The sequence below is a fragment of the Pseudomonas kitaguniensis genome, from assembly GCF_009296165.1.
GTDB classification, from domain to species: Bacteria; Pseudomonadota; Gammaproteobacteria; order Pseudomonadales; family Pseudomonadaceae; genus Aquipseudomonas; species Aquipseudomonas kitaguniensis.
Genome location: NZ_VUAZ01000009.1, coordinates 1 through 55,998 on the forward strand (window position 1 = coordinate 1; position 55,998 = coordinate 55,998).

Consider the following 55,998-nt stretch of genomic DNA (forward strand, 5'->3'; position numbering starts at 1 on the left):
TGCTCCCGATGGCAATGCACCCGCCACCGATAATCTAAGCCCCATAATCAGAACAGTTTTGTGAACAGCCAGTACAGGCTGCCCGACAACACAATCGCCGCAGGCAACGTCAGTACCCAGGCCATCAGCAGGTTGCGGATGGTCTTCATCTGCAACCCTGCGCCATTCGCGACCATGGTGCCGGCCACACCCGACGACAGCACATGGGTGGTCGACACCGGCAACCCATACATATCCGCCGCGCCGATGGTCAGCATCGCTACCATCTCGGCCGAGGCGCCTTGGGCGTACGTCAGGTGGGTTTTGCCGATCTTCTCGCCCACCGTCACCACGATGCGCTTCCAGCCGACCATGGTGCCCAGCCCCAAAGCGATGGCCACGGCGATCTTCACCCACAGCGGAATGAAGCGCGTGGCATTGTCGATCTGCTGCTTGAACAGTTGCAGCTTGCCTTGCGTGTCGGCGTCGAAGTTGCCGACCTTGTCCTTGTCCATCAGGCGAATCGTTTCGCTGGTCAGGTACATGTCGTTACGCACGTTGCCTACCGCCTCGGCAGGCACTTTCGCCAGGGAGCCGTAGCCTTTTACCTCGTCACCGATTTTGCCGGCGAGGGCGGCGAGGGCCGGCACCAGTTCCGGGGTGGGGAGCTTGGTGCGCACGTAGGTCGAAAGAATCGGTCGCGGGTCGCCCTGCAACACGCTTGGCGCGCTTTTCACCAGCGCCACCTGAGTCACTTCGGCCACCGCCGCAAACTGCAATGATTGCTCGGCAGGCATGGTGCGGTTCAGCGCATACGCCATCGGCAGGGTGCCGACCAGAATCAACATGATCAGGCCCATGCCCTTCTGGCCATCGTTGGAGCCGTGCGCAAACGACACGCCGGTGCAGGTGGCAATCAGCATGCCGCGAATCCACCAAGGCGGCGGGGTATCGCCCTTTGGCGCTTTGTACAGCGAGCGGTTTTTCACAAACGCGCGCAGCGCCAGCAACAGCAAGCCGGCAAACACGAAACCGATCAGCGGCGACAGCAGCAGTGCATAACCAATCTTGGTCGCCTGGCCCCAGTCCACACCGCTGGTGCCATCACGCCCGTGCATCAAGGCATTGGCCACGCCGACGCCGATGATCGAGCCGATCAACGTGTGTGACGACGACGCCGGTAACCCCAGCCACCACGTGCCGAGGTTCCACAGGATTGCGGCGATCAGCAGGGCGAAGATCATCGCGAACCCGGCCGATGAACCCACCTGCAAAATCAGCTCGACCGGCAGCAGGGCGATGATGCCGAACGCCACGGCGCCGCTGGACAGCAGCACCCCAAGGAAGTTGAAAAAGCCCGACCATACCACCGCAAAATGCGGCGGCAGCGAGTTGGTGTAAATCACCGTCGCGACCGCGTTGGCGGTGTCGTGGAAACCGTTGACGAACTCAAAGCCCAACGCAATCAACAGCGCCACACCGAGCAACAGAAACGGCGTCCACGTGGTGACCTGAGCGCCCATTTCGTGCACGTCGTGCATCAGGCTGTAGGCGGTAAACAACAGGCCCATGGCAAGCACGGCGAAGAAAACGATCACCGTCACCAGGCTGGGTTTTTTGTCCAGTCGCGGTTTGGGGTCAGTCTGTGACGAGGTGTTGGCGGCAGTCAGGGAAGGGGTGGCCATGCCGGAGCATCCAATGTGATGAGAACGCTATTGATGATCATTGCAAAATGTTACAGAGATGCTGCGGCAGATCAGAGTTTGGTCGATTGAGTGCGCCGTTGGTGCATAAAAGCCCCTCAGGGCTAGCCTCGGAATGCATTCAAAGTGGCTGCTGGCAAGCCAGCCTTTGTGGGAGCCGGGCTTGATCGCGATGCAGGCACCTCGGTGCATCAGGCAGACCGAGTTGATGCTATCGCGAGCAAGCCCGCTCCCACAGGGTCAATAGTCTTTGCGTTTACGGAAGGCCCAGCGCCCGGCGATCACGGTAAACGTTGCGACCAGGGCCACCAGAATCCAAAAGCCTTCCGGGTCTTGCGAGAGCGGTACGCCGCCGACGTTCATGCCGAAAAAACCGGCGATGATATTGATCGGCAACGCCAGCACCGTTACCACCGTAAGCGTAAACAGCGTGCGGTTGCTTTGCTCGTTGAGGTTGGCGGCGATCTCTTCCTGCAACAGTTTTATCCGCTCACCCAGGGCCATCAGGTCGTTGATGATCAGCGCAAACTCCTCGGTGGATTTGCGCAACTCCTTCACGTCTTCCTTTTGCAGCCACTGCGGTGGGCGGTTAAGCAGGCGCAGCAACGAGCCCGGCTCCAGCGCCAGCAGGCGTTGCAGGCGCACCAGCACCCGGCGCGCGGCACCGAGTTCGGCGCGGTTGGTGGACAGGCGCGAGGACAGCAACTGGTCTTCGATTTGGTCGACGCTGATGCTGGTCTTGCGCACGATCTGCGTCAGCACTTCGCCCTGATCACGCAACAAATGCACGAGCAATTCCAGCGGTGAGCGAAAGCGTTCACCGGCTTTCACCGACGAGCGCAACTTATCCACCGAGTGCAAAGGTTGCAGGCGCGCACTCACCAGCAAGCGGCTGCGAGCGCACACCCACAGCGTGGAAATATCCGACGAGACCATGCTGCTGAAGTTGAACACCACGTCATTGACCACCGCCAGCAAGGCCGAATCAACGTGTTCAATACGCGTGGAGCGCGAGCCTTCGTGCAAGGCTTCGAAGAACTCTTCGGGCAATGACAGGTGGGCTTTCATCCAGCGCTCGCAGGCAGCGTGGGCGAGGTTCAGGTGCAGCCACAGGAATTCTTCCGGGTCTTGCGGTCCCTGCAAGGCCGCCAGCGCAGTGGCAGAGTCAATCTGCTCAGCTTTTTCACCGGGGCGAAAACGAAAACCGTAAAGCAGGCCAAACAGATCGGAATCCTGATGGCCGAGGTCGATGCTGTGGTTCATGGAGGCTCGCAGAGAAAGCGCCTGTAGGACGTTTCACAGGTTCGCATCTGCGCATGATTGCAAGGTAATTTGACAATTTTATGACAGTTTTCAATTTATTTTTGTTTGGTGACAATTTATTGACCGCCCGTCAGTAGCCGGTCAAGAAGCCTCTGGCACGGCCGATTCAAGGCATTAAGAACCGGCCTGCGAGACTTCCTCAGCGAGACCTTCAGCCGCTTGCAGCGCAGCGCTACCGACTTGGTCAGCGCCAGCGCTGAGTTGAGTTCGATTGCCGGGCAGATGGCGAGCGGCACCCAGGAGCAATTCAACCGCACCGACCCATCATTCGCCGCCTCGAAACCGACAGCGTGCGCATCGGCAAGGTGCTTGAAGTCCTTCGCGCGATTGCCGAACAGACCAACCTGCTCGCGCTTAATCCCGCCATTGAAGCGGCTCGGGCAGGCGAAGCAGGCCGAGGGTTTGCCGTGGTGGCCGATGAGGTGCGCAGCCTGGCGCAGCGCACGGATGCGGCCAGCGTCAACCTGCGCGGGTTGTCGGGTGAGTTGAACGAGGTGATGGCGCGTTTGGGCGCCTGATCAGGCCGTTGCCAGGGTGAAGCTGAATACCGTGCCGTGCTGCTCGTGGGTGGACACATTCAATTCACCGCCGTGGGCGTTGGCGATCTGCTTGACGATGTATAACCCCAAGCCCAAACCGGCTTGGGGGATACCCGAGACGGTGCGCGCGTAGGGCTCGAATAACCGCGGCAAGGCTTGTTGGCTGATCTGCCCGGCGTTTTTTACCGTCAGTGTGAAGTGGTCGTGCTCGACCAGCGCCGTGACCTCGACGGGGCCGTCCTGGTTGCCGTGGTGGATGGCGTTGGCCACCAGGTTGGAAAGCAACTGCGCAAGCCGTTCGCGGTCACCCTTTACCCCTTGAAGATTGCCGATTTGCGCACGAATCACGCGCTGCGGGTGCACGCTTTGCACCTCGGATACCACGTGCAGCAACGCATCTTGCAGGCCTTGGCAATCGCCCATGTTCAGCGGGATACCGTTGCCCATGCGCCCGCGGGCGAAGTCCAGCACGTCTTCGACCAATTGCGAGGCGCGCCGGCTACTGGCGAGGATATGGCGCACCAGCACTTCCGTTTCCGGGGTTGGGTGTTTGCGCAATAAGCGCTCGGCGCCGAAGTTGATGGCAAACAGCGGGTTGCGCAAATCATGCCCAAGCACGGCAATAAATTGCTCACGCAGCTCGGCGGTGCCGCGTTCTTCGTGCAATTGCGCTTCGGTGTGCTGCGAGGCTTCTTCGGCTTCAATCTGCAGCGAGAGCATTCGCGCAAACGATTCCATGGTCGACAGGATCGTGCTGTTGCGCAGTTGCGCCGGGTTAGGGTCGAGTGCACAAATGGTGCCGAAAAAACGCCCGTCGGTGCGGAACACCGGCACCGAAATATAGCTTTCGAATTTGTACAACCGTGGGGTGTGGTGGTCGCGGTAAATCGGGTCTTCACTGGCCTTGTCGATCACCACGGCCACGTGCGAGCTGCGAATTTCGTGGCAAATAGTGGTGGTCAGGTCCAGCTCACCGCCAATGCCCAAGCCGAAGTCCAGGTTGTCGAGCACTGCGCACGCCGTCCAGTGTTTGTCCGTCACCCGCGCCACAGCGGCAAAGCGCAGGCCGGTCATGTCACTGATCACCTTGAGCATCGCGGGTACGGCACTGATGCGGCCAATGGTGGCGATGTCGGCGGCTTTTTGCTCCATGCAGTCAATCTCGGTACGCAAGGGGGTGAGCGTTGTGCCCAGGCCAATGCGGGGGATTTTAACGATCTTGCGCGCACCGCGTGTAATTTCATTCTGTGTATGCAGGCATTTCCTGCGGATAGCCGACGAGCGCCCATAAAAAAACCGCGCCACTCTAATAGAGGGCGCGGTTTTTTGTTAAGTCGACTCAGGTGTCCAGTTTGTCTTCCAGCACTGCGCCCGTTTTGGCGTCGAGCTTCACTTCAAACCTTTTACCAGTGGTGTCGGTGAGGTCGACTTCGTAAACCAGTACGCCGTTTTTGTGGTCCAGCTCGGTATCGTTAATGGTGGCGCCGGCGTGTTTGGCCAAGGCAGCGGCGTTGAGCTGTTCGAATGGCTTTACGGCGCCGGATTTGAGCAGGCCCTCGATCTGGTCCGGACGAACATCAGCCTGGGCAAGGCCGGCGGTCAGGGTCAGAGCGGTAGCGGCGAACAGTGCGGTCAGGGTTTTCATGGTGTGTGTCCTTCTGGGTTAGCTGTTTAAGTGGCGCCAGATTAACCGGCGCAACTTAACTCATCCTTAATGGCTCACTGACACCAATGGCCAACTCACTCAGTAACCATTGTCTTTCAGCAGGTCTTGCACACTCGACGACGGCCAGCGCTTGTAGAACTTCAGCAGCTCGGCGGCGCGGTTGGTGAAGATGCCATCGACGCCAGCCTTCATCACCTTTTCAAAGTCCACCGGCTCATCCACGGTATACACGTGCACCAGCAGGCCTTTGTCGTGGGTCAGCTTGTTCATCTCAGGCTTGACCAGGTCGGTGTAGCTCTGGTCGCCATGGTTAGTCAGCTCGGCCGATGGGCCAGTGCCGATGGCGCCGAGGCTCTTGGCTTCATCGACCCATTTTTCGAATTCGGCGGCATCTTTCGGCTCTTGCTTGGCGTAGTAAGCGGCTTTGCTGGTTTCGCCGGACTCAGCGAAGGTTTGCGCAGACTTCGGCTCGATACTGCCCGGCCCGACCCACAGCAGCAGGATTTTCGGGGTGTTGGGCATTTCTTTCTGCAGTTCTTTCAAGCTGTCTTTTTCAAACGTCTGCAGTACCACGCGGCCCCTGCCTTGGCCCACGCCGGTGTTGCTCTTGCCCAGCTTGGAGCCGGCGGAGCTCAACCAGCCTTTATCCAGCAGCTTGTTTTTCAGGTCGGCTTCGATGCCCGGGAATTGCTTGGGCTCCTTGGTCTCGATGTACAGGCCGGGTTTGTGCTGCGGGTTGCCCTCGGCGATCTTGATGATTTCATCCAGGCTCTGAATTTTCAGGCCCACAAACCCAGGGCGGGCGCGATCCGGGTAGGCGGCGTTGAACCAACTGCCGGCGTCCAGGGTGCGCAATTCGGCCCAGGTAAACTCGGTGGCCGGAGCGTCTTTGCGCTCGGGGAACTTGGTGGCGACGTCGGTGGTGCGTTGCAGGTTGTTGTCATGGAGGGCGAACAGCACGCCGTCCTTGCTGCGCTGCAAGTCCATTTCCAGGTAGTCGGCACCCAAGTCGCGTGCGAGCTTGTAGGACGCGGCGGTGGATTCGGGGGCATCAAAAGAAGCGCCACGGTGAGCGATGACGGCAGGGTACGGAATGCCTTCGTTTGTCGCCAATTCAGCCGGGCTGATCGGGCCTTCAGCCTGGGCCTGGCCGAAGCCGAGCATCAGGGCGAGCAGCAAGGCGCTCTTGGTAAACGTGGCAGGCATATGCGAAGTCCTTTCGTGGAGGTGACTTTGAGAAGGCATCCTTTTTAACAATTGATTGCGAAAGGCGCTATCACCAAACCGACATTAACGTGCGCACGGGGCATTTTTGTGGCTCTTTTGTGCTGCATTGCCGTATTCTCGGCCGAATCAGCCCCGTCAGAGGGCAGTCATCTGTGCCACGCGTGTAAACCATCTTTCCAGTCCCTGTGGGACTTTTCAGTGAGGTTGACCATGCGTATCACGTCCGAACTTATCTGCCAGGCCGCCGACCAACTCCACGGTTTTGTCGGCCTGAACCGCAAGAGCGGTCACTACATCGTGCGTTTCAGCGAAGACGCCTTCGGCATGGATGTCGCCGATGACGGCATCATCCCCACGGCTGAATTTGTCTGGCTACCTGCCACCGGCAATACCATGATTCTTTCGCGCGAGCGCCTGCAGTTGCTGCTGGACCAAAATATCGACGATCGCATCAACATCACCGAGCCGTTACGGGTGTACATGCGCCGGGTGGAGATTGCGCAGATCAGTGCGGTGCGTAGTTTGGTCAGCTAATTTTGCCGCGAGCCGGTGTGTTGAGGCGGGCGTGTTGTGCAGAGCCCGCTCGCCACAGCAAGCCCGTTTCCCACAACAAGACTGCTGCCGCCAGGGTGATCACTGGCTGGCGAAGGCGTAGGCCCGCTCCACCTTGCACACCCGCGTTTGAAACGCTGAATACCACAGCGCACGCCCTTGCTCGCGCACCGCTTGATGCTCGGCGTCCTGCCTCCACGCCAGAATCGCCGCCTCGCTGCTCCAGTACGACACGGTAATCCCCAGGCCGTCTTCGCGTGCCGACTCCACCCCGAGAAACCCCGGTTGTTCACGCGCAAGTTCCAGCATGCGCGCGGCCGCCTCAGCATAGCCTTGATCGCCTTCAGTGCGCACTGAGCTGAAAATCACCGCGTAGTAAGGTGGGGCGGGTGTGTTGGCGATCATCGAGACACTTCCTGGCAGGCGTTTAACAGTGCAATGGCCAACGGCGGCGTTATACCGTTGAGCGCAGCGCGTTCGGGTTGGAACAGCGTGGCGACGAAAAACGGGTGGTCGAGCAGTTCGACTGCGCGCAGATCGCCGGCCGAGTCATGGCCGCAGGCAATCAGCTCGCCTTCGAGCAACGTGCCTGCAAACTCACGGTTTATGCCGTAACGGCAGCGATAGCCTTCCTGAACATCCAGGCTGCCGTAAGCGTCGGCGATGCGTGTGTACGGCGCCAAACGCACGGTGTCGGTCGCCTCTACCAAGGCGCAACTGAGCGGCGCGATCACCGCGCGTTTAGCCTCGGGGGCCAGTTCGCCGTGTTCGGCATCCGCCCAGCCCAGCACGTTGCGGGCATATTCCAGTACCGCGTGTTGAAAACCGCCGCATGTACCGAGGAACGGGCGTCGTTGCTCGCGGGCAAAACGGATCGCCCGCAGTGCGCCATCGGTGTCGCGGTACGGGCTGGCGGGCACGCACCAGAAGCCATCGAACGCCTGCAGTTGGGTGGTGGGGGTGAGCGAGTCGGTGTCCAACCATTGCACCTGAACGCTCAGGGCCAGCACTTCGGCCGCCTGCTGCAGCGCCACCGGAATGGCCTGGTGCGCGACAACATCAGGGTTGTAGTCGCCGATCAGGGCGAGCTGTAGAGCGGGGGTTTTCATCGAGTACGTCCCATGGCTTGTGGTGTGCTGGTGCGCACTATAGATTGGCGTTCACGCAATCAATATTGGCGTTTACCCATATGCTCAATGCAGCAACGCACTATCAAATCGACTACGCAGACCTCTCGCTGATTCTGGCACTGGTGCGCGGCGGCAGCCTGGCGCGCGCGGCGGCGCTATTGCGGGTGGATGTGTCGACGGTGTTTCGTGCGGTGCGGCGCCTGGAGGCGGCGCTTGGCCAGACACTCTTTGAAAAAAGCCGTGCTGGCTACCTGCCCACCAGCTTGGCGAGCAACTTGGCGCAGCAGGCCGAACACGCGGAACAAGCCTTGGAGGCCGCGCGCATCGGTGTGGAGCAGGGCGGTGAAGTGATCAGCGGCACCGTGCGCCTGACCTGCACCGACTCGGTGTTGCAAGGCCTGTTGCTGCCGGCCCTGACGCAGTTCATGCCCGAGTACCCGGCGCTGACCCTGGAACTGAGCACCTCGAATGATTTCGCCAACCTCAGCCGTCGCGATGCGGACATCGCCCTGCGCCTGACCAAAACACCGCCGGAGCATCTTGTAGGCCGTTGCCTGGGCACAGTGGCGTATCAGGTGTTTGCCAGTGCAGATTTTGCGCGGCGCAACGCAGGCCGCGAGTTGGCCGAGCTGGCCTGGATCGCGCCGGATGACTTCCTGCCCGATCATCCCAGCGTGGCCTGGCGCCGCGAGCACCTGCCGGGTGTACGCCCCAGTTATCGCTGCAACAGCATGTTGTCGGTCGCCGAATTGGTGCGGGCAGGGCTGGGCGTTGCGGCGCTGCCGGATTTTCTATTGGCGGATGGCTTGCAGCCGCTGAGCCCCGCACTGCGCGGGCACGACACGGCGCTGTGGTTGCTGACGCGCCCGGATTGCCGTGCGCTGCGGTCGGTGGTGACACTGTTTGACGAGCTGGGCCGGCACCTGCGACTACCCTGACAAACCCTTTCACCCGCCAGCTGCTTTTTGCGGCTGGCGCGGTCACTCAAGGTTTGCGCATGAATTGCTCGTGCATTTCGCCGGTCAGCCTCTCGATACGCTCGGTAAGCTGCTTGGTCATTTCCGTCAGGCGGGTGTTTTGCTCGAGTAATTCCAACAGTTGCTGGGTGGTCTGTTCGGCTTGGGCCTGGCGTTCGGTGTTGGCGACGGCCAGCGCCTCGCGGTGTTGCGCATCGGCGTCGGACTGCGCCTTGTCGCGCGCGGCCTGACGCGTCTGGGCCAGCAGGATCAGCGGCGCGGCGTACGCCGATTGCAGGCTGAAGGCCAGGTTGAGCAGGATGAACGGGTACACGTCAAAGTGAGTAACGCCAGTGACGTTCAACACCACCCACAGCAGCACGATGGCGGTTTGCGCACCGAGAAAGGTCGGCGTACCAAAGAACCGGGCGAAAGCTTCGGCCTTGAGCGCAAAGGTGTCGCTGCCGAAGGTCGGCGCCAGGTGGGCATGGCGTCGATGAAAACGCAGGGGGTCGACGGGTGCGGCTTCTGGTTTGTCTGGGGTCATGGCGGGCTCGAATGCGGGGCAAAAGACAACCAGCACTATAGACCGAGCCCTCCGGCCAGGCACATGAAGATCGGGTCAGCGGCTGCCGCGCTCACGCGGAATGCGCGACCAGGTTATCGCTGACATTCACCCGGTTGCGGCCAGTGTCCTTGGCCACGTACAGCGCGCGATCCGCAGCGTTCAGCCACATGGCGGCATTGTTGAAGACGGGTTGAAAGTCCGCCAGGCCAATGCTCAAGCTGACGCGCAATTCTGGAACTTGCGGGTCGCGATAGTTACTGAAGTTTTCGCGCAGGCGCTCCATCACTTGCGCGGCGGCAGGCAGGCGCATTTGCGGAAGAATCACACAGAACTCGTCGCCCCCGTAGCGCCCGGCCAAGTCGTTTTCGCGCAGGTGTTGACGCAGTTCCAGGCTCAATTGGCGCAGTACCGCGTCACCGACGATATGGCCATAGGTGTCGTTGATCTGCTTGAAGTGATCAATATCGATCAGGGCGATCGTGGCGTGGCTGTGTTGCTGCCGGCACTTGTGGAACTTGAGGCTCAGCAGGTCTTTCCACGAGCCATTGTTGAGCAGGCCGGTCAGGCTGTCGACGCGGCTCAGGGCGCTGAGCGCGCGTTTATGTTCCGACAGTTTGATCGCCAACTGATAACAGACCATACCGATGGCCATCGGATAAAGCGTCAGTATCGGCAGGCACGTGTAGACCTGAGCAAGGCTGACGTTGGGGTTGAAGGTGATCCCGAACAACGCCCACGCCATGCCGATACCGGCGGCCTGCGCCAGCAGCCCGCGCAGGAACAAGCGTTTGCCGCCGGCCGCGACGTTGTTCATGGCCGTCATCGACAGCAGGGTTACCGCCGTCAGGGGCGCGAACTGCGCGGCCGCTGCCCAAAAGCCGCAAAATAATGAATCGTAGAGCAGGTTGCGCTGTTCGGCCTGGTAGGGAAATGGCGAGCGTATGGACAGCTGGAAGGCCACATGAGCCCACGCATAGCCATTGAATATCAGCAGCGCCCAGACCCAGCCGGGCATCGCCAATGGGTAAAGGGCGCCCATGACACTGATACAGCCGATACCCAGGCCGATGATCCTTGGCGTGTAGATGCGCCTGGCAAATGAAAGCCCTTTGCCTAGTTTGTTTTCCATAGTGTTCTGGGTCAGCTCTTTTTCGCAGATACAACAGCGTTCATCAGCGGTTAAAACCGCGATCGGCCTTTAATGGTCAATATTGTCAGTTATTCGCGCAGGAATAATCAGTGTCCTTCCGGGCCATTTACACAGTACAACCTGCGAGTAGGCCAAAAACGACCGGGAATGTCGTGGATACAACAGCGCGTCAGTGCGGGCGGGGAGTGCTGACTTCGTAGCCGGCCAGGAACAGGTCGATGGCCGACTCGATAACGTTGGCCTGGCTGGCGGCGTCGAGCACAGGTTGGCCCAAGGTGATCTGGGGCCAGAAGGCGAACGCTTTGAGCAGGCTTTGTATCTGGTGCGCCGCGAAAGCCGGATCGGTGCAGCACAGGCGGCCATCCTCGTGGGCGGCGCGTACCCACTGGGTGAAACCCTCTTCGCGTTTACTCAGTCGGTTGACCATGTTCTGCGCGCGTTCCGGTGAATGGATGGTGGCGGCAATCGCGACACGGGCCAGGTCGAGGAAATTGGCGTCCGACATCATTTGCATCTTCGCCTGCAGCAAGCCGCGCAATTGGTCGCGCAGCGGGCGGTCGCTGGCGTAGCTCACGTCCAGTTGCGCAACGCTGCTGGCCCACAACTGGTGGAGGATTTCGGCAAACAACTCTTCCTTGCTCGGGAAGTGGTTGTACACCGTACGTTTGGAAACGCCGGCGGTGGAGGCGATTTTGTCCATGCTGGTGACCTCGAACCCGTTAACCCGAAACTCGGCGATAGCCGCTGCCACGATGGCTTCGCGTTTGCGGTCGGTGAGGCGTAGTGGGGCAGTCATGGATAACATTCGGCTCTAAAGGCAAATTACACTCGGTAGTTTACTTGCTCCGGGTTTTGTTGCAATCTAGAAACTACACTGTGCAGTGTAATTTATACGCGCAGTGTAATTTATGAGCGGACCGTAGGAGTCACCCGGTAATGGCCACGATTTCAAACCGTCTCGCCCGCAAGCCCACCGTGCGCAAACCCGCTGAGCGCGAGCAAGGGCACTTCACCAACGATGCCCCGGTGGAGCACGGTGGTGTTGGCAAGACGTTGCGTATTTTCTGGAACATGCTTTTCAACAAACCGCGCAGTACGCGGCCGGTGGGCAAAATCCCGGTGCAACCGCTGACGCGCGAGCAACTGTTGGCCGCGCCTGATCACAGCGTATTCCGCCTGGGGCATTCGACCGTACTGCTGAAAATGCGCGGTAAATTCTGGGTGACCGACCCGGTGTTTGCCGAGCGCGCTTCACCGTTCAGTTGGGCCGGGCCCAAGCGTTTCCACGCGCCGCCCATCAGCCTCGAAGACCTTCCGCCATTGGAAGCCGTGATTCTTTCGCACAATCACTATGACCATCTTGACCGCCAGGCCGTGGTCCAACTGGCCGATAAAACCCGTTACTTTCTGGCCCCGCTTGGCGTAGGCGACACCTTGGTCAAATGGGGCGTGGACGCCAGCAAAGTACGCCAACTGGATTGGTGGGAAGGCACTGAGGTCGATGGCATTCGTTTTACCGCCACACCGGCCCAGCATTTTTCCGGGCGTGGCTTGTTTGACGGCAACCAGAGCCTATGGTGTTCGTGGGTGATGATCGACGGCGCGCGGCGGATTTTTTTCAGCGGTGACACGGGTTATTTCGATGGCTTCAAACGTATCGGCGAACAGTACGGGCCGTTTGACCTGACGCTGATGGAAACAGGTGCTTACAACGTCGACTGGCCGCATGTACACATGCAGCCGGAGCAAACCCTGCAAGCGCATATCGACCTCAAAGGCCGCTGGCTGCTGCCGATTCACAACGGCACTTTCGACCTGGCGTTCCACGCGTGGCACGAGCCGTTCGACCGCATCATGGCCCTGGCGTGGGAGCGCAACGTGTCGATCACCACGCCGCGATGGGGCAGGCGTTCAGTTTGAGCCTGCCTGAACGTGGGCATGCTTGGTGGTTGGACGTAGAAACCGAGAGCGCAACGGAACACGCCGCAGGCTAGTCTTGGGCATGCTGCGAAAAAAGGAGTTTTCAGCGTGTTTCAGGCCTACGACAAACCTCGGATGAGAGTGCGATGATCCCGTGAAAGTTATTCTCGGGGTGCAGTTCAGGTGGAAAAAGAGTGTAGGAAGTATTGGCAATCAGGTATGCCCTGTCACCAAGGGGCTTCATTGCCATTGACGGGGTCGGACGCAGCGCCGTCCCAAGCCGATAAAGCGCGCCAGGGCGGTATCGTCTTTGCTGGCGAGCACCATGGAGGCGTCGTTCCAATTCCCGGCTACAACGCGTTGCCTCCCTTGATGAGGTCCGCACGTGACCCGTCCTTGTTACTCAACGCCTTGAGCGGTATCGACCCCACAGGCCCGGTGATGGTGGAAGTGCCCTTGGTGCTGAATAACACCACCTTCACCGCGACCCAATTGTTCTCGGGGTGGCGAATCGGTTTCGCTGACCGCTATGTATGCAGCGGTCAGGGCAGCCCTGCTTACCACAGCGCTGCCATGCGCCGAGCCTTCGACATCCTGCGCCAGGCCGGTGCGCGATTGGTGCCGGTCAACGCTCAACGCGCGCATGGCAGCGTTCAATTCACGCCGAACAGTCGTAATGAAATCGATGAGCTAGTGGCCGAGCATCTTCTGGACGCCTTGATGTCTGACGGCAAGAGCGCCGCGTTTCATGGTGCTTGCCGAAGCGGTCATGCCTCTCTTTGCGACACGTTGGAGGATGGCACGCAGCTCTGGTTTTATGGCCCATCCTGGTCACGTGATACGTTGCCCACCTTATTGGATATGTATCGACGGATCAGCGCGTGTGCGCCCAATTAACTGAGCAACGCGTAGAAGCTGCGTGCGCACGGTTTACACTCACTGCCATGGAGGGACCGCCATGGCCTGTAAAATCCACATCCTCGGCGCGGCAGGTGCCGGCACCACGACGCTGGGCAAGGCCTTGGCCGAGCACCTGAACGTTGCTTATTTCGACTCGGACGACTTTTACTGGCAGCACACCGTGCAGCCGTTCACCGTCGCCCGGCTGCGCGATGAACGCACCCGCCTGTTGCTGGCACAAACTGCCGGCCTTGAAGGCTGGGTGTTGTCCGGCTCACTGTGCGGCTGGGGCGATGCCATGATCGAGCAGTTCACCCAAGTGGTGTTTTTGCGTGTAGAGCCGCACGTGCGCCTGCACCGTCTGCGCCAGCGGGAAGTGCAACGCTACGGCGACCAGATTCTGCAAGGCGGCAGCCGCCATGAAAACAGCGTGGCCTTCCTCGCATGGGCGGCGCGCTACGATTGCGGCAACCACAGCCTGCGCAGCTTGCGTCGGCATGAAAGCTGGTTGAAGCCGCTGACCTGCCCGGTGATCCGGCTGGACGCTACGCACCATTCGGCTGAGGCGTTGGTGACTCAAGTGATGCGCTTGTTGAGTTCATCAACCGCGAGATGATGCCTTGTGCGGCCGGTTCTGCAGGCGCTGCGTCGAACCTGCGCGCACTCATGCCCCAACCCGGCGCGAACCCCGGAAAAAACACCAGTCCTTCAGCCTCCAACCGAAACGCCAACGCCAACCGGGTGTCATCATCCACATCGCCCTGGCTTTCGAAGCGTTGCAGCGCTTCTACCGCCACGCCAGCCTGGCTGGCCAGGTTTTCACGGCTCCAGCCCAGCATCGCGCGGGCCTGCACACTGTGCTTGGCGGTAAATTGATGCAGGACGATCTGCTGTTCTACGAAAGAGCTCATTGCCAGAGAGTGCATGGGTGTTCTCCAGGTTCGACGGGGGAGGGCAAACTATACTGTGTTTTTGTACAGTTGTTTTGACCGCTCATCAACTGGATGTATTTTTTGCGCGCACGGCTTGCGCTACCCGTGATCTGCCTGCAACCCCGGGGCCTCCCGAATGATCAGGTGGTCCAAGTTCTCGATATTCGCGCTGAACACCCCGAACGTCTGCTCGGGGTTCTTTTGGCTCGGCACCTGTTTCAGCTCCGGCGTTACGCCGTAAAAGAAGCAATACAACACCCGTTCACTGCCCGCTGCGGCCTTGATCTGCTCCAGGAAGGCGCTGCGCTTGCGATAGTTCTCGATGAGCTTTTTGCTCAAGTAAACGTTGACCGAATAGGGCTTTTTGTCGAGCCATACCTTTTTTTCGAAGTCGATGCGAAAGCTGCTGGTGTAGTCCTTGATCGCTTTGATTTTGCCCCAGTAGATCAGGCCCTTGTTGTCTTGCAGGTATTCGATTTTCTTGAAAAACGTCCAGTAGGTAGCGCTGTGGTCGCCGATCTTCAGCGGCATGCGTTTGAGTGTGTCCTTGTCGTCAATATTCGACACATAACATTCCACCGGGTGGGCGAACACGCTGGTTTTGTCCGGCGTGGCGTCGCTGCTGGTGTGGGCCGTGGCGGCACGCTTCGAAGGCGCTTGCGGCGGGGCTTGTGAGACGTTGCCCTCGGTGCCTGCCAGAGGCGGTTTACGTGGGTACTCACGCCGTGTGAGCAAAAATTCCGAGGGGAAATTGTCCTCGCGCTCGTCGTCATTTTCAGCGCTCGCGGCCTTGTGCGTGCTGGCATAGCGGCAGCCGTCGATATGCCGAGTGCTGGTCTTGTTCTTGAAGTGGGGCGTGCGCAGGTAATTGACGTTTTTCGCGTTGAACGTGCTCAGCACATTGCCCGTATCGAACGCCGCACGGCAGGCATCGTTGGGGCACAGGAAGCTGTCCTTGTCGGAATCGAACGGGTTGGTTTCGTCGAAATTCAAGTCTCGTACGTCGTAGATCGACAGCTTTTCATCGAGACTCAGGCTGTACGCCGTGTCGAATTTCATAGGGCTCGGGTCCGTGAGATACGTAGCTGGATATTACCCAAATATCCGCGGTGATGGAGATCGAAAAATGTGGGAGGGGGCTTGCTCCCGATAGCGGTGGTTCAGCCGGCAAATGGGCTGATTGACACGCCCTCATCGGGAGCAAGCCCCCTCTCACATTAGAGAGGCGGTATTGCAGACACGCGGCGGCCACTCAGGAAGCACAAGGTGCCGCCCACCGCCGTGAGTGCACCCAGCGCATAGAACATGCTGGTGGGCGCAGCGTTTATCAGCAGGTAACCGCAAATCATCGGGCTCAGCGCCCCACCAAAGGCGGCCAGGTTCTGCGCGCCGTAGTAACTGCCGCGCAGTGCATCGGGTGCGAGGGTGTCGATAAACAGGAATTCCGACGGGTAGATGATCATCTCGCCCAAGGTGAACACGAACATCGCTACGCACCAACTGACCAGGCTGTGGGCCTGGCTGAACCCGATCAGCCCGGCAATAAACAGCAAACTGCCGAGCACGATCCAGTAACGCAATTGCTCGCGCTTGAGAAAACGGCCGATCTGGTACTGCAGCACAATCACCGTGATCGCATTGCACGCCAGCACCGCAGACAAGATTTTCAGTGCCTGCTCAGGCCGGTAGGCCACCAGCAAAAACTGCGACAGGTACAGCGTATAGCGCCCATGAACAATGGTGCTTAACAGGCTGCCGCAGGTGAACAAAATCAGCGTGCGGTCGCTGCGCAAGGTGCGCAAGGTGCTGAGAAAACTCAACGGCGTATAGCTGCTATCGCGTTGGGTGGGCGCGATGCCGATCATCAGGAACAGGCTGCCAAATGCAATGGCACTGGCGATCAGGAAGGGCGCCTGCGGCAAGTGCCCGGCGATCACCACGCCGAGCATCGGGCCGGTGGCGTAGCCGACGTTGGTCAGGGTATAGCGCAACGAAAACACTTTGGCGCGATCACCCACCGGCAAGTTCTCGCTGATGATGGCCTTGGAGCCAATCAGGAACAGCGCCGACGCGGCTTCGGTGATCACCAGCGTCAGCGTGGTGAGGTAGAGGTTGCTGGCAAAGGTCAGCAACAAAAAACCGATCGAGCTGGAGAGCATGGCCAGGATCAGCAACATGCGTTTTTCCAAGCGGTCGATGATGTAGCCGCCGTAGAGGCCGAGCAATGTGGCGATGAACACGGCGAGGCCCATCAACAAGCCGATGTCTTGCTGGTTGAGGCCAAGGCGTGTGCTCAGCCACAGCGCCAGCAACGGGCTGGTCATCGCGCGGCTGACCACCACGGTCACCGAGCAAATCATCAGGCGGCGGATTACCAGCGAATAGGTGGCCACGGTGGCTCTAATTTCCTTATTAGTTTCCAAGACAATACAGATCAAAATATGAGCACAGCTCGACTGTGGGAGGGGGCTTGGTCCCAATAGCGGTGGGTCAGATAACCCAATACTGCCTGGCTTGCCGCCCTCGCAGGCAAGCCAGCTCCCACCTTTAGAATCGTATTACTGGCCGGCGTTAATGCTGACTTTTGCCACCGCACCTTGCTCCAGGTCCCAATTCTTCAGGATCTTGCCGTACGTTCCATCATCAATCATGCCCTGCAACGCCTCGCTGATCGCCGCGACCAACGCCGTGTTGCTCTTTTCAATCCCCAGCCCGGTGAACTGTTTGGAAATCGCCAGGCCCACCGGCTTGTACTTGCCCTTGTCCAACGACATCAAATAAGGAATCGTCTCGCTGCCCTGCATCGCCGCGTCCAGGCGGTTTTGCTGCAACTGCGCCCGCGCATCCGCCGAGCCTTCAGTGCCGATTACCACGATTGCCGGCTTACCCGCCGCTTCGCAGTTTTCCTTGCTCCACGCGGCAATTTCCGACGGCCACGTAGTACGGCGGCTGGTGCCGACTTTTTTACCGCACAGGTCAGTCAACTCCTTGAGTTCTTCACGCTTGGCCAGGGTGTACAACTGCGGGCCACTGGTGAAGTAGTCGACAAAGGTCACCGACTTTTGCCGCTCGGCGGTGTCGGTCATGCCCGACAGAACGATGTCGACGCGCTTGGTGGTGAGGCCGCTGAGCATCTGCTCGAAGCCGGTTTCCTGCCACTTGATCTTCACGCCCAGGCGCTCGGCCAAGGCGTTGCCCAAATCAAAGTCCAGGCCAGTGAGCTTGTTGGTGGCGGTGTCCTTGAAATCCATCGGCGGGTAGTTCGGCACGATGGCCGCGCTGATCTCGCCCTTGTCCTTGATGGCCGCCGGCAACGCCGCAAACACACAGGTGGAGGCTATCAGGCCTGCGAGCAAGGTTGGGATAAACATCTTTTTCATGGGGGCGTTCTCGTTAGTTTTTTAGTTAAGTGCGAACGGCAGAAATAAAGCTTTGGGTACGCGGATTTTGTGGGCTTATTAGAATTTCTTCCGGGCTGCCGGCTTCCACAATCTGGCCGGCATCCATAAACACCATGCGGTTGGAGACTTCGCGGGCGAAGCCCAACTCATGCGTGACCACGATCATGGTCATGCCGGTGCTGGCCAAATCGCGCATCACCGACAGCACTTCGCCTACCAGTTCCGGGTCGAGGGCTGACGTGGGTTCGTCGAATAACATCAGCTTGGGGCGCATCGCCAACGCGCGGGCAATCGCCACGCGCTGTTGCTGGCCGCCCGACAACTCCACCGGGTAGGCATTGCGTTTATCCGCAAGGCCGACACGCGCGAGCAACTCCAGCGCGTCCTCGATGGCTTCCTTGGGCGAGCGCTTGAGCACCTGGCACGGGCCTTCGATGATGTTTTGCAACACGGTCATGTGCGGGAACAAATTGAAGCGCTGAAACACCATGCCGGTGGCCAGGCGCTGGCGTGCTATCTGCGCTTCATTCATCTCATGCAGCTTGTTGCCGACCACCCGGTAACCGACCAGTTCGCCGTCGACCCACAGGCCGCCCTTGTCGATTTTTTCCAGCTGATTGACGCAGCGCAGCAGCGTACTTTTACCCGAGCCGGACGGGCCAATGATGCACATGACTTCGCCTTGCTCGACCTCGATATTGATGTCGCGCAACGCGTGATACTCGTCGTAATACTTGTTCAGGTTGACGGCCTTGACGATGCTTCTCATGGGGCAAATCTCCTCAAGCCACGCTTACGAACGCTTGCCGGCGCCGCGGGCAAAACGACGCTCAAGGCGGCTTTGACCAAATGAAAGAACAGTCACCACCGCCAGGTACCAAATACCGGCAACCATCAGCAATTCCATGACGCGGGCGTTGGCGTAGTAGATGTTTTGCGCGTTGTGCAGCAGCTCCGAGTACTGGATGACACTCGCCAGGCTGGTCATTTTCACCATGCTGATGAACTCGTTGCCCACAGGCGGAATAATCACGCGCATGGCTTGCGGCAGAATAATCCGGCGCAGCGCTTGCAAACTCGGCATGCCGATGGACTTGGCGGCTTCGTATTGGCCGGTGTCCACCGACAGCAACCCGGCGCGCACCACCTCGGCGGTGTACGCGCCCTGGTTGATACTCAAGCCGAGCAGGGCGGCCACAAACGGCGTCATCAGGTCGACCGTGTCGAGGCTGAACAGACCCGGAATCGCGATCACCGGAAAAATCAGCGCCAGGTTGAACCACAACAGCAGTTGCAAAATCAGCGGCGTGCCACGAAACAGCCAGGTGTAGGTAATCGCCACATAGCGCAGGATCGGGTTAGCCGACATGCGCATGATCGCCGTGATCACGCCGATCACCACCCCCAACGCCATGGCCAAAATCGACATGATGATGGTGTTCACCAGGCCCCAGATGATCGCCTCAGAGGTGAGGAACTGGCCGATGTAGGCCCATTCGATCTGGCCATTGGCAAACGCGCGCAACAACGCGGCCAGGGCGATCACGATTAACGTGGCAAAAAACATCCGCCCGTAATAGCGACGCGGCACATGCTCGTACTGCGTAATGTCAAACTGGTTCTCGGACAACTTGCGCTCGGCTTGCAAGCGCTCGGCCGGGGTTTGGTTCATGGTGCTACTCCACTGCTGTACTCGATCCAACTGTTAAAACACGGTCCAAATGTGGGAGCTGTCTTGCCTGCGAAAGCGCCAGCAAACTCACCACAAAGGCCCAGGTTTAAATCCGAAACCCCTGATAACTCTCAGCCCATCTCTGCTGCTCAGCCAAAGCAGTCTTCAACCGCCCAATTTGCTCGCGAACCCGTTCCGGCGCCGTCCCGCCCCACCCACTGCGCGCCGCAATCGCCGCTTCCAATGTCAGGCAGTCCCGCACCTCAGGCAATAACCGAGCATCCACCTCAGCCAACATCGCCGGCGAGGCTTCCCACAACTCAATCTCATGCTTCTCACAGGCCTGCACCAGTGCGCCGGTAATCTCGTGCGCCTCTTTGAACGGCACGCCACGCATGGCCAACCAATCCGCCACCTCCGTCGCCAAGGTGAAACCCATCGGCGCCTGACGCCGCAGCTCCTCCACCTGCACCTTCATCGTCGCGACCATCCCGGCCATCGCAGGCAGCACCAGCAGCAAGGTGTCCACGCTGTCCAGCACGCTGTGCTTGTCTTCACTCAAATCGCGGTTGTACGACAGCGGCAACGATTTGAGCGTCGACATCAACCCGGTCAGGTTGCCGATCAAACGCCCAGCCTTGCCCCGCGCCAGTTCGGCAATGTCCGGGTTCTTCTTCTGCGGCATGATCGAGCTGCCGGTGGCGTAGGCATCATCCAACTGCACCCAGCGAAACTGGCGTGACGACCACAGGCAAAACTCCTCCGACAGCCGCGAAATATTCACCCCGAGCATGCCCGCCACAAACAAAAATTCCGCTACATGGTCGCGGCTGGCGACGGCGTCAATCGAATTTTCACACGGCCCGGTGTAGCCCATTTCCTGGGCTGAATGCTCCGGCTGGCGCGCAATCGCTGAACCGGCCATCGCCGCCGCACCCAAGGGCGACAACGCCGTACGCGCATCCCAATCCACCAACCGCTGCACATCGCGCAACATCGACTGCGCGTGCGCCAGCAAGTGATGGGCGAACACGATAGGTTGCGCCTGCTGCAAGTGGGTAAAGCCCGGGCAGACGCTGTCGATGTGCTGCTCAGCCTGCGCCACCAACGCTTGCTGCAAACCCAACACCTCACTGGTGATGGTGCGCGCGTGGTCACGCAGGAACAGCCGCAGGTCATTCGCCGTCTGGTCGTTGCGCGAACGCCCGGCGCGCAACTTGCCGCCCAAGGCGCCCAGGCGCTCGGTCAATACGCGTTCGATAAAGGTGTGCACGTCCTCGTCATCCAGGGTTGGATGCAGGCGGCCGGCGGCGAAGTCCTCGCCGATACGGTCCAGCGCTTCGAGGGTACGCAAGGTTTCCGACTCATCCAGCACACCGGCGCGCTGCAACTCACGGGCGTGGGCTCGGGAGCCCGCCAGGTCGTAAGGCGTCAGGCGAAAATAGCGCTCAGGGCAACGCGACAAGGCGGCCAGCGCGGCAGACGGGCCGCTTTTGAAGCGAGCGCCCCAAAGGCGGTCGGTGGGCTGAGACATAGGTGTTCCTCACGCTTGTTTTTAGGAGAGTCGGAGGCAGTTGAAGCAGAAAGGAATCGCAGTTGAACCAGTGTCTGACGCGCTGGGTTCAAGATTGCCAAGGGCCGATGTTTAAGTTCATTATCGCCGCCTGGCTATGTTCAAGGACTGGGTTTAAGCCTGTTGAATATGGCACTTGAGGTCAACGCGTATTATGGAAACCCCACTTTCCACTTCTGGAAACATGCCGCCAAAACCCGGCACACGACCACCTCTGCAACTGAGCGGCCTGGACTTTAAATTGCTCCGGGTATTTATGGCCGTGGTCGAAGCGGGCGGTTTCAGCGCCGCACAAAACGAGCTGAATGTGGGCCTGGCCGCCATCAGCAAACAGATCTCCGACCTCGAAATTCGCATCGGCATGCGCCTGTGTACGCGGGGCAGGGAGGGCTTTGCGCTGACCGAAGAAGGCAAGTTGGTGTATCAAGCGTCCATCGAGTTATTTACCTCGGTAGACAGTTTTCGCGACAAGCTTAGTTCGGCACAAAACGAACTCATCGGCGACCTGAGTGTGGGCGTTATTGATAACACCGTTTCCGACGTTAATTCGCCGTTAGTGGCTGCACTGGGGAAGCTACATAGCCAATCGCCAAAAATCAGACTGCGTTTACACGCGTCCCAGTTGGACGAAGTTGAACGCGGTGTGGTGGAAGGCCGCCTGATCGTCGGCATCGTCCCCGTGTACCAGCGCCGCGAAGAATTCGACTACTTCCCGCTGTACGAAGAAAAGGCCCACGCCTACTGCGCCGTAGGGCACCCATTGTTTAACGCCAGCGACATCACGCCCGACCTGTTGCGCCGCCATGAAGCGGTGAACCACCGGTACGCGATTCATCCCGACAAAACCCACTTCGTCACCTGTGACAGCCAGTCTGCCTCGGCCTCGCAAGTCGAAGCCGTCGCCATCCTGCTACTCACTGGCCGCTTCTTCGGCTTCCTGCCCGAGCACTACGCCGCGCCTTTGGTAAGGGAAGGGCGCCTGCGCGTGCTGTGCCCGGAACGCGTTCACTTGAGTACCGCGTTTAACTTGATCCTGCGCCACAACGCGCCGCGCAGCCCACTGGTAAAAGCCTTCGCGACGGCCTTGGGTGTAGACCTGAAAGCCACACCATAAACCGCGCTCGCAGGCGTTGCAGATCAAGGTTGAGATACACGAAAGTTAAACGTCCTACATACCTGTCGTACGCCATAAAGCGAACCGTCTGATATTTCCGTAGCGCCCGTTTTCGTATGGTGAGGCCCTGAAATAAACAAGGCGTTTATCTAATGGCTAACCACGGCTACATGAGCATCAGCGGCGCGGTACAAGGTCTGATTTCGGCAGGTTGCTCGACCACGGCCTCCATCGGCAATAAATGCCAGGACGGGCATCGTGATGAGATTATGGTGTTGTCGTTCCAACACAATATGGCCAACAGAGGCAATTTAAGAGGGCCAGCTCACGGCCCGGTAGTCATCACTAAAAATATCGACAAATCATCCCCCTTGCTGGCCGTCGCGCTGGCAAACAGGGAAGAACTGGACTGCCTGATTCATTTCTACCGAACCTCCAGTTTCGGCCAGCAAGAAAAGTACTACACGGTCGACATTCGCGGGTGCATCGTCGCCGACCTCATCCTTGACGTGCCCTATGCCCTACTGCAAAACGACATGGACGCTCAGGAGCATGTCGCGCTGCGTTACCGTGAAATTCTTTGGACACATCACCAGGCAGGCACAAGCGGTTATGCCGCCTGGGATGTCGCGCAGTGACGCGCAACACCGCACTTGAAGGCCCGACATCTCATGACACCTGGACGGTAAGCCAAACCGCCGCCTATTTAACTAATCAGGCCTGTTTGATCAGTGCCAGGCATATCAGTGACGGCATTGTCAGGCTGCAATTCAATCGGGAAGTCGCCTATTACGCCCGTGGCATTGTTAAAGACGTAGAGGAAGGGCGCAAAACGGCTGAGCAAGGGTTGCAGGACATCAAAGACGAGCAATCACACCTTTTGCACCAGTCTTGGCAAATTGCCAGGAAAGGCATAGGGCTGGTTGCCGGTGGGCTCCAACTGGCAACGGGAGCCGGGGTTTGTTATGCATCCGTCGGTACGCTGTGCGCGTTTGTAGGCGTACCGATCATGGCGCACGGTGCCAATAATATGTATGAAAACGGACGAAATTTAATTCAAGCACGTAGCAATACCACAGGCCCCGTACGGCAAGGCTATCACTTGGCCGTTAAGGCGTTGGGGTATGGCGAGGATGAAGCAGACATTCTCTACGGCGGTGTCGATATTGCCATGTCTATTTATAGCCTGAGCCGCTTGTGATCAAGCCGGATGCGTGGCGATTATTTAGATACCTGCCCTCGGACAAAGTACGCGCCTATCGAACTATGAGCGGGTCGTCGTTGGGTATAGAGTCTATTATCAATGCTGACACAGCCGCGCAAATGCATGAGCGAATGCCCGAATGATTGTCGTCGGTGCTTTTTTTTATGTGTTAGGAGGTGCCGCGCTGTGCTATTACTTTAAGTACAGGTTTTCGAAGCCGCGCTTGCGTAATTACACGTTGTACTTTTGCCTGATCGTGAATGGTTTTTTTGTCATCAGCTATATTCGGGTGATTGAACGTGGTGATTTCTTGTACAGGTGGCATAGGCCGGACCTATTGGTGCAATACCCAATATTAGGCTGGTTCGCCCTGACTGGAATAATACTTCATGCGTTCGCCTTACCCATAGACAGAAAGCTGGGTAAGGGAAATCAGTAGGCTGGGCTTTAAACGATTCGTTCAGGCATCGACCCGACCGAATCATCTCAGGGCGCACAACCTTGCCAACTTTCAGTGCCTGCGAATCTGCCTACGTCGCTTCTTCGCATTCTACGGCGGTGTCGATATTGCCATGTCTATTTATAGTTTGAGCCCGCTTGTGATCAAGCCGGATGCGTGGCGATTATTTAGATACCTGCCCTCGGACAAAGTACCCGCCTATCGAACAATGAGGGGATCGTCGTTGCGCATAGAGGCTTCTATCGATACTAAAACAGCCGCGCAAATGTATAAGCGAATCCCTGAATGATCGTTGTCGGTGCTTTTTTGTATGTGTTAGGCGGCGCTGCACTGGCGTACTACTTTATGTACAGGTTTTCGGGGCCGCGCTTGAGTAATTTACAACTGTACTTTTGCCTGATCGTGAATGGCTTTTTCTTCATCAGCTATATGCGACTGATTGAACATGGTGATTTTGTGTACGTATGGCGTAGGCCGGATCTGTTGATGCAATACCCAATATTAAACTGGTTCGCCCTGGCTGGAATAATACTTCATGCGTTCGCCTTACCCATAGACAGAAAGCTGGGTAAGGGCAATCAGTAGGCTGGGCTTTAAACGATTCGTTCAGGCATCGACCCGAACGAATCATCTCAGGCCGTTCAAGCTTGCTAACCTTCAGTGCCTGCGAGTCTGCTTACGTCGCTTCTTCACATTCTACGGCGGTGTCGATATTGCCATGTCTATTTATACTATGAGCTGGCTTGTGATCAAATCGACTGCATGGCGATTGTTTAGATACCTGCCCTCGGGCAAAGTACGCGCCTATCAAAAAGTGATCGGAGCGTCGTTGGGTATAGAAGCTTCTATCGATGCTGAAACAGCCACGCAAATGTATAAGCGAATGCCCCAATGATCGTCGTTGGTGCTTTTTTGTATGTGTTAGGGGGTGCCGCACTGGGCTACTACTTTAAATACAGGCTTTCGGGGCCACGCTTGAATAACTTCAAGTTGTGTTTTTGCCTGATCGTGAATGGTTTTTTTATCATCAGCTATGTTCAGCTGATTGAGCGTGGTGTTTTTGTGTACAGGTGGCATAGGCCGGACCTGTTGATGCAATACCCAATATTAGGCTGGCTCGCCATGGCTGGAATCATAGTTCAGGGGTTCGCCTTACCCATTGGCGGAAAGCAGGGTGAACGCAGTCCGTAAACCTGGCTTTAAACGATTCGTTCAGGTATCAATCCGAACGAATCGTCTCAGGCCGTTAAACCTTGCCAACCCTCAGTGCCTGCGAATCTGCTTACGCCGCTTCTTCGCATGGAAATGCCGAAAATGCGCATCCTGCGCCGCCGCCAATAACTCGCGGTCACCGCGCGTATCGCCCCAGGCCCGAAGCCGGTAGTCCCCGAGGTCGCCATACACCGCCTCAAGCCGCAGCACCTTGTTCTCGCACCGGCAATTATTCCCGGTGAGTTTGCCGGTCAACACGCCGTCGACCACCTCAAGCTCAGTGCCAATCAACTTGATGCCCAGCCGATTCGCAAACGGCTGCAACACCAACGCCGGCGACGCCGAACACAACGTCACCTCCGCCCCGGAGCCCAACTCCTGCTCCACCGACAGCACGCCCGCCGGGCGCATCAGCCGCGCCCAATTCTTCTGGCAATACTCCTCGGCCTTCTGCTGCACCCACGCCTTCTCCACCCCGGTCATAAAGGTGCGGATCAACTGCGCCTTCAACTCATCCCGGCTCATGCGCCGCAACAAAAAGCGCAGCCCCGGCACCGCCAGCTTGACCATCCGGCCATAGAACTCGCCGGTGCCAAAGGCGAATTTGAGGAAGGGCACGAAACTGTCGTGGTGGGTCAGGGTGCCGTCGAAGTCAAAGACGGAGAGTACTTTGGCATCAGCGGGGCCGGTTTCGAGCATGTCTGGGTTCACGGGTGGCCTCGGTCCTATCTAGTATTTTTTGAGCGTGCATCAGGTGTGACCGCAGGAGTTTACTCCCGTGCCAATCTTTGGACTTTTGCATAAAGCCCTTCGGTAAAAGCATCCCGATCACTCGACCGGTGGCAACGCTGATGGCAATTGGGGCACAAGGCTACAGCATTGGTGATGCGATCCGAACCCTTCTGGGCGAGGTGCTTGACGTGGTGTACTTCAAGAAATGGCTGGCCATCGTCTAGATTGAACGGTGCGTTTAGACCGCAACCCTCACAAATACCTCCCGCTTGCTGACGTACCCAAGCCCGCACCTCCGGGTCGCGTACGTAGGTTGTCCTGGTAGTGTTGACCTGTTCTGGTGCAGCAATTCCTGCAGGTTGGGTCTTGATAGGTTTGCTTTGAAGCTTTGTCGCACGCCTTTCCAACAACTCATCATCAAACGTGGGGGTGCTGTCTTGCGATTTAACGATTCCTCGCTGCGCCAGCATCCGACTAATACGAGAGACGATTCCCGAACCGACATTATTGGCTGCCGTATAGCCAGTAATTGGCTTCTGATTCAGCGTCTCAAACACCGCAGAAATATTGCGCATACGGTAATCGACGGACGCCGAAGTACGGTTCTGCAGTGCCCTTTCACGTAAAAGCTCATGTTCGACTGACTTTTTATAAGGCTGGCCTGCGTTCTCCAGCTTCAACATTTTCAGATAAGCATCGACTGAAGCTTCCAGCTCTTCATCGCTCCATCCGGTATTAACTTTTTGCGTATCCATACAGCCGCCGAGGGTGAAAAACCCTCGAACGATACTGAGTAGCCACTATTGCGTCTATGAAATTTCCTACGGCTCGGTGGGATTTGGCGGTCGTCAGTCTCAGTAAATTCGCTGCTTCATTCGGAAAGCTTGAGCGAGCTTTCGCCACCATGGAGTCCGTGCTGCCGTACTTCTGTAGGTTCGATTAACTAGCAAATACGGCATGTCACGAAGGCGTATCCAGCCTTCATCCTGCCAATGCAGCAGGTTCAATGACATTTCAGGCCAATCCAACATGCTCAATTGTGGCCGTTCAATTGTTCGAGGCTGGCGCTCGTCACGCAAGGTCGGAACGACTTCGTGAGTGAGCCAGCGACGTAACAGCCGATTTTCCGGCGCGTAGTGATAGACCAACAGTGCGTAGACGCCAGACTCGCTGATCATCAGCATTTCCTCTGGTTGGCCGTGAAACATTAGCCTCAGGCATTGCCGTTGATCATTGTCGAGCTTACGGGTCGTTCGTTCATCCAGGTAGTAGCCCATCAATCGCCCAAGGTCGCGCGCGCAGAACCACGGTTGGTTTTCTACAAGCAGGGTGTGTATCTGAAGGTCGTGACGAGTGAAGACGACTGCGATAGAAGGTTCAGGCGTGATTGCCTTTCTGGCGGGCGGCAGGTCGAGCAGATACTGGCTAGGCATTTCCTATGATCTCTACGTGATTTTCGGAAGGGCAGAAGCCCAACGTAGAGAGCGGATTTAAGAAACTCCAACTTGCTTTGCCTCAATGCAGCAGTCATTCCGCCTGAATTTATGTCGGGCGGATTTTAGCTGTGTGAGTGAGGCAGGCTTCTACGTTGGGCGTTTCTTAGGCACCGGTTGCCAGCGTAAATCTGTTGATCAGTGGAAACAAGACTGAAATTTTTTTGTTTTATTGTGGGATGTTTCTACAGTGCAAAAAAATGTGCGAGTATATAAAGGCATTTTGCCATGCTTGGGTGTCTTCGGTTGGGGCACTTAAGGACGAGTACTAAATTATTAATGGAAATTGGAGATGTCAGGGATGTCTAATACTTCTTTGGTTATAGATAATATTTATGAGGATGCGAAGGACTTCTTAATTATCGGTATGACGGGCCGTACAGGGTCTGGATGTACTACGGCGGCGAAGCTACTTTGTGAAAAAGTACTCAATATACCTAGCGAAGGTTATGAGGGATTAACTCGCAATGAATTTAAGAAGCATCAAATAATAAAAAAGTACATTGATGGTGCGAGCTGGGCTCCTTTTTATAAAATCGAAGCACGCAGTGTCATTACATACCATTTACTTCTTTTGTCAGAGTCAGAGTTTTTTGATTATGTGAGCGAGTTTGATTTTGCAAGTCCGTTGCTAGGAGATGAGCTTATAAAATTGTCTTCAGCGTTGAATGGGGTGCGGGATAAGGTTCATAAGGTCAATGCATCACTTAATTATTCAGGTGATGAGCTTGTAAATTTTCTTTTTGATCTTTATTTTTTAGAGATGCCGAGTATTACTGATATTTTAATGAGCTATCTCGGAAGGGCTAGATTTACGACGGTCTATCAACAGGCGGGTGATAACGTCCGGTCGTCCGGGTCAGCCAATAACTCTGTTTTTGCAGCTTCCAAAATGTTTAATTTTCCTAAGCATCTCAATATGCTAATTAAGTTGGCTCATAAGAAAGCTCGCTTAGATAAAGTGCCCTGCCGAATTGTCATAGATGCCATTAGAAATCCTTATGAAGCCTTTTTCCTTAAAAGGCGCTATGCGAATTTTTATTTGGTTTCAATTAATACGTCAAATTTTGAAAGGCTGAATAGTCTTAGGGGTTATAGAAAGCTGTCAGACCATGAGATAAAAATCTTAGATGACAAAGAATATCCTGAAAAAATCTCTGGGATGAAGAAGTTTGTCGCGCAGAATGTACAGGAATGTATTGAGATTTCTGATATACATATATACAACTCAAAAAGTAGTGAATTTACTCATAATGATTTAGTTAGCCAGTTGGCGTGGTATGTAACCTTAATGATGCATCCTGGGTTAGTAATGCCGACTTCGATAGAAAGCTGTATGCAAATCGCCTACACAGCGAAGCAAAGTTCAGGATGTATCTCTCGTCAGGTTGGGGCCGTTGTTACTGATGAATTTTACAGTGTGAAGGCAATTGGTTGGAATAATACCCCGCAGGGTCAGACGCCATGCATGTTAAGGAGTGCGGAAGATCTATTGGAGGGAAGGAATAAAAGCGATTACAGTGAGTATGAGCTGAAGTCGAGTGAGTTCCGACAAGCTGTGTCTGTCAAGTACTCTCAGCTGATTGCAACAAATAAGACGTCTAATAGGAATTTTTCTTTTTGTTTTAAAAGTGTTCAAAATGAAATTGAGGGTGAGAAAAATCAAGTTCATACCCGAGCGCTACACGCAGAAGAAAACGCATTTATGCAGATAGCGAAGCATGGAGGGCAGCAGCTTTCTGGTGGCGTGTTGTTTACTACCGCAAGTCCATGTGAGCTTTGCGCAAAAAAAGCGTATCAGCTGGGATTAAAGAAAATAGTCTACATAGACCCATATCCAGGAATTGCAACGCAACATATTTTGCTGTCGGGACAGAACAAGCCAGAGCTTGAGCTTTTTAAAGGAGCGGTTGGGAGGGCGTTTTATCAACTTTATCAGCCACTGATGCCCTATAAGGATGAGCTAGAATTAGCTTTTGATATTCCTAGCTATAATAATGTGGATAAACCTTCTAAGTCGGTGTTGAAGAAAAGAAACGTTGAGTTGGAAAGGGTGAACGAGTTGCTGGTGGCTGAATTGCAGGAGTTAAGGTTGAGAGTCGCTGACACTAAGGGGTAAATATTAAGTTTCTACCAGTAGGCCGTAAAAAGCCCTGATGTTGTTCAGGGCTTTTTTAAATTAGCGATTGATTTTTATCAATCCCAGCTCAACGCCCCACCCGTCTGATACTCAATAACCCGCGTCTCAAAGAAATTCTTCTCTTTCTTCAAGTCCATGATCTCACTCATCCACGGGAACGGATTCGTCGTGCCTGGATACTCTTCTTTCAAGCCAATCTGCGACAAGCGACGGTTAGCGATGAACTTGAGGTAATCCTCCATCATCGCCGCGTTCATGCCCAACACGCCACGCGGCATGGTATCGCGCGCGTATTCAATTTCCAGCTGCGTACCCTGCAGAATCATCTGGGTCGCTTCTTCTTTCATCTCGGCATCCCACAAGTGCGGGTTTTCGATTTTGATCTGGTTGATCACGTCGATACCGAAGTTCAGGTGCATCGACTCGTCGCGCAGGATGTACTGGAACTGCTCGGCCACGCCGGTCATTTTGTTGCGGCGGCCCATCGACAGAATCTGGGTGAAGCCGCAGTAGAAGAAGATGCCTTCCAGGACGCAGTAGTAGGCGACGAGGTTGCGCAGCAGTTCTTTATCGGTTTCGACGGTGCCGGTTTCGAACTTCGGATCCGAGATCGAACGCGTGTACTTCAAGCCCCACGCGGCCTTTTTGGCGACCGATGGAATCTCGTGGTACATGTTGAAGATCTCGCCTTCATCCATGGCCAGCGATTCGATGCAGTATTGGTAGGCGTGGGTGTGGATCGCTTCTTCGAAGGCCTGGCGCAGGATGTACTGGCGGCATTCCGGGTTGGTGATCAGGCGATACACGGCCAGCACCAGGTTGTTGGCAACCAGCGAGTCGGCGGTGGAGAAGAAGCCGAGGTTGCGCATGACGATGCGGCGTTCGTCGTCGGTCAGGCCTTCGGGGTCTTTCCATACGGCGATGTCGGCGGTCATGTTGACCTCTTGCGGCATCCAGTGGTTGGCGCAGCCGTCGAGGTACTTTTGCCAGGCCCAGTCGTACTTGAAGGGCACGAGTTGGTTGAGGTCGGCGCGGCAGTTGATCATGCGCTTTTCGTCAACGGCGACGCGGGCGGAGGCGCCTTCGAGTTCGGCAAGGCCTTCGGCAACGTCGAGTTTGTCGAGTGCAGCCTTGGCGCGCACGATGGCGGCGGAGTCACTGGCGGTGACGGCGCGGGCTTCGATGGCGGCGGCAGCGCCGGCACCGTCGAGGCGGTCCATGTTGGCTTCGGTGGCGTGGCCGGCGTTAGCGCCTTTGGTGGCTACTTCGGCGTGTTCTTCTTTGTCGAATTCGTCCCAGCTCAGCATGACGTGTCGTCTCCTGCGTGAGGGCTCAAAGGTGCCCGTGTGAAACCGGATGGTTGGGTGTTCACACGGCCCTCGGGCCGCGGTGGATCTTAAGGAATCGTTTGTTGCAGCAGCTAGCGCAGGCATTAAACGCAATGGGGTGAACGGGTACTCTGCGTGAGGCTTGAGGGGCGGAGCGGCAGGTGCTTGCTCCAGCGGAGGCCTCAGGTCTGGCTCTTCATCCCTGTGTAAAGGGATATTGCAGGCCCGATTTACTCGCGCATTATAGGGAAAAATTCGGCTTTGTGTTGCGGCGGATGGTCACGAGCGAGCGCCAAAATAGCCTGGTTTTCGGCCAAAGCGTTTGTTTGCTGGGCTTTGCCGGGGTTGGATTTTTTTGACGGGCGGCGGGATGTTTTTTGCGGGGTTGGGGCATGAGGTAGCTAGACGGCTTTTTACGGTGTGTATGGCTGAATCCGCTATCGCAGGCAAGCCAGCTTCCACCCTTGAACCGGTACATCTAAAATCGGCTCTTGGCCGCAAGAACAATTTCTTGCGGCGACCAAGATCCAGGGTTAAGCCTGACGCACTAAAGTTATTACCCGTTAGAGCAACCATTGCCCATCACGTGATACTTAAGAATATGGCGCTGACCTTGTGAGTCTTCATACTCCATCTTCACCGGTACAACTTTGCATACATCGGGAACCGTGCTCATGGACATTACTTTGGCAACGTCCAAGTGGGTGCTGTAGCTGTAGTCTTCAACAATCGGGGCGTTCTGGCTGGCCAGCTCGGTCTGGGCTTCATCGGCCAGGGCGGCGGTGGCGCACACGCTGCTGAGGGCCATTACGAGTAAAGCTTTCATTTGTTTATTTACCTTCTTCAGGGCGAAAGGGGTCACGGGGCCTTTGTGAGGCCACGTGTGTCACTTAAGTAAGGGGAAGTTCGGATTAACGTTGCCTTCGTGGGGGCTGTTACGTTGTTAATCACAGTGTCGTGTTGACGGCGTTGATTCTAGGCTTGCGGGTTATATTCATATACCCGTGCTTTTGATAAACACTGTTGGCGGTTTTTGTAACAATCACCGGGTTAAGGTTTTTTCATCAAGGCGCAAAGCGCCACAGCGTGCGGGCCAGAGGCGCGCACGCGGCGTGCAGGGGAATGCGCGGGGGCTTGTTACTACCATCGTCGAATGGTTCTATGGGGCAGCCCCGGCTACAACAGGGCCTACAAAAACAACGATTGTCACCGAGGTAAGAAAGATGAGTGCGGCTTCCCTGTACCCCGTTCGCCCCGAAGTAGCAGCCAACACGCTGACCGACGAGGCAACCTACAAGGCCATGTACCAGCAGTCGGTGGTCAACCCTGATGGCTTCTGGCGTGAGCAAGCTCAGCGCCTTGATTGGGTCAAGCCTTTTACTGTGGTCAAGCAGACCTCTTTCGATGACCACCACGTCGACATCAAATGGTTTGCCGATGGCACCCTGAACGTTTCCTACAACTGCCTGGACCGTCACCTCGCCGAGCGTGGCGACCAGGCGGCCATCATCTGGGAGGGCGACGACCCTGCCGAGAGCCGCACCATCACTTACCGCGAATTGCATGAACAAGTCTGCAAGTTCGCCAACGCCCTGCGCGGCCAGGATGTGCACCGCGGCGACGTGGTGACTATCTATATGCCGATGATCCCCGAAGCCGTGGTCGCCATGCTGGCGTGTACCCGCATCGGTGCGATTCATTCGGTGGTGTTTGGCGGTTTTTCGCCGGAGGCCCTGGCCGGTCGCATCATCGACTGTAAGTCGAAGGTGGTGATCACTGCCGACGAAGGCATTCGTGCCGGTAAGAAAATTCCGCTGAAGGCCAACGTCGACGACGCGCTGACCAACCCGGAAACCAGCAGCATTCAAAAAGTCATCGTGTGCAAGCGCACCAATGGCGCGATCAAGTGGAACCAGCATCGCGACATCTGGTACGAAGACCTGATGAAAGTGGCGGGCACCGTGTGTGCGCCCAAAGAGATGGGCGCCGAAGAGGCGCTGTTTATCCTGTATACCTCCGGTTCCACCGGCAAGCCGAAGGGCGTGCAGCACACCACCGGCGGCTATTTGCTGTACGCAGCGTTGACCCACGAGCGCGTGTTCGACTACCGCCCAGGCGAAATTTACTGGTGCACCGCCGACGTCGGCTGGGTCACCGGCCACACCTATATTGTCTACGGGCCGCTGGCGAATGGCGCGACCACCTTGCTGTTCGAGGGCGTGCCGAACTACCCGGACATCACGCGGGTGGCGAAAATCGTCGACAAGCACAAGGTCAATATTCTGTACACCGCGCCGACCGCGATCCGCGCCATGATGGCGTCCGGCAAAGCGGCGGTTGAAGGCGCTGATGGCAGCAGCTTGCGTTTGCTTGGCTCGGTGGGTGAGCCGATTAACCCGGAAGCGTGGGATTGGTACTACAAGAACGTCGGCCAATCGCGTTGCCCGATTGTTGATACCTGGTGGCAGACCGAAACCGGCGGCAACATGATGAGTGCGCTGCCGGGCGCGCATGCGCTGAAGCCGGGTTCGGCAGCACGCCCGTTCTTCGGTGTGGTGCCGGCGCTGGTGGATAACCTCGGTAACCTGATTGAGGGCGTGGCCGAGGGCAACCTGGTGATTCTGGATTCGTGGCCGGGCCAGGCGCGTACGCTGTACGGCGACCATGACCGGTTCGTCGACACTTACTTCAAGACCTTCCGTGGCATGTATTTCACCGGCGACGGCGCGCGGCGTGACGAGGACGGTTATTACTGGATCACCGGTCGCGTCGACGACGTGTTGAACGTGTCGGGCCACCGCATGGGCACCGCCGAAATTGAAAGCGCCATGGTTGCGCACCCGAAAGTCGCGGAAGCGGCGGTGGTGGGTGTGCCGCATGACATTAAAGGGCAGGGCATCTATGTATATGTCACGCTGAAAAATGGCGAGGAGCCGAACGATGCGCTGCGCCTGGAACTGAAAAACTGGGTGCGCAAAGAGATCGGCCCGATTGCCTCGCCGGATGTGATTCAGTGGGCGCCGGGGCTGCCCAAGACGCGCTCGGGGAAAATCATGCGGCGCATTTTGCGCAAGATTGCCACGGCGGAGTATGACGGGCTGGGCGATATTTCCACGCTGGCCGACCCAGGTGTGGTGGCGCATTTGATTGAGACCCACAAGAGCATGAACGCCGTGTAAGGCGAGTGGGTGTGACAAAGCCCCATGCGGTGTAAGCCGGATGGGGCTTTTTTGTGCCCGCTGAAAAAGCGCTGGAGATCAACTGTGGGAGGGGGCAAGCCCCCTCCCACAGTGGGAACGATCATCTTGAAGGCCAATAAATATCGGTTTTTGCTGTAGGAAATTTCTAAATGTAACCGAGCGGTGCAAATGTGTAACCCGTCGCCCAAACATGAGGCAAAGCGCTACGTTTTCATCCCGAAAAGCCGCGTTTTAGACACACCTGAAAATAAGATTAGCCGCCATGCTTGCCGTGCCAGAAGGGTTTGCGAATAATAGGCGCGTAATTTGCAGCATCAACAGGTTTAATATCTTTTGTCTCTGCATAAAATTCAGGGACTGTCAATGTGCTTGAGCCGCTTTCTCGGTGCTTCTGTAAATAGTTGTCGCATTGAGGAAATATCGGCTTCCGGCCTGTCGTTAGAATGCCGATCACTCGCTCGCCGTCTCCAATGTTGAACCGGGGTTGGGACGTAGCGCCGCTATTGGGTTTTACTTAAGTCGCATCGTGGGCCACCGCTCATACTGCTTTTTGCCCTACCGATGGAGTCCCAAGATGAAGAAACTTGTGCTGTTGGGCGCCCTGGCGCTGTCCGTACTGTCCATGCAGGCCTTCGCTGATGAAAAGCCTCTGAAAATTGGTATCGAAGCGGCTTACCCTCCGTTTGCCTCGAAGGCGCCGGATGGCAGCATCGTGGGTTTTGACTACGACATCGGCAACGCCTTGTGCGAACAGATGAAGGTCAAGTGCACGTGGGTCGAGCAAGAATTCGACGGCCTGATCCCGGCGCTGAAAGTACGCAAGATCGACGCGATCCTGTCGTCCATGTCCATCACCGAAGACCGCAAGAAGTCCGTGGACTTCACCAACCGCTACTACCTCACCCCGGCGCGCCTGGTGTTGAAGGAAGGCACGACGGTCAGCGACAGCCTGGACGAACTCAAAGGCAAGAAAATCGGTGTGCAGCGCGGTTCGATCCACGATCGTTTCGCCAAGGAAGTGCTGGCGCCTAAAGGCGTGACAGTGGTGCCTTACGGTTCGCAGAACGAAATCTACCTGGACGTGGAAGCCGGTCGCCTCGACGGCACCGTGGCAGACGCCACCCTGTTGCAGGAAGGTTTCCTCGATACGCCAGCCGGTAAAGGCTACGCGTTCAGCGGCCCGGCGTTCACCGACGTCAAGTACTTCGGCGACGGCGTAGGCATTGCCGTACGCAAAGGCGACAAAGAAAACCTGGACCGCATCAACGCTGCTATCGCCGCGATCCGTGCAAACGGCAAGTACAAAGAAATCGAGAAAAAGTACTTCAACTTCGATATTTACGGGCCTGAAGCTCAGTAAACCGTCGCAGCTGTCTGTGCAAAATGGCGCAAGCAACAGAATTCCTGAGGTTTGCGCCATTTTTTCATCCGCCTTTTCGAGGACCTGAATCATGTTGAAAGGCTACGGGGCCGTCATCCTCGATGGCGCATGGTTGACGCTTCAGCTCGCCTTGTCCTCCATGGCGCTGGCCATTGTTCTGGGGCTGATCGGGGTCGCGTTACGCCTGTCGCCGGTGCGCTGGTTGGCCTGGCTGGGTGACTTGTACTCTACGGTGATCCGCGGGATCCCTGACCTGGTGCTGATCCTGCTGATTTTTTACGGCGGTCAAAACCTGCTTAACAGCGTCGCGCCGATGCTCGGCCATGACGACTATATTGACTTGAGCCCCTTGGCCGCCGGTATCGGCACCCTGGGTTTCATCTTTGGCGCCTACCTCTCGGAAACTTTCCGTGGCGCCTTCATGGCCATTCCCAAGGGCCAGGCTGAGGCCGGCCTTGCGTATGGCATGAGCAGTTTTCAGGTGTTCTTCCGGGTGATGGTGCCGCAGATGATCCGGCTGGCTATCCCTGGTTTCACCAACAACTGGCTGGTACTCACCAAGGCCACTGCGCTGATTTCCGTGGTGGGCCTGCAAGACATGATGTTCAAGGCCAAGCAGGCGGCAGATGCCACCCGTGAGCCTTTTACCTTCTTCCTCGCAGTGGCGGCGATGTACCTGGTGATCACCAGCGTGTCGTTGCTGGCCCTGCGTTACCTTGAGAAGCGCTACTCGGTAGGCGTAAGGGCGGCTGATCTATGATCTTCGACTACAACGTCATCTGGGACGCGCTGCCGCTCTATTTCGGCGGCATGTTGACCACCCTGAAATTGCTGGCTGTCTCGCTGTTCTTCGGCTTGCTCGCGGCCTTGCCCCTGGGCTTGATGCGCGTGTCCAAGCAGCCGCTCGTCAACGGCGCGGCGTGGCTGTTCACCTACGTGATTCGTGGCACGCCGATGCTGGTGCAGTTGTTTTTGATCTACTACGGCCTGGCGCAATTTGAGGCGGTACGCGAAAGCTTTCTGTGGCCGCTGCTGTCCAGCGCGACCTTCTGCGCGTGCCTGGCCTTTTCGATCAATACCAGCGCCTACACCGCCGAAATTATCGCCGGTAGCCTCAAGGCCACGCCGAATGGCGAGATCGAGGCGGCCAAGGCCATGGGCATGTCGCGCTATAAACTCTACCGGCGCATTTTGCTGCCGTCGGCGCTGCGCCGCGCGTTGCCGCAGTACAGCAACGAAGTGATCATGATGCTGCAGACCACCAGCCTTGCGTCCATCGTCACGCTGATCGACATTACCGGTGCCGCGCGCACGGTGAACGCGCAGTTTTACCTGCCGTTCGAAGCCTTTATCACCGCTGGCGCGTTCTACTTGTGCCTGACCTTTATCCTGGTGCGCCTGTTCAAGTTGGCCGAGCGCCGCTGGCTGAGCTACCTGGCTCCAAGGAAGCACTGATATGCAACGTATCGATCACCTGTTGCCCTGGGGGCACCTGGGCTGCGAGCGCCAACTGAGCGTGTTTCGTTTCGGCAGCGGCGAGCGCAAGGCGTATATCCAGGCCAGCCTGCACGCCGATGAATTGCCCGGTATGCGCGCCGCATGGGAGCTGAAAAAGCGCCTCACCGAACTCGAACAGCGAGGCGCCCTGAATGGCGTGATCGAGCTGGTGCCGGTGGCCAACCCGATGGGCCTCGGCCAACTGTTGCAAGGCAGCCACCAGGGGCGTTTCGAGGTCGGCAGCGGCAAGAATTTCAACCGCGATTTCGTTGAATTGAGCGCGCCGGTGGCCGAGTTGCTGCAGGGCAAGCTGGGCGATGACCCGCACGCTAACGTGCGCATGATCCGCCAGGCGATGGGCGATGCACTCGCCGCACTGCCCGAACCGGGCAGCCAGTTGCAAGGCATGCAGCGCGTGCTGCTGAGCCATGCGTGCAGCGCCGACATCGTGCTCGACCTGCATTGCGACGCCGAAGCCGCGCTGCACATGTACGCGCTGCCCCAGCATTGGCCGCAGTGGCGTTCGCTGTCGGCGCATTTGAATGTGAAGGTTGGCTTGCTCGCGGAAGATTCCGGCGCAGCTCGTTCGATGAAGCCTGCTCGCTGCCGTGGTTGCGCCTGTCGCGGGCATTCCCCGACGCGCAGGTTCCGCTGGCGTGCCTGGCGACAACGTTGGAGTTGGGCGGCCAGGCCGACACCGGCCGTGACGAGGCGGTTTTCCACGCCGAAGGCATTCTCGCGTTCCTTGCCGAGCAAGGCCTGATCAAAGGCCAATGGCCCGCCGCGCAGCACGAACCGTGTGAAGGCCTGCCGTTCGAAGGCACCGAGTTGCTGTTTGCGCCGCATGCCGGTGTGATCAGCTACCTGCGCAAGGCCGGTGACTGGGTCGACAGCGGTGAGCCGATTTTTGAAGTGATTGATCCCTTGGACGACCGCGTCAGCATTGTGTGTGCGGGCACGTCCGGGGTGTTGTTTGCCGTTGAACGGCTACGTTATGCCCAAGCGGGTTTCTGGCTGGCCAAGGTGGCGGGGCGCGAAGCGCTGCGGCACGGGCGCTTGCTCAACGACTGACCACCTGTTTTTGTGAGAACCGACCGCATGTACAAGCTTGAAGTCCAAGACCTGCATAAACGCTATGGCAGTCATGAAGTGCTCAAAGGTGTGTCCCTGGCCGCCGCGGCCGGTGATGTGATCAGCATCATCGGTTCCAGTGGTTCGGGCAAAAGTACCTTTTTGCGTTGCATCAACCTGCTCGAACAGCCGCACGCCGGCAAGATTCTGCTCAACAACGAAGAGCTCAAACTGGTCGCCAATAAAGACGGCGCCATGCGCGCTGCCGACCCCAAGCAACTGCAACGCATGCGTTCGCGCTTGTCGATGGTGTTCCAGCATTTCAACCTGTGGTCGCACATGACTGCGCTTGAAAACGTGATGGAAGCGCCGGTGCACGTGCTGGGCATGTCGAAAAAAGACGCGCGCGAAAAGGCCGAGCATTACTTGGCCAAAGTCGGCGTAGGCCATCGCAAGGAGGCCTTCCCCGGGCATATGTCCGGCGGCGAGCAGCAACGCGTAGCGATCGCCCGCGCGCTGGCGATGGAGCCCGAGGTGATGCTGTTCGATGAACCGACCTCGGCGCTTGACCCGGAGCTGGTCGGCGACGTGCTCAAGGTCATGCAGGACCTGGCGCAGGAAGGCCGCACGATGGTGGTGGTCACCCATGAAATGGGCTTTGCGCGTGAAGTGTCGAACCAGTTGGTGTTCCTGCACAAAGGCATCGTCGAAGAACGTGGCAACCCGCGCGAAGTGCTGGTTAATCCGCAATCGGAGCGCCTTCAGCAATTCCTCTCCGGCAGCCTGAAATAAGTAAATGTGGGAGGCAGCAAGCCTCGCCTCCCACAATGGTTCTTCAGGGTTTTTGAGATTTGTGTTGGTTTACCGGCTAGCATTGGCCTTTGTCTTCATTACTGTTTCTCGCTTCGGATAGCCCTCCATGACCGCCCATCGAATTGGTTTCCTGATTTGGCCCAGCACAAAAGCACTGACGCTTGCGCTGGCTGAGGAGGCCTTGCGTGTTGCTCAGCGCGTGCACCCGGAGGTGGTCTACGAGTTGTCGTTTCTGCTCGCCGAGCCTGCCACCGAAGGCGCCTGGCAATTGCCGGGTGAGCCTTGGGCGGGCAAGCTCGAAGGCTTCCAGAAGCTGTTTTTGCTGGCGGACGAACCGCCCACCGCCATCGCTTCGCAACTCAGCAGTGCGCTCAAGCAGCAGGTTCGCGCAGGCTGCGTGATCGGCGGTTTGTCGGCCGGTGTGTACCCGTTGGCCCAGCTTGGCCTGCTCGACGGCTACCGCGCCGCTGTGCACTGGCGCTGGCAGGATGACTTTGCCGAGCGTTTCCCCAAGGTTATCGCCACCAGCCACTTGTTCGACTGGGACCGTGACCGCCTGACCGCCTGCGGCGGCATGTCGGTGCTCGATTTGCTGTTGGCCGTGCTGGCCCGCGACCACGGCGCCGAACTCGCCGGCGCGGTGTCCGAAGAACTGGTGGTGGAGCGCATCCGCGAAGGCGGCGAACGCCAGCGTATTCCGCTGCAAAACCGCCTGGGCTCCAGCCACCCGAAGCTGACCCAAGCCGTTTTGCTGATGGAAGCCAACATCGAAGAGCCGCTGACCACCGACGAAATCGCCCAGCACGTGTGCGTGTCGCGACGACAACTGGAGCGCATCTTCAAGCAGTACCTCAATCGCGTCCCCAGCCAGTACTACCTGGAACTGCGCCTGAACAAGGCGCGCCAGATGCTCATGCAAACCAGCAAGTCGATCATTCAGATCGGCCTGTCGTGTGGCTTCTCCTCGGGGCCGCATTTCTCCAGCGCCTACCGCAACTTCTTTGGCGCCACCCCGCGCGAAGACCGCAACCAGCGGCGCAGCAGCAGCCCCTTCGAATTGTCGTCAGTGCCGTCCGAGCGCGGTTGATCATTCCTCCATCGGTGTAGGGCCTACGATCACCAGTTGCGCGCCTTGCGCATCCACGGTGGCGGCATCTACTTGAAAATCAATGCCGGTGTGCACGTAGTGTTGCCTGAGATGGTCCAGGCTGCGTGGCGACAAGGGGTTGGTGCTGAGATCGCAATCGTGGTTATAGGCTGTGGTCGATTCGAGTAAGTCGGCCGGGATTTCGCGGATCAGATTGTTACTCAGGTCGATCGTTTCCAGGTATGGGAGGCTGAATACGCCGTGGGGCACCTCGCTGATACCGGTGTTGCGCAAGTGCAGCGCGGTCAGTTGCGACAGGTTGCTGACGTTCGGCGCCCGGCTCAGTGGGTTATCGGTCAGGCTCAGGTACTCAAGCTTGGTCATGTCGCCGAGCATGTTGATGTCCGGCGTGGTCAAGGTGATGCTGCACTCCTCGATGCTCAGGGTGGCGAGCCTCGCCAAGCGCGGCAGGGTGGTCGGCAGCGTCCCCAGCACGCAGCGGCTGAGTGTCAGTGTTTCCAGTTTGTCAAAGCAGCGCACTGTGCCATCGACATTGCCAGTGGTGCCGCCTCCGTTAATTTCCAGGCTGGAGACATGCTCGAACGTTGCGCTCAGTTCCGGCAGCGGGCCCAAGGCTGATGTTTGCAGGGTCACTGAATGGGTGAATTCATCGCTCAGGCTTTCTTCATCCTCCTCGCTTTCGCGGCGCCAGGCCTCTTCAAGTACGGTCTTGATGTGCAGGCGTACGAGTTGTTCCTGGGCGGCTGCCTGTTCATCCAGTGGGGTGTCAAGAATCGGATGGCGATCGGGTACGTTCAGCGCCCAGTGTTGCAAGTCGGTGACCAGTTGGGCGTATTCGGCTTCAATGCGCGTCAACGTCGGGGCGACCGCGGCCATGTTGCCGGGCAGGCTGAAGAGGAAGCGGTCAGCTTCGGATTCCAGGTAGGTCGGGTACAGAATCCTGACCCTGGAGCGTTCCACGCTCGGGGCTTGGGCGTTGAAATGCTCGCCATAGGCCTGGGAGTAGGCCTTGATCTGTTCCAGTGCCGGCAGCATCAACGGGTTGCCCGAAAGGTTAAATTGCCTGGCGATGTCGGGCGTCACGCTGAACAGGGTCTGGGGCAGTGCGCTGATTTGATTGTCGCTCAGCAGGGCTGCCTGCAATATTGGGCGCTGTACCAGGCCGTCCGGCAGGTGGTCGATGCCGGTGGCCGACAAATCCAGATAAATCAGCTCGGGCATGCCCCGCACATCGGGTACCAGCCTCAGCGGGTTGCTGTGCAGGTCGAGCGAATGCAAGTTGCTCATTGCGCTTAATCGGGCATGGCTTTGCGCAGTGAGGGTAATGTTGCAATCACTCAGGGTCAGGCTGTTCAGCGTGCGCATGCCGCTCAGTTGTGGCGGCAAGTCTGCCAGCGGTATCGACCTGAGCTCCAGATGACGCAGCCTGGGGAACCTGAGTAAAAAGTGCTCGACGCCGCGCATGCGCCCGCCGCTTATCAGCGATAGCAGTGACACATGGTTCAAGGCGACGCCCAGCTCCGGCAGGTCGGCTAACCCCGGCGCATAAAGCCTCAGCGTATGACCGTTGCGGGCGGGGTTGGCGAAATACTCGTCCTTGTCGGTTTCCCGGCGCCAGCACTGCTCAATCTGTTCTGCCACCAACCTGCGCGATTGTTGCTCGTAAAAGCGTCGCCCGGCGGTCATTGCCAGCTGGGTGTCGGGGTCGATAGGCGCAATGTCGGCCTGCCAGGTGTGCAAATTCTGGCGCAATATCTGCCGTTGCTCACGCAGGAGCGCAAGTTGATTGGCGGCACCTTCCGGCCGCGTTTGCATGTGTTCGAGCAGCAGCTGTATTTGCGCGTCCGCCAGGCTCGGGAACAGCTCGCGTAGCTGCGCAGTCAGCGGCGGCGGCCCGTCACCATAGGCAGCCTGCGCCTGGTAGCCGTCCATGCCGCCCAATAGCCTCATGGTTTCGGGGTCGTAAGTCGGTTTGCGCAGCGGGTCTGTGCTGAGTATTTCGCGCAAGCGATTGCGCGCTATGGTTTGTTGCCGAATGTGCAGGCGCAGGCGCGGGCCTTGATCCTCGTTCAACTGAATAGCTTTGCGCTGGCTGTCGGGCAGTGCGCTGAGGATGGCCGAATAAAAATCGGTGGCGGCGGTCAGCGCACCGCGCTCGTCGTACGGGGTGTATTGGCCGGTTTCGCTACGCACCAAGGTTCGCACAATCGGCGCATCGGCGGCGCCGATCTGGTCGCGCAGGCTGCCGGTGGTGCTGTAGTCGCGAAGTTCGAGGCGCACTTGGGCAGACCAGCCGGGCAGTACGGGCAGTGAGTGCAGCGCCAGGCGCTGTGTGTCCAGCGTCTGGGCGCCAAAGTACAAACCTTCATAGGCCCTGCTCAGGCGTACTTCTTCGAACGCGTTGCGCGCCAGCAGGCTGAGGCGCTGAGGTGTGTTTTGGTTATCCAGCGCTTGCAGTTCTTCGGCCGTGACCGGCTCCAGCAGTTTTTCCGCAACGCAGGCGGGCAGGCCAGGGGCTGCGTCCATCAGGCGCTGCGCCCGTGGATTACGCGTAGCTTGCCGGTTGGCGTAGTGTGATTCAAACAGGGACGCGCGTTTGTCTTCGGCAATCGCCGCGAGTTTCTTGCGCAGATGGCCGATGCGTACGTCCAGGCTCAGGCGCAAATCACCGACCGTTGCGCCAAATGCACTGGCAGCCTCTGGCGCTGGCAACTGGGTGAGTATCGCCTTGAGCAGATCACCGTTATTCAACTGGCTTTCGGGTATCTCGATAGCAGGCAGTTGGGTGTCGCCAAAGGCCCAAGCGGCCTTGCCTTGGGCGTCGATAAATTGCAGGCGGCGTGTTTCCGGCCAGTAACCATAAGTGGTCAGTAGTTGCACATTCGCCTGTGGGTCCACTTGCGCATAGGCTGCCGGGTCATCGCTGCGCAGCCGGTCGATCAAGGTTTGAATGTCCCGGTCAACCCGCAGGCGGTCCAGGGTGTCCATCAGCAGGGCGGGAGGCGTGTGGCTGTTAACGTGCATTTTGCGCAGTGCGCTTTCGTCAACGCCGCTGATGCTCAGCGCCAGCGCCTGATCAGCCTCGCTGATACCTTCCACGCTGTGCCCCAGGCGCTGTAACAGGGTTTTTGGGTCCATTGCAATGGGCGCTCCAATTCTGTGTGCCAGGCGCCTTGGCCGTTGTGCTGCACGCTCGGCCGATAAGCGTCGGCACGCGTCGGGTGCTGGATGAGCAGGGTATTGGCGGCCGGGGCTTTTTCCACGGCGTAGAATTTGTCGTCCAGCGGCAACAGGTTTTGGCGTTGATGCTTGAGCAGGCCTGACGGGTCGCGGTACGTACCTGCTGGCACGCTGACCGGCTGTTCGTAGGCCGCAAGGTCGGGTTTCCAGTAGAGCGTACGGCCATTGGCAAGTTGTACCGGTTTGAAGCGGTCAATGAAGTCGATCACGCTTTGGGGCAGCACCTTGCGAAATTCGGCGACGGCAATCTTGCTGCCCACGGCGAAACCACCCAGTTGAACCAAGGCTTGCACCGCACCCAGCAGGTGTTCGACCGCCTCGCTGCCCAGGCCTTCGCTCCAGTCGATGATCCCTTCGAACACCTCATCCAGCAATTGATAGGCCATATAGCCGAGCATCAATTCCCCGGCAAAGGGCACGAACGGCGCGATGACAAAAGCGGCGGCTTGCAGGATTGCCGACGCCACATTGACGAACGAATCCCACAACGCCCAACGCGCCGCGCGGTCCACGGTGGCCGTGGCGACGGCGCTGGTGCGGCCGTCATTAAGGATCTGGTTGAGTTGGCGCTGGTACTGATGGCGCCACAGGTTGCGACTGCCCGGGGTCGCCACAAAGCGCACCCTTGGATTGTCCGTGGGTGTTTCGCGCCAGCTCGGCAGGTTGCTGCCCGGCACGAAGGGGTGCCAGGTAATGCTGCCGAGCAACTGGCTGAGGTTGGCGAAAAAATGCCCGCGTTGTTCATGCGCTACAAAACGGCTGAAAAAGCGTTGGTAGTCGTCACTGCGCAACTGGCGCACCAGTTCTTTGTGCATCGCCTGCGCAGAGGCGTACTCCTTGATCGGGTGTTCGGGGTCGCCGGGTACATAGGCCACGATACGCACCGCAGTGCGTGTTTGCTCAAGGTCAGGCGCAAACACGATGATGCCGGGCAGGTCCACGCCCATCAGGCTCAGGTCGTGGTAACGGAGTGTCTGGCCTGCGAGGTGCACGCCGGCGCCGGCCACGCTGTCGACCAGGCCCTGGAGCAGTCGGTAATAGTCTGGTTGCAGGTCGCCCTTGAGCAAGGCCCAGTGCAGCGCGGTGTGCAATTCGGCTTTGTGGCTGCGTTCGACTTTGCGTTGCAAGACCGCCTCGGCGACCGGTTCGGTCATGCCCAGTTGCTCCTGCAAGTAGCTTTCATACTGCGCGCCGATATCGAGGTCGCGGCACAACTGGGTAAAGGCCTCAATCGAGAGCACACGCTTGATGGCCGGTAAGGTATCGAAGAGCCCTCTGGCGTCGGGGCGCGTCACGAAGGTCGACACCCTTTCATAAGCGTCCGCCAACGTTTCCTTGTGTTCGAAGTTGTGCAGGGCGGCGTCCAGCAGTGACACGGTCCAGGTGCGGCTGGCGCCCGAACGGAGCGCAAAGCCGGGAATTTTTAGCGGGATGTAAAGCCGCAAGAAGGTGTTTTTGACATCCAGGTCCAGGCCGTACTTTGTTTTCAGGGCGAGGGTAAGGATCGGTTCGGCAAACGCCTGGGCGTCCAGCACACCGGCAAGCGCCTGTTCGACTTTGTTTTGCGCGTTCCAGTGGGCAATCGCCAGGCGCTTGAACTCGCTTTGGCTGTTGGCGCTGGCGTCGCGCAATGCTTGAGGCAGGCGCGCAGTGCTTTGGCCGAGTGTTTGGCGGCGGCGCGAGGAGGTCTCGCCGAGCCAGCGCGGCATCGCGTCTTTCAAATGCGCGTAATGGCTGTCGGGCTGAGTCGAGAGGGTGGTGCGCGGCGTTTGTTCTGCAGAGTCAGGCATGTTGCCAATCCTTGAGCGTGATTAAAGCGCTCCAGTAAATCGGCGTGCGGCAACGGTGGGTGCTAACGGGTTAGCGCAATTGGCACGGGTTGATCTGATCCGGCGCGTTGTGCCGAAAACCCCGCCGCTGGTTTACACTGCGCCATTGCGACGCAATATGTCGCATTGCCGTAAACCCGCGTAAAACCGGGGTTGGCGCTATAAGAAGTTGTCGCTTGGCGGCAAGGCCGCGCTGAAAACTGTCCTTACAATCCCTGCATCGCCCGCCAGTATCAGGCAGGCGTTCCTCTTCAGGAGACTCCGATGTCCGTTGAGCAAGCCCCGGTGCAACGTGCCGATTTCGACCAGGTCATGGTTCCCAACTACGCACCTGCCGCCTTCATCCCTGTGCGTGGCGCGGGTTCACGCGTGTGGGACCAGGCGGGTCGCGAGCTGATCGACTTTGCCGGCGGCATCGCGGTTAACGTATTGGGCCACGCCCACCCGGCGCTGGTCGGTGCATTGACCGAGCAAGCCAACAAGCTTTGGCATGTTTCCAACGTGTTCACCAATGAGCCGGCTCTGCGCCTGGCGCACAAGCTGATCGACGCCACCTTTGCCGAGCGCGTGTTCTTCTGCAACTCCGGCGCCGAAGCCAACGAGGCCGCCTTCAAGCTGGCCCGTCGTGTGGCGTTCGACCGTTTCGGAACCGAGAAGTACGAGATCATCGCCGCGCTCAACAGCTTCCACGGCCGCACGCTGTTTACCGTTAACGTCGGTGGCCAGTCGAAATACTCCGATGGGTTTGGGCCTAAAATCACCGGCATCACCCACGTTCCTTATAACGACCTGGACGCGTTGAAAGCGGCCGTGTCCGACAAGACCTGCGCGGTGGTGCTGGAACCGATCCAGGGCGAAGGCGGCGTGCTGCCAGCCGAACTGGCTTACCTGCAAGGCGCCCGCGAACTGTGTGATGCGAACAATGCGTTGCTGGTGTTTGACGAAGTGCAAACCGGCATGGGCCGCAGCGGCCACCTGTTCGCCTACCAGCACTACGGCGTGACGCCGGACATCCTCAGCAGCGCCAAGAGCCTGGGCGGCGGTTTCCCGATCGCGGCGATGCTGACTACCGAAGCGCTGGCCAAGCATTTGGTGGTTGGCACCCACGGCACCACGTACGGCGGCAACCCGCTGGCCTGTGCGGTGGCCGAAGCGGTAATCGACGTGATCAACACGCCTGACGTGTTGGCCGGGGTGAACGCCAAGCACGCGCTGTTCAAGGCGCGCCTGCAGCAGATCGGCGAGCAATACGGCATCTTCACCGAAGTGCGCGGTTTGGGTTTGCTGATCGGTTGCGTGTTGAGCGACGCCTTCAAAGGCCGCGCCAAGGACGTGTTCAACGCGGCCGAAAAAGAAAACCTGATGATCCTGCAAGCCGGCCCGGACGTGGTGCGTTTTGCGCCGAGCCTGGTGGTGGAAGAAGCGGACATCAACGAAGGCCTGGACCGTTTTGAACGTGCAGTGAAAACCCTGACGCAAGCTTGATTCAAATGTAGGAGGGGGCTTGCTCCCGATAGCGGTGAATCAGTCACCTGATTTATCACATGACAAACTGCTATCGGGAGCAAGCCCCCTCCCACATTGCAATATTCCAACATTGGAATACTCCCACTGTGGAGTAGGTGTTGTTCCTGATCTTCCCGGTATTTTCCCCCTATGATTTTTCGAGTTAAGGAGTGACACCATGCTGGTGATGCGCCCCGCGCAAATGGCTGATCTGGGCGAGGTACAGCGTCTGGCTGCGGACAGCCCGATTGGTGTCACTTCCTTGCCGGATGATGTAGAACGCCTGAGCGACAAGATCGCCGCCAGCGAAGCGTCTTTCGCAGCCGAGGTCAGTTTCAACGGTGAAGAAAGCTATTTCTTCGTACTCGAAGACACCGAAACCGGCAAGCTCGCAGGCTGCTCGGCCATCGTCGCGTCGGCGGGTTACTCGGAGCCGTTCTACAGTTTTCGTAACGAAACCTTTGTGCACGCCTCCCGCGAGCTGAAAATTCATAACAAGATTCACGTGCTTTCGCAGTGCCACGACCTCACCGGCAACAGCCTGCTCACCAGTTTTTACGTGATGCCTGCGCTGGTCGGTTCGCCGTGGTCGGAACTCAATTCGCGTGGCCGCCTGTTGTTCGTCGCCAGCCACCCGGAGCGCTTCGCCGATTCGGTGGTGACCGAGATTGTGGGCTACAGCGACGAGAACGGTGACTCGCCGTTCTGGGACGCCATCGGCCGCAACTTCTTCGACCTCAACTACGCCGCCGCCGAACGCCTGTGCGGGCTGAAAAGCCGCACCTTTCTTGCCGAGCTGATGCCGCATTACCCGATCTACGTGCCGTTGCTGCCGGACGCTGCCCAGGAAGCCATGGGCCAGGTGCACCCGCGTGCGCAAATTACCTTCGACATTCTGATGCGCGAAGGGTTTGAGACCGACCATTACATCGACATCTTCGACGGTGGCCCAACGCTGCACGCGCGGGTTTCGGGTATTCGCTCAATCGCCCAAAGCCGCGTAGTGCCGGTGAAGATCGGCGAGATGGTCAAGGGTGTTGGCCGCCAGTACCTGGTGAGCAATGCGCAGTTGCAGGACTACCGTGCGGTGATGCTGGACCTGGACTACGCGCCTGGCAAACCGGTGATCCTCGACCTGGCAACCGCCGAAGCCTTGGGCGTCGGCGAAGGTGCCAGCGTGCGTCTGGTTGCCGTTTAAACACAGAGTTTCGCGAGTGGCCCACGCGGGCGGCTTGTCTGAGGAGATAGCATGATCGTTCGTCCCGTACGCAGCAGCGATTTACCGGCCCTGATTGATCTGGCGCGCAGCACCGGCACCGGCCTCACCACCTTGCCGGCCAACGAAGAGCGCCTGACCCATCGGGTTGGCTGGGCCGAAAAAACCTTTCGCGGCGATGCCGGGCGTGGCGATGCCGACTACCTGTTTGTGCTCGAAAACGACGAAGGCCGCGTGGTGGGTATTTCCGCCATCGCCGGTGCCGTCGGCCTGCGCGAGCCTTGGTACAACTTCCGGGTCGGCCTGACGGTCAGCGCCTCTCAGGAGTTGAACATTTACCGCGAGATTCCGACGCTGTTTCTGGCCAACGACCTCACCGGCAATTCCGAATTGTGCTCGTTGTTCCTGCACGCCGATTACCGCAACGGCCTCAACGGCCGCATGCTGGCCAAGGCGCGCATGTTGTTTATCGCCGAGTTCCCGCAGTTGTTCGGCAATAAGATCATTGCCGAGATGCGCGGTGTGTCGAATGACGCCGGGCGTTCGCCATTTTGGGAGAGCCTCGGTCGGCACTTTTTCAAGATGGAATTCAGCCAGGCGGATTATCTCACCGGCGTGGGCAACAAGGCGTTTATTGCCGAGCTGATGCCGAAGTTTCCGCTGTACAGCTGCTTCCTCTCCGAAGACGCGCGCAACGTGATCGGCAAGGTGCACCCGGACACCGAGCCTGCGCTGAGCATGCTCAAGAGCGAAGGGTTCAGCTACCAGGGCTATGTCGACATCTTCGACGCCGGCCCGGCGGTGGAATGTGAAACCGCCAAAATTCGCGCCGTGCGCGACAGCCAATCGCTGGTGTTGGCGATCGGCACACCGGGGGACGACGCCACGCCGTTCCTGATCCATAACCGCAAGCGTGAAGAGTGCCGCATCACCGCCGCGCCGGCCCGTCTGGCGGCAGGCACGTTGGTGGTCGATCCGCAGACCGCCAAGCGCCTGCAACTGGTGGTCGGTGATCAAGTGCGTGCGGTACCGTTGTCTGCTGCTCGGGAGTCGAAATAATGAATTCGTTGTATATCGCAGGTGCCTGGCTGGCAGGCCAAGGCGAACTGTTTGAATCGCGTAACCCGGTCACCCAGCACGTGCTGTGGAGCGGCAATGGCGCCAGCGCCGAACAGGTTGAGTCCGCCGTGCAGGCCGCACGCCAGGCCTTTGCCGAGTGGGCACGGCGCCCGCTGGAAGAGCGCATCGGCGTGTTGGAAGCCTTCGCCGCTACGCTGAAAAGCCGCGCCGATGAAATCGCCCGCTGCATCGGCGAAGAAACCGGCAAGCCGCTGTGGGAATCGGCCACCGAAGTCACCAGCATGGCCAACAAAATTGCGATCTCGGTGCAAAGCTACCGCGAACGCACCGGCGAAAAGAGCGGCCCGCTGGGCGACGCCACCGCCGTGTTGCGTCATAAACCCCACGGCGTGGTGGCGGTGTTTGGCCCGTATAACTTCCCTGGCCATTTGCCCAACGGGCATATCGTCCCGGCGTTGCTCGCGGGCAACACCGTGCTGTTCAAACCGAGCGAGTTGACGCCTAAAGTCGCCGAGCTGACCGTGCAGTGCTGGGTCGAAGCGGGTTTGCCGGCGGGCGTGTTGAACCTGCTGCAAGGCGGGCGCGAAACCGGTATCGCGTTGGCGGCCAACCCAGGCATCGACGGCCTGTTCTTCACCGGTTCGAGCCGCACCGGCAACCACCTGCACCAACAGTTTTCGGGGCGCCCGGACAAGATCCTGGCCCTGGAAATGGGCGGCAATAACCCGTTGGTGGTCGATGAAGTGGCTGATGTGGATGCGGCGGTTTACACCATTATTCAGTCGGCGTTTATTTCTGCCGGCCAGCGTTGCACCTGTGCCCGGCGTTTGCTGGTGCCGCAAGGCGCGTGGGGCGATGCCTTGCTGGCGCGCCTGGTGGCGGTCAGCGCGACGATTGAAGTCGGTGCGTTCGACCAGCAACCGCCACCGTTCATGGGCTCGGTGATTTCCCTTGGCGCGGCGAAAGCCTTGATGGACGCCCAGCAAATGATGTTGGCGAATGGCGCCGTGGCGTTGCTCGAAATGACCCAGCCGCAGGCTCAGGCCGCGTTGCTGACACCGGGCATCATCGACGTGACCGGTGTAACCGAGCGCGAAGACGAAGAGCTGTTTGGCCCGTTGCTGCAAGTGGTTCGCTACGCCGATTTTGCCGCCGCGATTGCCGAGGCCAACAACACCCAGTACGGCCTGGCCGCTGGCTTGTTGTCGGATTCCGAAGCGCGCTATCAGCAGTTCTGGTTGGAAAGCCGCGCCGGCATCGTTAACTGGAACAAGCAGCTTACCGGCGCCGCCAGTACCGCGCCGTTCGGTGGCGTAGGCGCCTCGGGCAACCACCGCGCCAGTGCGTATTACGCGGCCGATTATTGCGCGTACCCGGTGGCGTCTTTGGAGACCCCGAGCCTGGTGGTCCCCGCCACGCTGACCCCCGGCATTACGCTGGCCTGAAGGTGACAGTTGATCGGATTTACAGCTATAGATCTGCACTAGATGCCTATAAAAACAGATGTTCGTGGAGCCTCGCCGATGAAATCCTGTGAAGTCAATTTTGACGGTCTAGTGGGGCCGACCCATAACTACGGTGGCTTGTCCTACGGCAACGTCGCGTCCCAGAGCAACAGCCAGCAGTCCTCGAACCCGAAGGAAGCGGCGTTGCAAGGCCTGCAAAAAATGAAAGCCCTGATGGACATGGGTTTTGTGCAAGGCGTGTTGGCGCCGCAGGAACGTCCTGACGTCGCCGCCTTGCGCAACCTCGGTTTCAGCGGCAGCGACGCGCAGGTCATCCAGCAAGCGGCCAAACACGCCATGCCCTTGCTGGTCGCCAGTTGCTCGGCGTCGAGCATGTGGGTGGCCAACGCCGCCACCGTCAGCCCCAGCGCCGATACGGCGGATGGCCGCGTGCATTTCACCGCCGCCAACCTCAATTGCAAATACCACCGCAGCATCGAACACCCGACCACCAGCCGTGTGCTGGGGGCGATGTTTGCCGACGGCAAACACTTCGCCCACCACGCCGCGTTGCCGGCGGTGGCTCAGTTCGGCGATGAAGGCGCGGCCAACCACACGCGTTTCTGCCGTGACTATGGCGAGGCGGGCGTCGAGTTCTTCGTGTTCGGCCGCAGTGCCTTTGACACCCGTTACCCGGCGCCGCAAAAGTACCCCGCGCGCCAGACCCTTGAAGCGTCGCAGGCCGTTGCGCGCCTGCACGGGCTTGCCGACACCGGCGTGGTCTACGCCCAGCAGAACCCGGCGGTGATCGATGCTGGCGTGTTCCACAACGACGTGATCGCGGTGGGCAACGGCGAGGTGCTGTTCTATCACGAGGACGCGTTCCTCAATACCGAGCAGATGCTCGCCGAGTTGCAGGGCAAGTTGGGCGCAGTGGGCGCTAACTTCCAGTCGGTGTGCGTGCCGCGCGCGCTGGTCAGCGTCGAGGACGCGGTGCGTTCGTATCTGTTCAATAGCCAGTTGCTGACGCGCGCCGACGGCTCGATGCTGCTGATCGTGCCGGAAGAGTGCCGCGCCAACGCACGCGTCTGGCAATACCTGCAAGGCTTGACCGCCGCCGGTGGGCTGATCCGCGAAGTGAAGGTGTTCGACCTCAAGCAAAGCATGCAAAACGGCGGCGGCCCGGCGTGCCTGCGTTTGCGCGTGGCCTTGAACGAAACGGAACTGGCGGCGGTGAACCCAGGCGTTATCATGACCGCGCCGTTGTTTGACACGCTGACCCAATGGGTCGACAAGCACTACCGCGACAGCCTGCGTGAAACCGACCTGGCTGACCCGCAATTGCTGCTTGAGTGCCGGACGGCATTGGATGAACTGACGCAAATCCTTAAACTGGGCTCGGTGTATCCTTTCCAGATCAATTAACGCCACCTTTTTTACACCCCATGGCTGAGAACTATTTATGACCATCGACACCCTGAAACTGATTCTTGAAGACACCGACGGCACCCAGCTGGAAACCTCCTGCACCCGCGTCGCAGTGGTCTGGCAGGGCAAGGAAATCTGGATTCAGCACGATGGCCGCGGCCAACTGTTGATCGGCGTGGACGTAGAAGAAGGCGACGCCGAGTACGCCAACCTGCTGATGCGCCCATTGGCCACTAACTTGATGAGCCTGCAACTGGAAATGGAACCGGCCGACGTCGAAGGTGATGACGACGACCACGTCCACGGCCCAGGCTGCAACCACTAAGGAAGCTGCTTATGCTCGCCCTCGGCAAACTGCTTGAACTGACCCTCGCCGGTCGTGAACCGGCGCAAAAAATTCAACTGACTGTCGACGGCGTGCAGATGCGCTGGCTCAGCGAGGGCGCACTTGAGGTGCGCCCGCCGCTGGCACAGGACAACGGCTGCGACGTGCTGTTGTCGTGTGGCATCCATGGCAACGAAACCGCGCCGATCGAACTGCTCGACCGCCTGCTGCATGGCATCGCGCGTGGGGAGCTCAAACCGCGCACGCGTATTCTGTTCCTGTTCGGCAACCCCGAGGCCATGCGCCGCGGTGAGCGTTACCTGGAACTGGACGTCAACCGGCTGTTCAACGGCCGTCATGAACAAAATATCGGCCCCGAAGCGATGCGCGCCGCCGAGCTTGAGCAACTGGCGCGCAGCTTCTTCAGCGTGCCCGACCGCTCGCGCCTGCATTACGACCTGCACACGGCCATTCGCGGCTCGAAGATCGAGCAGTTTGCGCTGTACCCGTGGAAAGACGGGCGCCAGCATTCGCGCCACGAACTCGCCCGCCTGTGCGCCGCCGGCATGCAAGCGGTGCTGCTGCAGAACAAGCCTTCTATCACCTTCACCGCGTTCACCTACGAGCAACTCGACGCCGAGTCCTTCACCCTGGAATTGGGCAAGGCGCGGCCGTTCGGGCATAACCAGGGCGTGGACGTGTCGCGCCTGGAAACCCGCCTCAAGCACATCATCGAAGGCACGGAGCCTGTGACCGACAGCCTCGATGGCCTGCAGCTTTTTGCGGTGTCACGCGAAGTGATCAAGCACAGCGATGCGTTCTTGCTGCACCTGCCGGCGGATGTGGAAAACTTTTCGGAGTTGGAGAAGGGCTACTTGCTGGCCGAAGACGTGGCCAAAACCCGCTGGGTGATCGAGGAGGAGGGCGCACGTATTATCTTCCCCAACCCGAAGGTGAAGAATGGCCTGCGCGCGGGCATATTGATCGTGCCCACCACCGACGCCGGGCTAGCGTAAACCTCAAGGCCTCAGCGGATACAACTGTGGGAGCGGGCTTGCTCGCGATTGCGGTGTGTCAGGTAGATATTTTTCAACTGACAAACCGCCATCGCGAGCAAGCCCGCTCCCACATTGGTTTTGTGCTGTTGCTTAGACCGCTACGGCACGCGGCTCGCTGCGGCGGATCGCGCGAATCTTGTGCAGGGTGTCGGCGCAGGTACGCGCGGCTTCCTGGCCCTTGTGCACGAAGTGCTCGTAGAAGAACGTGTGGTGCTCGGTGCCGGCGTGGAAGTGATGCGGGGTCAGTGACACCGAGAACACCGGCACTTCGGTTTCCAGCTGTACCTGCATCAGGCCGCTGACCACCGATTGGGCGACGAATTCGTGACGGTAGATGCCACCGTCCACCACCAGCGCTGCAGCAACGATGCCGGCGTAACGGCCGGTCTTGGCCAGCAGCTTGGCGTGCAGGGGCATTTCAAAGGCGCCGCCGACTTCAAAGAAATCGATGTCCGATTCCTGGTAGCCCTGAGCGATCATTTCGGCGAGGAAGCCTTTGCGCGATTGGTCGACAATATCCTTGTGCCAGCAGGCCTGGATAAACGCGACACGCTCGCCGTGATGGTTTTTGCTTTTGCTGTCGATTGCGGTAGGTTGCATGTTCTGACTCCTGTTTAAGAAAAAAACAGGGCGTTATGAATCGAATGGGATTTAAGGGTATGCACAGCCTGGTCATGCAAACATGACGTCAGCGTGCGGCCCTTAGGTGCCAATCCCGTTCTCTCTTCATCCGGACTATGACCGTCGGCCCCGGGATCACACCGGGTCTGCTGACCTTGTCGCCGAACGGCGTGAGCGGTTCGAGGCGCCAAGCGCTCGCGGGCTATGCACATTGCGTGCAATTACCGCCGGTGGGGAATTACACCCCGCCCTGAGAACGTTGCCACCAGAACCCTGGCGGCGGAGAGTTTTTAACATGGTTTTTCAAAAACTGCACGACCGTCGTTTCGATAAGCTATATCGGTTTGTTTGGTTGGTATTCGATTAATCATCAAGAGTCTTTATATTCTATGGCGATGCCCGCAGTCATTATTCACGCAGGGCTAACCTAATCTGCTAGAGGCGACTTTCATGACTGTGATTGACCTGCGCAGCGACACCGTGACCCAACCCACCCCCGGTATGCTCGATGCCATGGCCAACGCGGTCAGCGGCGATGACGTGTATGGCGAAGACCCCAGCGTCAACCATTTAGAGGCTGAACTGGCCAAGCGCCTGGGGTTTCAGGCCGCGTTGTTCGTGCCCACGGGCACCATGAGCAACTTGTTGGCATTGATGGCGCATTGTGAGCGCGGCGAGGAATACATCGTCGGGCAGCAGGCCCACACCTATAAATACGAAGGCGGTGGCGCGGCGGTGCTGGGTTCGATCCAGCCACAGCCGCTGGAGGTGCAGCCGGACGGCAGCCTCGACCTGAACCACGTGCTGGCGGCGATCAAGCCCGACGACTTTCACTTTGCCCGCACGCGCCTGTTGGCGCTCGAAAACACTATGCAGGGCAAAGTGTTGCCGCTGGACTACCTGGCAAAAGCCCGCGCGTTTACGCGTGAGCATGGCCTGGCGCTGCACTTGGACGGCGCGCGAATCTACAACGCGGCGGTCAAGCTTGGGGTGGATGCGCGTGAAATTGCCCAGCACTTCGACTCGGTCTCGGTGTGCCTGTCCAAGGGCCTCGGCGCACCAGTGGGCTCGGTATTGTGCGGCGCCACGGCGCTGATCGCCAAGGCGCGGCGCCTGCGCAAGATGCTCGGTGGCGGGATGCGTCAGGCTGGCAGCCTGGCCGCAGCGGGGCTGTATGCGCTGGATCACCAGGTGCAGCGCCTGGCTGATGACCATGCCAACGCGCACTGGTTGGGCGAAGAACTGCGCAAGGCCGGTTACACGATTGAGCCGGTACAGACCAATATGGTGTATGTGCAGGTGGGTGATCAGGCGCAGGCCTTGAAGGCGTTTGCCGCCGAGCGCGGGATCAAATTGACCGCCGCGCCGCGTCTGCGCATGGTCACGCATCTGGATGTGAGCCGGGCGCAGATTGAGCGCGTGCTGCAGACATTCATCGAATTTTCGCGGCAATGACCGTGCAGGCTGTCTAATTGAGCGTTTCTATCACATAAACACGCTGTACCACCGGCAAAGGGCCGATATAATGCGGCCCTTTGCCGTCGCTCCGTCTGATGATGTTGCGCACTGGCCTTTGGCCGCAGACTCCGTGGAAGAACCTAATGAAAAGCGCAGAAATCCGTGAAGCCTTCCTTCGCTTCTTCGAAGAGCAAGGTCACACCCGTGTCGCCTCCAGCTCCTTGATCCCAGGCAATGACCCAACCCTGCTGTTCACTAACGCGGGCATGAACCAGTTCAAGGACTGCTTTTTGGGTCAAGAAAAACGCGCGTACACCCGCGCCACCAGCAGTCAGAAGTGCGTGCGCGCCGGCGGCAAGAACAGTGACCTGGAAAACGTCGGTTACACCGCTCGCCACCACACCTTCTTCGAAATGCTGGGCAACTTCAGCTTCGGTGATTATTTCAAAAAAGATGCGATCACGTTTGCCTGGACCTTCCTGACCGGCGTGTTGAAGCTGCCTAAAGACAAGCTGTGGGTCACCGTCTACGCAACCGACGATGAAGCGTATGACATCTGGACCAAAGAAGTCGGTGTGCCGGTTGAGCGCATGATCCGCATCGGCGACAACAAGGGCGCGCCGTACGCGTCCGATAACTTCTGGACCATGGGCGACACCGGCCCGTGCGGCCCGTGCACCGAGATTTTCTACGATCACGGCGCCGACATCTGGGGCGGCCCGCCGGGCTCGCCGGAAGAAGACGGCGACCGTTACATCGAGATCTGGAACAACGTGTTCATGCAGTTCAACCGCACCGCCGATGGCGTGTTGCATCCGCTGCCGGCGCCGTCGGTCGACACCGGCATG

General features: G+C 58.5%; 52 protein-coding genes, 3 pseudogenes and 1 riboswitch (1 of these 56 only partly in view). Of the genes and pseudogenes, 30 read left to right on the plus strand and 25 right to left on the minus strand.

Features of this window, described 5'->3' with window-relative positions; all coding sequences use genetic code 11:
• Positions 1-47 precede the first annotated feature (47 nt).
• Positions 48-1,664, minus strand: a complete 1,617-nt coding sequence (locus F0169_RS01995) for an inorganic phosphate transporter (protein WP_152745297.1) — start codon at positions 1,662-1,664, stop codon at positions 48-50.
• Positions 1,665-1,922: 258 nt separating this feature from the next.
• The gene (locus tag F0169_RS02000; RefSeq protein WP_152745298.1) at positions 1,923-2,945 is read right to left on the minus strand and encodes a transporter; all 1,023 of its coding nucleotides are present in this window, start codon (positions 2,943-2,945) and stop codon (positions 1,923-1,925) included.
• A 159-nt stretch (positions 2,946-3,104) separates the two neighbouring features.
• Here F0169_RS02000 and F0169_RS28240 point away from each other — a divergent pair.
• Positions 3,105-3,472: pseudogene (locus F0169_RS28240) on the plus strand (methyl-accepting chemotaxis protein); the annotation flags it as partial.
• Between the two features lie 51 nt (positions 3,473-3,523).
• On the opposite strand, the gene F0169_RS02010 reads toward F0169_RS28240, so the two are convergent.
• The 3 genes from F0169_RS02010 to F0169_RS02020 form a co-directional block, all read right to left on the minus strand.
• Complete coding sequence (locus F0169_RS02010; protein ID WP_152745321.1) at positions 3,524-4,696, minus strand: GAF domain-containing sensor histidine kinase; 1,173 nt, start codon at positions 4,694-4,696, stop codon at positions 3,524-3,526.
• A 187-nt stretch (positions 4,697-4,883) separates the two neighbouring features.
• Complete coding sequence (locus tag F0169_RS02015) at positions 4,884-5,189, minus strand: PepSY domain-containing protein (protein WP_058415317.1); 306 nt, start codon at positions 5,187-5,189, stop codon at positions 4,884-4,886.
• Between the two features lie 99 nt (positions 5,190-5,288).
• Positions 5,289-6,416: a glycerophosphodiester phosphodiesterase gene (locus F0169_RS02020; RefSeq protein WP_122251432.1), complete on the minus strand. Its 1,128-nt coding sequence runs from the start codon at positions 6,414-6,416 to the stop codon at positions 5,289-5,291.
• 231 nt (positions 6,417-6,647) lie between these two features.
• Between F0169_RS02020 and F0169_RS02025 the strand changes: the two genes are divergently transcribed.
• A complete protein-coding gene (locus tag F0169_RS02025; RefSeq protein ID WP_099236867.1) occupies positions 6,648-6,971 on the plus strand; it encodes a DUF2025 family protein in 324 nt (107 codons plus the stop codon).
• Between the two features lie 99 nt (positions 6,972-7,070).
• Here F0169_RS02025 and F0169_RS02030 read toward each other — a convergent pair whose 3' ends face one another.
• Together F0169_RS02030 and F0169_RS02035 are read right to left on the minus strand one after the other, a co-directional pair.
• On the minus strand, positions 7,071-7,394 hold the full coding sequence (locus tag F0169_RS02030) for an antibiotic biosynthesis monooxygenase family protein (RefSeq protein WP_122251433.1): 324 nt from the start codon (positions 7,392-7,394) through the stop codon (positions 7,071-7,073).
• Positions 7,391-8,098, minus strand: coding sequence for a CTP synthase C-terminal region-related (seleno)protein (locus F0169_RS02035; RefSeq protein WP_152745299.1), 708 nt, complete (start codon positions 8,096-8,098; stop codon positions 7,391-7,393). Before F0169_RS02035 ends, F0169_RS02030 begins: the two co-directional genes overlap by 4 nt.
• Positions 8,099-8,178: 80 nt before the next feature.
• On the opposite strand from F0169_RS02035, the gene F0169_RS02040 reads away from it, so the two are divergent.
• Positions 8,179-9,057 (plus strand): LysR family transcriptional regulator, encoded by an 879-nt coding sequence (locus tag F0169_RS02040; RefSeq protein WP_152745300.1) that lies wholly within the window; start codon positions 8,179-8,181, stop codon positions 9,055-9,057.
• Positions 9,058-9,103: 46 nt separating this feature from the next.
• Here F0169_RS02040 and F0169_RS02045 read toward each other — a convergent pair whose 3' ends face one another.
• From F0169_RS02045 to F0169_RS02055, 3 genes are all read right to left on the minus strand, one after another.
• Complete coding sequence (locus tag F0169_RS02045; protein ID WP_152745301.1) at positions 9,104-9,622, minus strand: DUF1003 domain-containing protein; 519 nt, start codon at positions 9,620-9,622, stop codon at positions 9,104-9,106.
• A gap of 91 nt (positions 9,623-9,713) precedes the next feature.
• Positions 9,714-10,772, minus strand: coding sequence for a diguanylate cyclase (locus F0169_RS02050; protein WP_152745302.1), 1,059 nt, complete (start codon positions 10,770-10,772; stop codon positions 9,714-9,716).
• Positions 10,773-10,962: 190 nt separating this feature from the next.
• Positions 10,963-11,589 (minus strand): TetR/AcrR family transcriptional regulator, encoded by a 627-nt coding sequence (locus tag F0169_RS02055; protein ID WP_058415325.1) that lies wholly within the window; start codon positions 11,587-11,589, stop codon positions 10,963-10,965.
• A gap of 140 nt (positions 11,590-11,729) precedes the next feature.
• Between F0169_RS02055 and F0169_RS02060 the strand changes: the two are divergent.
• The 3 genes and pseudogenes from F0169_RS02060 (at position 11,730) to F0169_RS02070 (ending at position 14,229) form a co-directional block, all read left to right on the plus strand.
• Positions 11,730-12,787: pseudogene (locus F0169_RS02060) on the plus strand (MBL fold metallo-hydrolase).
• A gap of 298 nt (positions 12,788-13,085) precedes the next feature.
• On the plus strand, positions 13,086-13,610 hold the full coding sequence (locus F0169_RS02065; RefSeq protein WP_241679031.1) for a hypothetical protein: 525 nt from the start codon (positions 13,086-13,088) through the stop codon (positions 13,608-13,610).
• 61 nt (positions 13,611-13,671) lie between these two features.
• Positions 13,672-14,229: an AAA family ATPase gene (locus F0169_RS02070; protein ID WP_152745303.1), complete on the plus strand. Its 558-nt coding sequence runs from the start codon at positions 13,672-13,674 to the stop codon at positions 14,227-14,229.
• Here F0169_RS02070 and F0169_RS02075 read toward each other — a convergent pair.
• The 7 genes from F0169_RS02075 to argH all read right to left on the minus strand — a co-directional run bounded on the left by F0169_RS02075 (position 14,159) and on the right by argH (position 21,152).
• Positions 14,159-14,539, minus strand: coding sequence for a helix-turn-helix domain-containing protein (locus F0169_RS02075; protein WP_122251438.1), 381 nt, complete (start codon positions 14,537-14,539; stop codon positions 14,159-14,161). The genes F0169_RS02070 and F0169_RS02075 overlap by 71 nt on opposite strands.
• 105 nt (positions 14,540-14,644) lie before the next feature.
• Positions 14,645-15,604, minus strand: a complete 960-nt coding sequence (locus F0169_RS02080) for a hypothetical protein (protein ID WP_152745304.1) — start codon at positions 15,602-15,604, stop codon at positions 14,645-14,647.
• A 158-nt stretch (positions 15,605-15,762) separates the two neighbouring features.
• A complete protein-coding gene (locus tag F0169_RS02085; protein ID WP_172979302.1) occupies positions 15,763-16,938 on the minus strand; it encodes an MFS transporter in 1,176 nt (391 codons plus the stop codon).
• Between the two features lie 165 nt (positions 16,939-17,103).
• Positions 17,104-17,925, minus strand: coding sequence for an ABC transporter substrate-binding protein (locus tag F0169_RS02090; protein WP_152745305.1), 822 nt, complete (start codon positions 17,923-17,925; stop codon positions 17,104-17,106).
• A gap of 25 nt (positions 17,926-17,950) precedes the next feature.
• A complete protein-coding gene (locus tag F0169_RS02095; protein WP_122251441.1) occupies positions 17,951-18,715 on the minus strand; it encodes an amino acid ABC transporter ATP-binding protein in 765 nt (254 codons plus the stop codon).
• A 24-nt stretch (positions 18,716-18,739) separates the two neighbouring features.
• Positions 18,740-19,618, minus strand: a complete 879-nt coding sequence (locus tag F0169_RS02100) for an amino acid ABC transporter permease (protein ID WP_058415332.1) — start codon at positions 19,616-19,618, stop codon at positions 18,740-18,742.
• Between the two features lie 106 nt (positions 19,619-19,724).
• Positions 19,725-21,152 carry an argininosuccinate lyase gene (argH, locus tag F0169_RS02105; protein ID WP_152745306.1) on the minus strand — a complete coding sequence of 476 codons (1,428 nt, stop codon included), beginning with the start codon at positions 21,150-21,152 and terminating at the stop codon, positions 19,725-19,727.
• Positions 21,153-21,345: 193 nt separating this feature from the next.
• On the opposite strand from argH, the gene F0169_RS02110 reads away from it, so the two are divergent.
• From F0169_RS02110 to F0169_RS02140, 7 genes are all read left to right on the plus strand, one after another.
• Positions 21,346-22,305, plus strand: a complete 960-nt coding sequence (locus F0169_RS02110) for a LysR family transcriptional regulator (protein ID WP_058415334.1) — start codon at positions 21,346-21,348, stop codon at positions 22,303-22,305.
• Positions 22,306-22,457: 152 nt separating this feature from the next.
• Positions 22,458-22,943, plus strand: coding sequence for an Hcp family type VI secretion system effector (locus tag F0169_RS02115; protein WP_058415335.1), 486 nt, complete (start codon positions 22,458-22,460; stop codon positions 22,941-22,943).
• Complete coding sequence (locus tag F0169_RS02120) at positions 22,940-23,506, plus strand: DUF4225 domain-containing protein (protein ID WP_341869079.1); 567 nt, start codon at positions 22,940-22,942, stop codon at positions 23,504-23,506. Before F0169_RS02115 ends, F0169_RS02120 begins: the two co-directional genes overlap by 4 nt.
• Positions 23,507-24,033: 527 nt before the next feature.
• Complete coding sequence (locus F0169_RS02125) at positions 24,034-24,258, plus strand: DUF4225 domain-containing protein (RefSeq protein ID WP_341869080.1); 225 nt, start codon at positions 24,034-24,036, stop codon at positions 24,256-24,258.
• Entirely contained in the window at positions 24,255-24,554 is a 300-nt protein-coding gene (locus F0169_RS02130) for a hypothetical protein (RefSeq protein WP_152745308.1), read from the plus strand. Before F0169_RS02125 ends, F0169_RS02130 begins: the two co-directional genes overlap by 4 nt.
• A gap of 79 nt (positions 24,555-24,633) precedes the next feature.
• The gene (locus tag F0169_RS28245; RefSeq protein ID WP_425274271.1) at positions 24,634-24,864 is read left to right on the plus strand and encodes a DUF4225 domain-containing protein; all 231 of its coding nucleotides are present in this window, start codon (positions 24,634-24,636) and stop codon (positions 24,862-24,864) included.
• The gene (locus tag F0169_RS02140; RefSeq protein ID WP_152745310.1) at positions 24,861-25,160 is read left to right on the plus strand and encodes a hypothetical protein; all 300 of its coding nucleotides are present in this window, start codon (positions 24,861-24,863) and stop codon (positions 25,158-25,160) included. Before F0169_RS28245 ends, F0169_RS02140 begins: the two co-directional genes overlap by 4 nt.
• Before the next feature lie 72 nt (positions 25,161-25,232).
• Here F0169_RS02140 and F0169_RS02145 read toward each other — a convergent pair whose 3' ends face one another.
• The 3 genes from F0169_RS02145 to F0169_RS02155 all read right to left on the minus strand — a co-directional run bounded on the left by F0169_RS02145 (position 25,233) and on the right by F0169_RS02155 (position 27,346).
• Entirely contained in the window at positions 25,233-25,880 is a 648-nt protein-coding gene (locus tag F0169_RS02145) for an HAD-IB family hydrolase (RefSeq protein ID WP_152745324.1), read from the minus strand.
• A gap of 71 nt (positions 25,881-25,951) precedes the next feature.
• Positions 25,952-26,668 carry an HNH endonuclease gene (locus tag F0169_RS02150; protein WP_152745311.1) on the minus strand — a complete coding sequence of 239 codons (717 nt, stop codon included), beginning with the start codon at positions 26,666-26,668 and terminating at the stop codon, positions 25,952-25,954.
• Positions 26,669-26,767: 99 nt separating this feature from the next.
• Positions 26,768-27,346, minus strand: coding sequence for a BRO-N domain-containing protein (locus F0169_RS02155; protein ID WP_152745312.1), 579 nt, complete (start codon positions 27,344-27,346; stop codon positions 26,768-26,770).
• 361 nt (positions 27,347-27,707) lie between these two features.
• Here F0169_RS02155 and F0169_RS02160 point away from each other — a divergent pair, with 361 nt between their 5' ends.
• On the plus strand, positions 27,708-29,525 hold the full coding sequence (locus F0169_RS02160; protein WP_152745313.1) for a deaminase: 1,818 nt from the start codon (positions 27,708-27,710) through the stop codon (positions 29,523-29,525).
• A 77-nt stretch (positions 29,526-29,602) separates the two neighbouring features.
• On the opposite strand, the gene F0169_RS02165 is transcribed toward F0169_RS02160, so the two are convergent.
• Positions 29,603-30,853 (minus strand): ribonucleotide-diphosphate reductase subunit beta, encoded by a 1,251-nt coding sequence (locus tag F0169_RS02165; RefSeq protein WP_099236236.1) that lies wholly within the window; start codon positions 30,851-30,853, stop codon positions 29,603-29,605.
• A gap of 577 nt (positions 30,854-31,430) precedes the next feature.
• Positions 31,431-31,700 (minus strand): DUF2790 domain-containing protein, encoded by a 270-nt coding sequence (locus tag F0169_RS02170; RefSeq protein WP_152745314.1) that lies wholly within the window; start codon positions 31,698-31,700, stop codon positions 31,431-31,433.
• 397 nt (positions 31,701-32,097) lie between these two features.
• On the opposite strand from F0169_RS02170, the gene acs reads away from it, so the two are divergent.
• The 7 genes and pseudogenes from acs (at position 32,098) to argR (ending at position 39,923) form a co-directional block, all read left to right on the plus strand.
• On the plus strand, positions 32,098-34,053 hold the full coding sequence (gene acs, locus F0169_RS02175) for an acetate--CoA ligase (protein ID WP_152745315.1): 1,956 nt from the start codon (positions 32,098-32,100) through the stop codon (positions 34,051-34,053).
• 595 nt (positions 34,054-34,648) lie between these two features.
• Complete coding sequence (locus F0169_RS02180) at positions 34,649-35,434, plus strand: ABC transporter substrate-binding protein (protein ID WP_058415119.1); 786 nt, start codon at positions 34,649-34,651, stop codon at positions 35,432-35,434.
• Between the two features lie 91 nt (positions 35,435-35,525).
• Complete coding sequence (locus tag F0169_RS02185; protein WP_058415118.1) at positions 35,526-36,215, plus strand: ABC transporter permease; 690 nt, start codon at positions 35,526-35,528, stop codon at positions 36,213-36,215.
• A complete protein-coding gene (locus tag F0169_RS02190; protein WP_152745316.1) occupies positions 36,212-36,910 on the plus strand; it encodes an ABC transporter permease in 699 nt (232 codons plus the stop codon). The genes F0169_RS02185 and F0169_RS02190 overlap by 4 nt, the downstream gene beginning before the upstream one ends.
• A 1-nt stretch (position 36,911) precedes the next feature.
• Positions 36,912-38,023, plus strand: a pseudogene (locus F0169_RS02195) (succinylglutamate desuccinylase/aspartoacylase family protein).
• A 27-nt stretch (positions 38,024-38,050) separates the two neighbouring features.
• On the plus strand, positions 38,051-38,815 hold the full coding sequence (locus F0169_RS02200) for an ABC transporter ATP-binding protein (protein ID WP_058415115.1): 765 nt from the start codon (positions 38,051-38,053) through the stop codon (positions 38,813-38,815).
• Between the two features lie 127 nt (positions 38,816-38,942).
• Positions 38,943-39,923 (plus strand): transcriptional regulator ArgR, encoded by a 981-nt coding sequence (argR, locus tag F0169_RS02205; RefSeq protein ID WP_058415114.1) that lies wholly within the window; start codon positions 38,943-38,945, stop codon positions 39,921-39,923.
• Here the strand turns inward: argR and F0169_RS02210 are convergent, their stop codons facing one another.
• The gene (locus F0169_RS02210; RefSeq protein ID WP_152745317.1) at positions 39,924-43,082 is read right to left on the minus strand and encodes a leucine-rich repeat domain-containing protein; all 3,159 of its coding nucleotides are present in this window, start codon (positions 43,080-43,082) and stop codon (positions 39,924-39,926) included.
• On the minus strand, positions 43,004-44,974 hold the full coding sequence (locus F0169_RS02215) for a dermonecrotic toxin domain-containing protein (RefSeq protein ID WP_152745318.1): 1,971 nt from the start codon (positions 44,972-44,974) through the stop codon (positions 43,004-43,006). Before F0169_RS02215 ends, F0169_RS02210 begins: the two co-directional genes overlap by 79 nt.
• A gap of 303 nt (positions 44,975-45,277) precedes the next feature.
• Here F0169_RS02215 and F0169_RS02220 point away from each other — a divergent pair, with 303 nt between their 5' ends.
• The 7 genes from F0169_RS02220 to astE all read left to right on the plus strand — a co-directional run bounded on the left by F0169_RS02220 (position 45,278) and on the right by astE (position 53,029).
• Positions 45,278-46,498, plus strand: a complete 1,221-nt coding sequence (locus F0169_RS02220; RefSeq protein ID WP_099236229.1) for an aspartate aminotransferase family protein — start codon at positions 45,278-45,280, stop codon at positions 46,496-46,498.
• A gap of 199 nt (positions 46,499-46,697) precedes the next feature.
• A complete protein-coding gene (gene aruF, locus F0169_RS02225; protein WP_058415111.1) occupies positions 46,698-47,717 on the plus strand; it encodes an arginine/ornithine succinyltransferase subunit alpha in 1,020 nt (339 codons plus the stop codon).
• 51 nt (positions 47,718-47,768) lie between these two features.
• The gene (gene astA / locus F0169_RS02230; RefSeq protein ID WP_058415110.1) at positions 47,769-48,794 is read left to right on the plus strand and encodes an arginine N-succinyltransferase; all 1,026 of its coding nucleotides are present in this window, start codon (positions 47,769-47,771) and stop codon (positions 48,792-48,794) included.
• A complete protein-coding gene (astD, locus tag F0169_RS02235; protein ID WP_172979303.1) occupies positions 48,791-50,260 on the plus strand; it encodes a succinylglutamate-semialdehyde dehydrogenase in 1,470 nt (489 codons plus the stop codon). Before astA ends, astD begins: the two co-directional genes overlap by 4 nt.
• Positions 50,261-50,338: 78 nt before the next feature.
• Positions 50,339-51,685: an N-succinylarginine dihydrolase gene (gene astB / locus F0169_RS02240; RefSeq protein WP_122251877.1), complete on the plus strand. Its 1,347-nt coding sequence runs from the start codon at positions 50,339-50,341 to the stop codon at positions 51,683-51,685.
• Between the two features lie 37 nt (positions 51,686-51,722).
• Positions 51,723-52,013, plus strand: coding sequence for a hypothetical protein (locus F0169_RS02245; protein WP_058415107.1), 291 nt, complete (start codon positions 51,723-51,725; stop codon positions 52,011-52,013).
• Between the two features lie 11 nt (positions 52,014-52,024).
• A complete protein-coding gene (gene astE, locus F0169_RS02250) occupies positions 52,025-53,029 on the plus strand; it encodes a succinylglutamate desuccinylase (RefSeq protein WP_058415106.1) in 1,005 nt (334 codons plus the stop codon).
• A 132-nt stretch (positions 53,030-53,161) separates the two neighbouring features.
• On the opposite strand, the gene F0169_RS02255 is transcribed toward astE, so the two are convergent.
• Positions 53,162-53,671, minus strand: a complete 510-nt coding sequence (locus F0169_RS02255; RefSeq protein ID WP_058415840.1) for a 6,7-dimethyl-8-ribityllumazine synthase — start codon at positions 53,669-53,671, stop codon at positions 53,162-53,164.
• A gap of 113 nt (positions 53,672-53,784) precedes the next feature.
• A riboswitch (FMN riboswitch) is annotated at positions 53,785-53,954 on the minus strand.
• Between the two features lie 188 nt (positions 53,955-54,142).
• Between F0169_RS02255 and ltaE the strand changes: the two genes are divergently transcribed.
• Both ltaE and alaS read left to right on the plus strand, forming a co-directional pair.
• Positions 54,143-55,147: a low-specificity L-threonine aldolase gene (gene ltaE / locus F0169_RS02260; RefSeq protein ID WP_122251878.1), complete on the plus strand. Its 1,005-nt coding sequence runs from the start codon at positions 54,143-54,145 to the stop codon at positions 55,145-55,147.
• A 146-nt stretch (positions 55,148-55,293) separates the two neighbouring features.
• Positions 55,294-55,998: the 5' end (the start) of an alanine--tRNA ligase gene (gene alaS, locus F0169_RS02265; RefSeq protein ID WP_152745320.1), read on the plus strand. 1,914 nt of this gene lie beyond the right edge of the window; only the first 705 of its 2,619 coding nucleotides appear in the window; it begins with the start codon at positions 55,294-55,296; its stop codon lies off the right edge, out of view.

What these genes read in the sequence shown, in the direction of transcription:
- F0169_RS01995 (WP_152745297.1), bottom strand. Translation starts at nt 1,664, where the DNA reads ATGGCCACCCCTTCCCTGACTGCCGCCAACACCTCGTCACAGACTGAC.
- F0169_RS02000 (WP_152745298.1), bottom strand. Translation starts at nt 2,945, where the DNA reads ATGAACCACAGCATCGACCTCGGCCATCAGGATTCCGATCTGTTTGGC.
- F0169_RS02010 (WP_152745321.1), bottom strand. Translation starts at nt 4,696, where the DNA reads ATGGAGCAAAAAGCCGCCGACATCGCCACCATTGGCCGCATCAGTGCC.
- F0169_RS02015 (WP_058415317.1), bottom strand. Translation starts at nt 5,189, where the DNA reads ATGAAAACCCTGACCGCACTGTTCGCCGCTACCGCTCTGACCCTGACC.
- F0169_RS02020 (WP_122251432.1), bottom strand. Translation starts at nt 6,416, where the DNA reads ATGCCTGCCACGTTTACCAAGAGCGCCTTGCTGCTCGCCCTGATGCTC.
- F0169_RS02025 (WP_099236867.1), top strand. Translation starts at nt 6,648, where the DNA reads ATGCGTATCACGTCCGAACTTATCTGCCAGGCCGCCGACCAACTCCAC.
- F0169_RS02030 (WP_122251433.1), bottom strand. Translation starts at nt 7,394, where the DNA reads ATGATCGCCAACACACCCGCCCCACCTTACTACGCGGTGATTTTCAGC.
- F0169_RS02035 (WP_152745299.1), bottom strand. Translation starts at nt 8,098, where the DNA reads ATGAAAACCCCCGCTCTACAGCTCGCCCTGATCGGCGACTACAACCCT.
- F0169_RS02040 (WP_152745300.1), top strand. Translation starts at nt 8,179, where the DNA reads ATGCTCAATGCAGCAACGCACTATCAAATCGACTACGCAGACCTCTCG.
- F0169_RS02045 (WP_152745301.1), bottom strand. Translation starts at nt 9,622, where the DNA reads ATGACCCCAGACAAACCAGAAGCCGCACCCGTCGACCCCCTGCGTTTT.
- F0169_RS02050 (WP_152745302.1), bottom strand. Translation starts at nt 10,772, where the DNA reads ATGGAAAACAAACTAGGCAAAGGGCTTTCATTTGCCAGGCGCATCTAC.
- F0169_RS02055 (WP_058415325.1), bottom strand. Translation starts at nt 11,589, where the DNA reads ATGACTGCCCCACTACGCCTCACCGACCGCAAACGCGAAGCCATCGTG.
- F0169_RS02065 (WP_241679031.1), top strand. Translation starts at nt 13,086, where the DNA reads ATGAGGTCCGCACGTGACCCGTCCTTGTTACTCAACGCCTTGAGCGGT.
- F0169_RS02070 (WP_152745303.1), top strand. Translation starts at nt 13,672, where the DNA reads ATGGCCTGTAAAATCCACATCCTCGGCGCGGCAGGTGCCGGCACCACG.
- F0169_RS02075 (WP_122251438.1), bottom strand. Translation starts at nt 14,539, where the DNA reads ATGCACTCTCTGGCAATGAGCTCTTTCGTAGAACAGCAGATCGTCCTG.
- F0169_RS02080 (WP_152745304.1), bottom strand. Translation starts at nt 15,604, where the DNA reads ATGAAATTCGACACGGCGTACAGCCTGAGTCTCGATGAAAAGCTGTCG.
- F0169_RS02090 (WP_152745305.1), bottom strand. Translation starts at nt 17,925, where the DNA reads ATGAAAAAGATGTTTATCCCAACCTTGCTCGCAGGCCTGATAGCCTCC.
- F0169_RS02095 (WP_122251441.1), bottom strand. Translation starts at nt 18,715, where the DNA reads ATGAGAAGCATCGTCAAGGCCGTCAACCTGAACAAGTATTACGACGAG.
- F0169_RS02100 (WP_058415332.1), bottom strand. Translation starts at nt 19,618, where the DNA reads ATGAACCAAACCCCGGCCGAGCGCTTGCAAGCCGAGCGCAAGTTGTCC.
- argH (WP_152745306.1), bottom strand. Translation starts at nt 21,152, where the DNA reads ATGTCTCAGCCCACCGACCGCCTTTGGGGCGCTCGCTTCAAAAGCGGC.
- F0169_RS02110 (WP_058415334.1), top strand. Translation starts at nt 21,346, where the DNA reads ATGGAAACCCCACTTTCCACTTCTGGAAACATGCCGCCAAAACCCGGC.
- F0169_RS02115 (WP_058415335.1), top strand. Translation starts at nt 22,458, where the DNA reads ATGGCTAACCACGGCTACATGAGCATCAGCGGCGCGGTACAAGGTCTG.
- F0169_RS02130 (WP_152745308.1), top strand. Translation starts at nt 24,255, where the DNA reads ATGATCGTTGTCGGTGCTTTTTTGTATGTGTTAGGCGGCGCTGCACTG.
- F0169_RS02140 (WP_152745310.1), top strand. Translation starts at nt 24,861, where the DNA reads ATGATCGTCGTTGGTGCTTTTTTGTATGTGTTAGGGGGTGCCGCACTG.
- F0169_RS02145 (WP_152745324.1), bottom strand. Translation starts at nt 25,880, where the DNA reads ATGCTCGAAACCGGCCCCGCTGATGCCAAAGTACTCTCCGTCTTTGAC.
- F0169_RS02150 (WP_152745311.1), bottom strand. Translation starts at nt 26,668, where the DNA reads ATGGATACGCAAAAAGTTAATACCGGATGGAGCGATGAAGAGCTGGAA.
- F0169_RS02155 (WP_152745312.1), bottom strand. Translation starts at nt 27,346, where the DNA reads ATGCCTAGCCAGTATCTGCTCGACCTGCCGCCCGCCAGAAAGGCAATC.
- F0169_RS02160 (WP_152745313.1), top strand. Translation starts at nt 27,708, where the DNA reads ATGTCTAATACTTCTTTGGTTATAGATAATATTTATGAGGATGCGAAG.
- F0169_RS02165 (WP_099236236.1), bottom strand. Translation starts at nt 30,853, where the DNA reads ATGCTGAGCTGGGACGAATTCGACAAAGAAGAACACGCCGAAGTAGCC.
- F0169_RS02170 (WP_152745314.1), bottom strand. Translation starts at nt 31,700, where the DNA reads ATGAAAGCTTTACTCGTAATGGCCCTCAGCAGCGTGTGCGCCACCGCC.
- acs (WP_152745315.1), top strand. Translation starts at nt 32,098, where the DNA reads ATGAGTGCGGCTTCCCTGTACCCCGTTCGCCCCGAAGTAGCAGCCAAC.
- F0169_RS02180 (WP_058415119.1), top strand. Translation starts at nt 34,649, where the DNA reads ATGAAGAAACTTGTGCTGTTGGGCGCCCTGGCGCTGTCCGTACTGTCC.
- F0169_RS02185 (WP_058415118.1), top strand. Translation starts at nt 35,526, where the DNA reads ATGTTGAAAGGCTACGGGGCCGTCATCCTCGATGGCGCATGGTTGACG.
- F0169_RS02190 (WP_152745316.1), top strand. Translation starts at nt 36,212, where the DNA reads ATGATCTTCGACTACAACGTCATCTGGGACGCGCTGCCGCTCTATTTC.
- F0169_RS02200 (WP_058415115.1), top strand. Translation starts at nt 38,051, where the DNA reads ATGTACAAGCTTGAAGTCCAAGACCTGCATAAACGCTATGGCAGTCAT.
- argR (WP_058415114.1), top strand. Translation starts at nt 38,943, where the DNA reads ATGACCGCCCATCGAATTGGTTTCCTGATTTGGCCCAGCACAAAAGCA.
- F0169_RS02210 (WP_152745317.1), bottom strand. Translation starts at nt 43,082, where the DNA reads ATGGACCCAAAAACCCTGTTACAGCGCCTGGGGCACAGCGTGGAAGGT.
- F0169_RS02215 (WP_152745318.1), bottom strand. Translation starts at nt 44,974, where the DNA reads ATGCCTGACTCTGCAGAACAAACGCCGCGCACCACCCTCTCGACTCAG.
- F0169_RS02220 (WP_099236229.1), top strand. Translation starts at nt 45,278, where the DNA reads ATGTCCGTTGAGCAAGCCCCGGTGCAACGTGCCGATTTCGACCAGGTC.
- aruF (WP_058415111.1), top strand. Translation starts at nt 46,698, where the DNA reads ATGCTGGTGATGCGCCCCGCGCAAATGGCTGATCTGGGCGAGGTACAG.
- astA (WP_058415110.1), top strand. Translation starts at nt 47,769, where the DNA reads ATGATCGTTCGTCCCGTACGCAGCAGCGATTTACCGGCCCTGATTGAT.
- astB (WP_122251877.1), top strand. Translation starts at nt 50,339, where the DNA reads ATGAAATCCTGTGAAGTCAATTTTGACGGTCTAGTGGGGCCGACCCAT.
- F0169_RS02245 (WP_058415107.1), top strand. Translation starts at nt 51,723, where the DNA reads ATGACCATCGACACCCTGAAACTGATTCTTGAAGACACCGACGGCACC.
- astE (WP_058415106.1), top strand. Translation starts at nt 52,025, where the DNA reads ATGCTCGCCCTCGGCAAACTGCTTGAACTGACCCTCGCCGGTCGTGAA.
- F0169_RS02255 (WP_058415840.1), bottom strand. Translation starts at nt 53,671, where the DNA reads ATGCAACCTACCGCAATCGACAGCAAAAGCAAAAACCATCACGGCGAG.
- ltaE (WP_122251878.1), top strand. Translation starts at nt 54,143, where the DNA reads ATGACTGTGATTGACCTGCGCAGCGACACCGTGACCCAACCCACCCCC.